We start from the raw sequence: 57,419 nt of genomic DNA on the forward strand, positions 1-57,419 counted from the left end.
CACCCGCACCGGGTGTCGTCCGACCAGAGGAGTCCGCCGAGTGATCGAGTTCCGTGCCCACGGCAAGCTGTTCGTCGCGGGCGAGTACGCCGTCGTCGAGCCGGGCCAGCCGTCCGTCATCATCGCCCTCGACCGCGCCATCACCGCGCGCGTGCGCGAGGGCCACGGCGCCGGCAGCGTGCACTCCGAGGAGTACGGACACCTCCCGCTCACCTGGACCCGCGCCGAGGACGGCATCGCGCTCGACACCGAGCACCACCCGTACGACTACGTGATGGCGACGATCGACCTCGTCGAGAAGCTCCGCGCCGAGCAGGGCATCGCACCGCGGTTCCACGACCTCCGCATCCACAGCCAGCTCGACGACGCGAGCGGCCGGAAGTTCGGGCTCGGGTCCTCCGCGGCGGTGACCGTCGCCACGGTGGGGGCCCTCGACCGCTTCTACGGACTCGGGCTCTCGCAGCGGAAGCGCTTCCAGGTCGCCCTGCTGGCCACGATCCGGGTGAACCCGCGCGCATCCGGCGGGGACCTCGCCGCGAGCACCTTCGGCGGCTGGCTCCGCTACAGCGCACCGGACCGCGAACGGCTCGCGGCGCAGCTCGACACCCGCACTGTGACCGAGATCCTCGGCGACGCGGACGCGTGGGAGGGCTTCGACGTCCAGCGGCTGCCCGCCCCCGAGAACCTCGAGCTGCTCGTCGGCTGGACCGGTTCGCCGGCCTCGACCACGAAGCTCGTCGGTGTCGTCCGTCGGCACCGCAACGGCGGCTACCAGGCGTTCCTCGACGAGAGTCGCACCTGCGTCGACGACCTCACCGTCGGTCTGCAGGCCGGCGACGCCGAGCGCACCCTCGGGGCACTCCGACGCGCCCGGGGGCTGCTCCAGCGCCTCGGCACGTCGGTCGGCTCGCAGATCGAGACCGAGCGACTCGCGACCCTGTGCGACGTCGTCGAAGCGGCGGGCGGGGCGGCCAAGCCGTCCGGTGCCGGCGGCGGCGACTGCGGCATCGCGCTCGTCCCGGCGGACACCGACCTCGCCGGCATCCACCGCGCCTGGGAGGCGCACGACATCAGACACCTCAGCGTCGCGGTGCAAGCGCCCGAAGGGAGCGTCGATGACTGACCTGCTGACCCCGATCCCCACGAAGTGGGTGGGGCCGATCCGCATCAGCGGCAACGCGGTGGAGGGCGAGCACGAGGTGCCGCTCGCCACGTACGAGTCGCCGCTCTGGCCGTCCGTCGGCCGCGGTGCCCGCATCTCGCGCATGGTCGAGGGCGGCATCGTCGCGACCGTCGTGGACGAGCGCATGACCCGTTCGGTCGTCGTCCGTGCCGACAGCGCGGCCGCGGCACACCTCGCGACCGGGCGCATCCTCGCCCGGCAGGACGAGCTCGAGCAGATCGTCGCCGGCCAGAGCCGCTTCGCGAAGCTCATCGAGGTGCACCCGGAGATCGTCGGGGACCTGCTGTTCCTGCGCTTCGCGTTCACCACCGGCGACGCCTCCGGGCACAACATGGTCACGCAGGCGGCGGACAAGCTCCTGCCGGCGATCCTCGCGTGGGAGCCGGGCCTGCGGTACGTCAGCGTCTCGGGCAACTTCTGCACCGACAAGAAGGCCACCGCGGTGAACGGCATCCGCGGACGCGGCCGGAACACCGTCGCCGAGATCGTCATCCCGGGCGAGGTCGTCGAGAAGCGGCTCCGGTCGAGCGCGGCACGCATCGCCGAGCTCAACGTCGCGAAGAACCTCGTCGGGTCGACCATCGCCGGGGCCATCCGCTCCGCGAACGCCCACTACGCGAACATGCTCCTCGGCTTCTACCTGGCCACCGGGCAGGACGCGGCGAACATCGTCGAGGGGTCCCAGGGCATCACGAGCGCCGAGGACCGCGACGGCGACCTGTACTTCGCCACCTCGCTCCCGCACCTCATCGTCGGCACGGTCGGCAACGGCAAGGGCGGGGACCTGCCCGTCGTCGAGGACGCCCTCGTGCGCCTCGGCTGCCGCGAGGACCGCGAGCCCGGTGCCAACGCACGCCGGCTCGCCGCCCTCTGCGCCGCGACCGTCCTGTGCGGGGAACTCTCCCTGCTCGCCGCGCAGACCAACCCGGGCGAGCTGATGGCCGCCCACGTCGCGATGGAACGTCGCGGCGCGAAGCCCGCCGGAGGTGCAGCGTGACCCGCATCGGCATCCACGACCTCGCCGTCGCGACCGGGCACCACGTGCTCGAGCTCGACGACCTCGCCGAGCGCCTCGGGGTGGACCCGGCGAAGTACCACGTCGGCATCGGACAGGACGCGTTCAGCGTGCCCGCTCCCGACGAGGACATCGTCACGATGGGCGCCGCCGCCGCGAAGGAGCTCATCGACCGCCACGGTGCCGACGGCATCCGCACGGTGCTCTTCGCCACCGAGTCCGGCGTGGACCAGTCGAAGGCCGCCGGGGTGTTCGTGCACGGCCTGCTCGGGCTACCGCAGAACGTCCGCGTCGTCGAGTTGAAGCAGGCCTGCTACGGCGGGACCGCTGCCGTCCAGCTCGCCCTCGGCATCGTCGCGCGGGCTCCGCGGGAGCGCGTGCTCGTCATCGCCGCCGACGTCGCGCGCTACGACGTCGACACCGCCGCCGAGCCGACGCAGGGTGCCGGCGCCGCCGCGATCCTGATCGCCGCCGACCCCGACCTCATCGAGGTCGAGCCGGCCGCGGGCGTCTTCACCGCCGACGTCGACGACTTCTGGCGGCCGAACGACCGCTCCACCGCACTCGTCGACGGCCGCCTGTCCGTGAGCGCCTACGTCGACGCGTTCGTCGGGGCGTGGGACGACCTCGCGGGGCAGGGCGGACCGGCGTACGAGGACATCGTGCGCTTCGTCCACCACCAGCCGTTCACGAAGATGGCGCTCAAGGCGCACCGGAAGCTCACGCAGCACGTCGGGGTGCCCTTCGACGAGTCCGAGCTCGCCCTCGGGTTCACGTACAACAAGCAGACCGGCAACACCTACACGGCGTCGCTCTGGATCGGGCTGGCCGCACTGCTCGACCTCGACGACGACCTCGCCGGGGAGCGCATCGGCCTGTTCAGCTACGGGTCCGGCAGCGTCGGGGAACTCATCACCGGCATCGTGCAGCCGGCGTACCGCGAGCACCGCCGTGTGGGTCGGGTCCGCGAGCTCCTCGCCGCCCGGGTGCCGCTCTCGGTCGACGCCTACCGCGAGCTGCACGCCGCGGGTGCCGCGACGAGCGAGGACGTCGAGCGTCCGCGGGTCACGGCTGCGCCGTACCGCTTCGCCGGGGTGCGCGGCGGCGCACGCCGCTACGAGGCGACGCGTCCCTGACGTGAGCGCGCGTCCCTGACGCGACCGACTGACGGACGGGAGGCGCGGTGCCGGCTGGCACCGCGCCTCCCGTCCGTCACGACTCACGCCGCTGCGGACAGGACCTCGCGTTCCAGACGCTGGTAGCTCGTCTCCATGCCGTCCGTCATGCCGGTCGCGAGGATCATGTCCCGCTGCTCCCGGTCGGGGTAGGTGATGCGGAGCGTCATGAGCGTGACGCCCTCGGCCTCGTCGAGCTGCAGGTCGTTGACGTTGGCCGGGAACGGCGCACCGGTCATCCGTTCGGTCGTGACCATGCGGCGTTCCGGCTCGATGACGAGGTTCTCGCCCTCGAACCCGAACGCCTCGCCCTCGGTGTCCCCGACGGGCGCCCAGGCCTGCCGGAACGAGCCGCCGACGACCAGGTCGTTCTCGCACACCGTCATCTCCCACCCGTCCGGGCCGAGCAGCCAGCGGCGCATCAGCTCCGGCTCCGTGTGCGCACGCCAGAGCAGGTGCCGCGGCGCCGCGAACGCGCGGGTGATGGCCACGTGGGTGTCGTCCACGATCTCGGTGACCGTGCCCCGGCCGAGGGCGTACTCGCGGAGGTCGGCCAGCACCGTGTCGAGCTGCCCGAACGCCTGCTCGTAGCCGTCGAGCATGCCCATCTCGAGCATGGCGTCGAGGTCGGCGGAGGACGCGAACGACGTCAGCACCGTCACCCGTGACCCGCTGTCGACGGTGTCGAACGACAGCACGGTCTCGCTCGCGGGCAGCGAGTCGTCGACCGTGCCCTCGGTGTCGGAGAACAGGTCGCGGAACGCGATCCGGCGGGGCTCGTCGACCTCGGACACCTGCCAGAGTGCGTGGAACCGTTCGTTCTCGGGCGAGGTCATCCGGTAGTGGGCGACGCCGCCGGGACGGAGGTCGAACGACGTGAACGTGGCGGGGAACCCGGGCGGACCCCAGAAGCGTTCGAGCTGCCGGGGATCCGCGAACGCTGCCCAGAGGCGTTCGACGGGGACGGGGAACTCGGCCACGAGGGTCATGGTGAGCTCCTCGGGGTCGGTGTGGACGGACGTGGTCGGCATCAGTGGCTCCCTTGCGTTCGGTCGTCGCCGCGCGGCGCGCGGTCTGCTCCCAGCAGTGCGTCGAGCCGGTCGATCCGGCCGCGCCAGAGGTCCGCGTAACCGTCGAGCAGCCCACGGACGCGATCGATCTGTCCCGGCTCGGCGCGCACGATGCGGGTGCGGCCCCGGGGTTCCTTGGTCACGAGTCCTGCTCCTTCGAGGACGGCGACGTGCTTCTGGACGGCGGCGAACGACATCGCGTAGGCGTCCGCGAGTGCGCTCACGGACGCCTCGCCGACCAGGGTGCGACGGACGATGTCGCGTCTGGTCGCATCGGCCAGGGCGTGGAAGACCCGGTCGACCTCGGCATCGCTCGGTTCGGTTCGTGCAACCATTTGGTTGTACGTTACGACGGTCCTGCCCGCCGCACAACCCCCGCGGTGTACAAGGACCCATGGGTCAGCTCATCTACGACGGAGAGCCGCTCGACCTCCGGATCGACGACCGAGCGCTCACACACCTGCAGATCGTCATCGTGAACATGCTCCGGCGGGAGCACCGGTTCGCGTTCTCGTGGAAGGACGACGCCGTCCACGGCAACGGGCGCAGCACCATCTGGATGCACCCGAACGTGAGCCTGCACTTCAAGTTCTCCGGCAGCCGGGTGCCCCGGATCAACCGCAGCTGGCTCGAGGACCTGTACGCCGCAGCCACCTCGGGCTCCGGTCTCGTGCTCACCCCGGAGCCGTCGGACACGAGCACGGCGGACGACTCGGCGTGGTCCCGCGCGGTGGTGCCCGGCGACGCGGACGACGACTCCGGCACCGACGACGCCGGGTAGCACACTGTCCGTGAACGGTCAACGGGTCGCGCACGTCCGTGCAGTCTGAGTACGGTGGGCGTACCGCGCGAGTGATCGACTCCGGCCCAGGGAGCCGGTGACGGTGGCTCCGCGGTCGGAGGGGGGAACCACGCGACGCGCGAGGAGTCCCGGATCAGGGGCCTCCCGGCCCACAGCGCCCCCTCGCCGTCGCCCCGGTCGTGGATTCGGGTTCCGCACCGGGGCGACGGGCGTGGCACCGGCCGCGCGCGCCGCTCAGTACACGTCGCGGACGTAGCGCTTGCCGCGCCGCATGTCGGCGAGGTACGCCTGCGCGTCGTCCTCGCCCTTGCCCCGCTGGCTCCCGATGACGGCCAGGAGCGCCTGCTCGACGTCCTTCGCCATCCGTGAGGCGTCACCGCACACGTACAATTGTCCGCCGTCCTCGAGCCACGAGTAGAGCTCCGGGGCGTGTTCGAGCATCCGGGTCTGCACGTAGACCTTCTCGGCCTGGTCGCGCGAGAACGCCAGGTCGAGGCGGTCCAGGACGCCCTGCTCCTGCAGCTCGGTGAGTTCGTCCTCGTAGACGAAGTCGGTGTCGCGGTGCTGGTCGCCGAAGAACAGCCAGTTCCGGCCCGTCGCCCCGGAGACCGCACGCTCGTGCAGGAACCCGCGGAACGGTGCGATGCCGGTCCCCGGGCCGACCATGATCATCGGCGCGGACGGGTCGGCTGGTACCCCGAACGACGCGTTCGGCTGCAGGTAGACGTCCACGGTGCCGTCGGGGGCGACCCGGTCGGCGAGGAACGTCGACGCGACGCCGGCGTACATGCGGTGCGGGTCCCCGTACCGGACGGACGCGATCGTCAGGTGGATGCGGTCCGGGTGCGCGAGCGGGCTCGACGAGATCGAGTACTGGCGCGCCTGCAGCGGCCGGAGGTTCGGCAGGAGTTCGTCGAGTCCGGGTGCCGCGGGTCCGGCGTCGCGGAGCAGGTCGAGCACGTCGCGGCCCCACAGCCAGCGGTCGAGCTCGTGCTTGTCACCGTGCGAGACGACGGCGGCGAGCTCCGACGACGGTGCGCGCTGGACGAGGTCCGCGATGAGGTCCTTCGAGGGCGTCCGGATCTCACGGTCGGTCCGCAGGACCTCGGTGACCGGGCGGCCGTCGAGCGTCTCGGAGCCGTTCGCGCCGACCTGCTCGAGCAGCTCGCCGACGAACACCTCGTCGTTGACCGGCACGACCGCGAGCGCGTCGCCCGCCGAGTACTCGATCCCGGAGTCGCCGAGGTCGAACTCGTAGTGCCGGATCTCCTTCGCGCTGCGCGGCGAGGAGAGCAGCCGGTTCTCGACCAGCGTCGACGGGTACGGGTTGCGCTTGTTCCACTGGGCGCCGGGCCTGGAGGCACGGCTCGCGCCCGCCCCGCCGGCCGCGGTCGTCGCACCGGCCGCCGCCACCGCCGTGGTCGCGCCGGGCTGCACGCCCGCCTCCGCCGCCAGACGGTCGAGCACCGCGGCCGTCCAGAGCGCGGCCGGGTCCTCGTAGTCCACGTCGCAGTCGACGCGGTCGTGGATGCGGGTGGCGCCGAGCTGCTCGAACCGGGTGTCGAGGAGCTTGCCGGCCTGGCAGAACTCGTCGTAGCTCGTGTCGCCGAGCCCGAGGACGGCGTACTGCAGTCCCTCGAGCCGCGGCACGGTGGTCGCCTGGATCGCGTCCCAGAACAGTCCGGCGTTGTCGGGCATCTCGCCCTCGCCGTACGTCGAGGTGACCACGAGCACGTGCGACATCCCGGCGAGCTGCTCCGGCGTGACGGCGTCGAGCGCGGTGGCACGACCGCCGAGCCCGCGGGCCTTCGCGCCGGAGACCAGCTCGTCGGCGAGGAACTCCGCGTTGCCGGTCTGCGTGCCGAACAGCACGTCGATCGTCGTCGTCGGGGCGCCGCCGGAGGCCCGCTTGCCCGCGGCGGCGATGCCGGCGATGAACCCGGCGAGCCAGGACTCCTGGGCCTGCGAGAACGGTGCGTCGACCGGGATCAGCGATCCGGTCGGGGGGAGCAGGCTCACGCGGACACCGCCTCGGTCGGCGCCTGCGGTGCACGGCGGGCGATGTCCTCGAGCGCCGCGTTCGCGAGCAGCTCGTCGAAGCGGGCCTCGCGGACGCGGCCGTCGTTCTTGGCGTTCTGGTGCATGATCCACCCGGTGGTGCCCGGCGCGTCCATGCTGCGGTTGTTCCGCTGCGTGAGCGCGCGCTTGTAGTCGTCGAGGCGCTTGATCGCGATGAGGGTGGCGAGCTCGTCGTCCGCGAAGCGGTCCAGCGTGCCGCGCAGGTACTTCACGACGCGCTGCTTCACGAAGAAGTCCTCGGTGAGGATGAGGTTCTTGACCGCCTCGGTCACCCGGGGGTCGTTCGGGCCGGCCGCGCCGGGGACCCGCTCGAGCGCGAGGTCCTGGGCGACGCCGAGCACGGTGTACGAGGACAGGAGCGAGAACATGTCGTCGCCCTGGTCGCCGAGCGACGGGGCACGGCCGCCGAGGACGGCGCGCTGGTCGCGGTAGTCGACCTTGAACGCGCGGAGCTTGTCCGTCGCGATCGAGGTCGCCAGCTCGTCGAGCAGTTCGTTCCGGCTCGCCGCGGCCAGGATCTCGCCGGCGTCCTGGGTGAGCAGGAGCGCCCGGGGCATGCCGACGAAGACGTGCCGGCGGGTGGTCTCCCACTCGGCGAGCAGACGCTCGGCCAGCGCCGAGCCCGTCGCCTCGAGGTGCCACTCGAGCAGCAGGCGCGCCGCTGCCTCGTGGAAGGCCCCGCGCTCGGTGTCGGTGACCGGGAACACGAGGAGCGAGTCGGTGCTCGCGCGCTCGGTGACCTCGCCGGAGGGGTCGTACTGGTACAGGAACCCGCCGGACATGCCGTTCCCGAGGCCCTTGCCGAAGGTGCCGAGGTTGAGCACGGCACCGCCCGTCATGTACTCGCAGCCGAAGTCCCCGACGCCCTCGACCACGGCGGTCGCGCCGGAGTTGCGCACGGCGAACCGGTCGCCGGCCTCGCCCTCGACGAAGGTGCGGCCACCGGTCGCCCCGAACAGTGCGAAGTTGCCGACGAGGACGTTGCCGCCCTGTCCGGCACTGCCGCCACCGGGGGCGCGGACGATGATCCGGCCACCGCTCTGGCTCTTGCCGACGCCGTCGTTCGCGGTGCCGGTGTGCTCCAGCACGATGCCGTCGTTGTTGAACACGCCGTACGACTGCCCGGCCGACCCGAGCGTGCGGATCGTGACCGCGCCGTCGACGAGTCGGCGGCGTCCGCGGTCGTCCGTGGTGATCGCCGGGTGCCCGGACAGGTCGGTGTCGCGCAGCTCGTGGTTGAGCAGGCGCTCCACGTCGATGCCGAGCTGGCCGCCGACGGACTTGTCGCTGTTGCCGAGCAGCACGCCGTGCACGAGCACGTGCGCCTGCTCGTGGTCGACGAGGGCCGTGCGGACCCGCTCGAGCAGCGCGTCGTCGGTGTGGAAGTCCTTCTCGAGGTACTCCGGGTCCTCGACGACCTTCTCGGGGACCTGCGCGAGGAGCGCCCGGACGTCGAGGCGCCCGACGCTCGCCGGGTGGTCGAGGAGCTGCAGCAGGTCGGTGCGACCGCGGGCCTCGCGCAGGGAGCGCAGGCCGAGGCGGGCGAGGATCTGCCGCACGTCGTGGGCGATGTTGAGCAGGTACTGCGCGAGCGCGCGGGGGTCGCCCTCGAACGCCTCGGCGTTCGTGGTGAGACCAGCCGGGCACTTCACGTTGCAGTTCTTCGCCATCACGCAGCCGAGCATCATGAGCGCGGTCGTGCCGAACTCGAAGCTGTCGCCGCCGAGCAGCGCGCTCGTGACCACGTCGGAACCGGTCTGGTGCGCGCCCGAGCAGCGGAGCGTGACCTTCTGGCGGAGGCCGTTCGCGACGAGCGCCTGGTGGACCTCGGCGACGCCGATCTCCGCCGAGCGGCCGGCGTACTTCAGGCTCGTGACGGCCGCGGCGCCCGTGCCACCGGTGTTGCCCGCGACGTTGATGACGTCCGCGCCGGCCTTGGCGACGCCGACCGCGATGGTGCCGATGCCCTCGGAGGACACGAGCTTCACGATCACCCGGACGCGGGCGGCCTTGCAGTCGTGGATGAGCTGCGCGAGGTCCTCGATCGAGTACGTGTCGTGGTGCGGCGGCGGCGAGATGAGCTCGACGCCGGGGGTGCCACCACGGGCCGCGGCGATGTCCACCGTGACCTTCGGCGCGGGCAGCTGGCCGCCCTCGCCCGGCTTCGCGCCCTGGCCGATCTTGATCTCGAGCTCCTCGAGCATCGGGTCGGCGAGGTAGCCCGCCCAGATGCCGAACCGCCCCGAGGCGAACTGCTTGATGCGCGAGCCGCGGATCGTGCCGTAGCGGGAGTGGTGCTCGCCGCCCTCACCGCTGTTCGACATGCCGCCGACCATGTTCGTGCCGTGCGCCACCGCCTCGTGCGCGGTCGCGACGAGCGCGCCGTGGCTCATCGCGCCGGACGCCAGGGTCCGGGTGATCTCGTGCGCCGGCTGGACCTCGTCGAGCGCGACGCTCGCCGGGGCGTGGTCGAGCAGTGCGAGCAGCTCGACGGCGGAGCCGGTGGCGCGGAGCGTCACCTGGGTGTCGTCGACGGAGTCGACGTCGACCTGGCCGGGGTGCAGCAGCGCGAGGCCGTCCGCGAGGGCCGCGTGGCGCAGTGCACCCGTGGTCCCCGTCGACGTGAGCTCGAGGCGGAAGCGAGCCGTGCCTCCAGGAAGGTCCCCGTCGTCGGCCGGACGCGAGCCGGAGAGCCCGCGCACCGTGACGCTCGCGTTGCCGGTGGTCGAGAAGCGGCCGAGCTCGCGGGCGAAGTCCTCTGCCGTGTCGATGCCGGTGACGTCCGCGGGCAGCGCGAGGACGTCGCGGAGGGCCGCGGGACGGCGCGAGCGCTCGTCGTGCGTCGTCTGCAGGAACGTGACGTAGCCCGGGGTGATCCGGTGCGCGTCGATCTCGGCGTCGCTGAGCCGGTCGTAGCCCGTGTTCCGGTAGGCGGTGTCGGTGATGCCGAACGCGTCGTCGAGCTGTCCGAGCGTGAGGAGCCGCAGCGCCTCGGAGTCGCCGGAGCGCTCGAAGGCCGGACGCTCCTCGGTCATGCCGCCGAAGCCGCGCACGCTCGCGACGCCGAACGAGTGCCCGGCGCCGTCCGAGCGCTCCTTGAAGAGGCCGAGCATGGGCACCTGGCCCTCGGACTCGACCGTGCGGGCGCGCTCGTGCCAGTCCGTCGCGGCCTGGGCGATGCGGGCGAACCCGACGCCGCCGACCGGGGCCTGCATGTGCGGGAAGACCCGGGCGAGCAGGTCGTCGCGGGTGTCGAGGTAGTTCGGCTCGAAGAACTCACCGCCGATGTAGCTCTCGGCCGTGCAGAGCCCGACGCGGCCCATCGTCTTCGCGAGGGCCTTCTCGGCCGCCTTCCGGAAGCGCTTGAGGGCGAGGTCGGTCGCGGTCAGTTCGCCGGCCGGGGCGGGCGCTGCGGGGTACTTCTCCTCCGCACGGAGACGTGCGGAGAGGCTGTACACCGCTGCGGCGCCGAAGCCGAGCGCCGTCGCCACGTGGTGTGACGATGGCAGCTGACCGGACTCGGCGACGACGGAGATCCGCAGGCGCAGGCCGGTCTCGATGAGCCGCTGGTTGACGGCGGCCACGGCGAGGATGACGGGGAGGGGCGCGTGCGTCGACGACACGTTGCGGTCGGTGAGCACGGCGATGCCGCCGGTGCGCTCGGCGAAGGCGGCGACGGCGTCGGCGAGGTGCTCGGTCGCGGTGCGGACCGCGTCGGCGTTCGCCTGCTCGTCGCCGAGCACCGGCACGTAGAGCATGTCGAAGCGCTCGAGCGGCACGATGTCCTGCTCGCGCAGGCGCACCATGTCGAGGTGCCCGAGGATCGGGGACTCCACGACGAGCTGCCGCGTCGCCGAACCCGTCCCGTCGGGCTTCGCGCCGAGGGCGACGCGCATCGACATGCCGTCGGCCTCGCGGATCGAGTCGAGCGGCGGGTTCGTCACCTGGGCGAAGCGCTGCGAGAAGTACTTCGCCATGCCGCCCTCGGTGTCGCTCAGGGCGTTGATGGCGTTGCCGTAGCCCATCGCCGAGATCCGCTCCGAGCCGTTCTGCAGCATCGGGTCGAGCATGAACCGGAAGCTCTCCTGGTTCAGCGAGTACGCCACGTAGCGGCCCGCGAGCGACAGGTCGCCCTCGTAGCCGAGCGTGGTCGTCGTGCGCTGGTACTCCGGCGCCGGGACGTCGTCCAGGTTGACGCGCGCGGCGTCGAGGAGCGTCCCGTACGGCTTGCGCGCAGCGAGCATCTCGAGCACCTCGCGCGTGCGCATGAGCGTGCCGGTGCGGTGGTCGACGACGAGCATGCCGCCCGCCTCGATCCGGCCACGGTGCACGACGTCCTCCGGCTCGAACTCGACCTGACCGGCCTCGGACGACACCATCAGGTACTCGGCGGTCTGCACCGAGCGCAGCGGGCGCAGGCCCAGTCGGTCGAGCCGGGCGCCGACCACGTCGCCGTCGCTGAAGATCACGGCGGCCGGGCCGTCGTTCTTCTCCTCGTAGAGCGAGAAGAACTCGAGCATGTCCCGCACCGCCGGGGTCAGGGTGCGGTCGTTCTCCCACGCCGGGGGCATGAGCGAGACCACGGCCTCGACGATCTCGAGGCCGTCGTCGAACACCCGGCTCTGCAGGGTCTGGTCGAGGCGGCTCGAGTCGGACTGGCCGGGCGGGCGGACGATGCTGCGGGTGCGTGCACGGGCGAGGGCCTCGTCGGACAGCCGGTTCTTCCGGTCGGTGTTCAGCTCGCCGTTGTGCGCCATCAGGCGGAACGGCTGCGCCATCGTCGGGTGCGGCTCGGTGTTCGTCGAGAACCGGGTGTGGAAGTAGAGCGTCCGGACCGAGTGACGCGGGTCACGCAGGTCGGTGAAGTACCCGATGACCTCGCCGGAGTTCAGCCGCCCCTTGAGGATCTGGGTCCGGGCGCTGAGCGACAGCGGGTACAGGGCGGCGTGCTCGGCGCGGTCGGCGGCGGCCTGACCGTACGACACCGCCTCGATCGCGAGGAGGGCGCGGTTGGCGGCGGCGTCGACCTCGGCGCGGGTCCAGGCCTCGGGGGCACGGAAGACCCACTGCACGATCGGCAGCTGGTACTGCTCGGCCTCGGGACGGGCGACGGAGTGGTCCACCGGGACGTCTCGGACGAGCAGGAGCTCGAAGCCCTGCTGCTCGATGGCGTCCGTGACGGTCTGCTGCGCACGGGCGCGCTCGGCGTCCGCAGCCGGGCCTGCGCCGCTCGGCACGAAGCAGTTCGCGACGCCGAAGTGGCCCGCGCGGAGCTCCTCGCCGGTGATCGCGCTGAAGAACTCCACCGACAGGTCGATGCTCACGCCCGCGCCGTCACCGACACCCTCGGCGGACTTGCCGCCGCGGTGGGGGATGGCGCACAGCGCTTCGTCGCCCTTGCGGATGACGTCGTGGCTCGGCGTCCCGTCGAGTCGGGTGATGAAACCGACGCCGCAGTCGCTCGATTCGCGGGCAGGGTCGTAGAGACCGAAGGAGGAGGGGTTCACGTGTGCAGGTCCAGTGGGGCGTTGCCGGCAGCGGACGGCCAGGCTGCATCAGTGGAGCGCTCGCCGCGGGCAGACCGATGGTGGCAGTCGGGCCCTGTGGGGTTGTGGTGCGGTGAGGCGATGCTACGGCGCGGTATACCGCCCGCGCAACACCGCGGGGCCGGGGTGCGCGGCGCGGGCGCGGCGGGGGTGTGCGGCGCGGGTGCGGCGCGGCGTGCGGCGCGGCGTGCGGCGCGGGTGCGGCCGGCGTGCGGCGCGGTTCGCTTCCGCACAACGAAAGTCACTCCGCGCCGCGGATCCCCGTGGCGCGGAGTGACTTCGGTTGTGCGAGCGCGCGGCCGCGGGGCGGCCGGGCCGCCGGCGTCAGGCGGCGTGGCGCTCGTCGACCGCGATCGGCTCGGTCGCCGCCGTGCTCGCGTCCGCCGCCGGGGTCGTGCCCGGGCGGATGAGCTCCGGACGACGCCGGGACCGGAACACCCACGCCTTGAACAGGACGAAGCGGACCAGCGTCGCCACGAGGTTCGCGGCCGTGAGCACCACGATCTCCGCACCGTGCGACGATCCCGGTGCCGCCGAGTGCAGGATCACCAGCGACCCGGACGTGATCGCCCACGCGATCCCGAACACCACCAGCCCCTGCACGTGGTGCCGCCCTGCGCCGGCACGACCCCGCACCCCGAACGTGAAGCGTCGGTTGAGCGCCGTGTTGCCGATCGCGGTGACCAGGAGCGCCAGGAAGTCCGCGGTCTGGGCACCGATCGCCGGGCGGAACAGGGCGTAGAGCACGGCGAACGCGATCGTCGACAGCACGCCGATCGCCCCGAAGCGCAGCACCTGCCCGACGATCCCGACGTGCGGCGGCGTGAACGGACGGCGGCCGATGGCGTCGTACACCGCGCCGATCGGCACCCGTCCGGTCGCGAGCCCGCGGGAGACCCGCCACATCCCCTTGAGGTCCTCGGTCGCGGTCGAGGCGATGTGCACCGACGAGTTCACGTCGTCCACCCAGTCGACCGGGACCTCGTGGATCCGCAGTCCGGCGTGCTCGGCCAGCACGAGCAGCTCGGTGTCGAAGAACCACGCGTCGTCCTCGCAGAGGGGCAGGACGTGTTCCGCGGCCTGCCGGGTGATCGCCTTGAAGCCGCACTGCGCGTCCGAGAAGGACACCCCCATCGTGGTGCGGAGCAGCAGGTTGTAGGAGCGGGAGATGAACTCGCGCTTCCCGCCGCGCACCACACGTGACGAACCTGCCAACCGGGTGCCGATCGCCACGTCCGAGTGCCCGGACAGCAGCGGGGCGACGAGGGGTTCGAGCGCGGCGAGGTCGGTGGAGAGGTCCTCGTCGACGTAGACCAGCACGGTGGCCGGCGACGCTGCCCAGACGGCCTTGAGCGCACGGCCCCGGCCCTTCTCCGGCAGGTGCACCGCGTGCACGTCCGGCAGCATCGCGGCGAGGTCGTCGGCGATGCGCGCGGTGTCGTCGGTCGAGGCGTTGTCCGCGATCGTGATGCGCCAGGTGTTCCGGAGCGACGTCCGGCAGAAGGTGTGCAAGCGGCGGACGTGGGCGGCGAGCGTGTCCTGCTCGTTGTAGCAGGGGACGACGATGTCGATGTCGAGGGTGTGGTTCGTCTCCGTCATACCGCACATGCTCGGGACCGGGCATACGGGGACCGCAGCAGCCTGCTGTGCCGCGTCTAAGAACGCGCGGGCGGCCACCGTGCGCAGTCCGACGACGACTGCGCACGGTGGACCACGAGCAGTCGTCGTCAGAGCGCGCACCCGTGGCCGGGCAGCACGGAGCGGACAGCGCGCACCCGTGGCCGTGCAGCACGGAGCGGACAGCGCGCAGCGGGTCAGCGCGCGAACAGCACCTGCACGACCGCGATGACCACGAGCACCGCGATGGGGACGCCCGCGATCCAGACCCCGGCGCGCACCTGCGTCCGCCGGATCGTGGCCGGCGCGTGCGACGTCCGGGCGAACTCGGTCGCCGCGACGAGCTCCGGGGCCGCGGCCGGCGGCGCGGGCTCGGGCTGGGGCCGGTCGTCCTCGAACGCGGGCACCTCGACCACGAGGTCGTCGGCGCGCGGCCGCTCCGGCAGTCGTGCGAAGTCGTTCGGCATGCGGGCCCCCGTCCGTTCCCGTCCAGTGTGCCACGGCACCGACGGCACCGACGGCTTCCGCGCCGGCCACGCGCCCACCGGCTGCCGAGCTGCCAGCCGCGCGCCCACCGGCAGCCGAGCTGCGGGTCAGCCCTGGACGGTGAGCGCTCCCGACTGCAGGACGACCCGGCCGTCCTTCGGCAGCCACACCTGGAGTCCGCCGACCTCGGCGACCGAGAACCGCGACCGCTCCGAGTCGAACAGCTGCGTCACGGCACCGGACGGCGGGAAGCGTCGGTCGTTCCCGACCACGATCGCGACGTACGGCCCCTGGTCGGCCCGGGTGGTGCCGCGCTCGGCGACGTACGGCACGAAGAGCCCCGGGGTCGCCGACACGAACAGGATCTTGCCGTCCGGCACGTGCTGTTCCTCGAGGTAGTCCCCGAGCAGCGCGATGCCCGTCGGGTGCTGGCGCGCGATGTCCTGGCTGAGCCGGACGGACGGCACGACGAGCGAGACGACCAGCACGAGCGACAGCGCCGTCGCGACCGGGACCGCCCGCCGCACCGGCACACGCGGCAGTCGCGCCAGCCCGATCGCGGCCAGGACGAGCAGGAACGGCATCCACGCCGAGTAGTACGTGGGCAGCGCGATCTTCGCGACGACCACGTAGAAGCCCACGAGCAGCGCCAGGGCGATGCCGACGTACGCGACGAGCCGGTCGGCCCGGATCGCCAGCGCCGCGACGACCCCGGCCGCGAGGACGACGAGCAGCAGCACCCCCGTGCCGGCCTCCATGAAGTGCAGGTTCGCCCACCACGGGGCGAACCGGTAGACGGTGCCGCCGATGGTGATCGGGTGCCCGGTGGTGTTCTGCCCCTCCTGGAACTCGATCATGTACCGGATCGCGGACCGGATCCCCATCGGCACGTACGACACGACGAACACCAGCCCGAACGCGGCCGCCCACGTCGCGCCGCCGACGAGCAGGCGACGCCATGCCCGGAACAGCACCGGCAGCAGCAGGAACACCGGCAGCAGCACCACGGTGGAGACCTTCGACGTCACCGACAGGGCCATCAGTGCACCGGACACGGGCGCGAGCCACCACCGGTCGCCGCGCATCCACACCCACGCCGTGGCCACGGCGAGCACCGCGAACGCGGTCATCACCGGGTCGAGCAGTGCCAGACGGTCGACGCGCGGACCGGCACCACCGCGCGGCGTCAGCCACCAGAGGGCAGCTGCGAGCAGGGCGCCCCAGTAGCCGATCTCGCGCCGCAGCCACCAGTACAGCGCGACGCCGACGCCGAAGGTCAGCAGGGCGACGAGCACGCGCGGACCGATCGGCCCCTGCCCGGCGACGAGCTGCGCGAGACCGAACAGGTACTTCGCGGTCGGGGGGTGCTCGCGGTTGAACGAGAAGTCGCCGTGCACGTACTGCCACCCGGCGCGGAGGTAGATGTCCTCGTCGCCGGTGATGTTGGGCCCGCCGATGTTCCAGAAGCACTGGTAGAGGGCCCAGAGCAGGACCACGGCCGCCACTCCTGCCCGGATGCGGAGGTCACCGGCGAGTGCGGACAGTCGTGAGGGCACCGTCCGAACCTAGTTGCTCGGCCGCTCCCGAGCGAACCAGCCCGGTCAGCCGGCGTCCGGTGTCCGACCCGGCAGATCGACCGTGAACGCCGTCCGTCCCGGCTCCGAGGCGACCCGGACGAGTCCGTCGTGCGCAGTCACGACGGCCCGGACGATCGCCAGCCCGAGGCCGCTCGTGCCGTGCTCGCGGGACCGTGACGCCTCGCCGCGGGTGAACCGGTCGAACAGCGTCGGGAGCACCTCGGCGGGGATGACCGGTCCGTCGTTCGCGACCACGAGACGCACGACGTCGCCGGTCCGCTGCAGGGAGACCACCACGGACGTGCCCTCCGGCGTGTGCGTCCGCGCGTTCGCCAGCAGGTTCGTCACGACCCGGCGCAGCTGCGCCGCGTCCCCGGACACCACGAGCGGGTGGTCGTCCAGCACCTGCAACGTCCACCGGTGCCCGGGTGCGGTCGCGCGCGCGTCCATCGTCGCCTCGACGACGATCGACGTCAGGTCGACCGGCTCGCGCGCCGGTGCCGGGCCGGACGCCAGGGCGACGGCGTCGAGCCGTGCGAGCAGGAGCAGCTCCTCCACGAGGTCGCCCATCCGCACCGCTTCGCGCCCGATCCGGTCGACGTTGCGGCGGACCGCGTCGGGGTCGTCCGACGACGCCGAGAGCTCGGCGTACGCCCGCACGGTCGCGATCGGGGTCCGCAGCTCGTGCGAGGCATCGGCGACGAACGTCCGCATGCCCGTCTCGGCCTCGCGTCGGACCGTGAGCGCCCGGGCGACGTGACCGAGGAGGCGGTTGAGCGCGGTGCCGACCTGCTCGACCTCGCGGTTCGCCGCGAGGTCCCCGGCCGAGACCCGCACCGGGATGTCCGTGTCGCCGCGCTCCAGGTCGAGCTCGGTGACGTCGGACGCCACGGCCGCGACCCGTTCGAGCGGGCGGAGCGATCGCCGGACGAGCAGGGTCAACGCCCAGGCCGCGACGAGCAGCCCGACGACCGTCACGACACCGATGACGAGCAGGAGGCGGGCGATGGCGGCGTCGAGGTCACCGAGCGGCAGCGCGGTCACGAAGACGTCGCCGTCGTCGCCGACGGCCTGCGCCCGGTAGGTGCCGAGCTTCCCCAGGTCGACCGTCACGGGGTCGCCGTCGCTGGCGATGCGCGACAGGGTCGCCTCCTGCGCCGACGACAGCCCGTGCTGCCGGCCGCTGCTGTCCGTGTACCCGCCGAGGACTGTCGCGCCGTCCCGCAGGATCGCGACGACGGTGCCGGCGGACTGTCCGGGAGCGCCGATGAACGCGTTGTCCGGGTCCGAGCCGGAGCCGGTACCGGTCGACGGGGGCGGTGGCCGTTCGCCGTCCGGTCCGCCGACGGTCCGCTCGGCCGCGGTCGCGAGTTCCGCGTCGAGCCGGTCGACCAGGTACCCGCGGAACGCGACGACCGTCACCGCTCCGACGACGACGTTGGTCGCGACGAGCAGGAGCGCCACGGCCGCCACGATCCGCCACCGCAGCGACGGCACGCGCCGCCGACGGTCGGTGCCGTTCCGGGCCCGGGAGGCGCGGCTCGCCGTCCGCGGTCGGCTCACGTCGTCGGCCGGAGCACGTACCCAGCTCCGCGGACGGTCTGCAGCATCGGCTCGCGTCCGGCGTCGAGCTTTTTCCGCAAGTACGACACGTACATGTCCACGAGGTTGGACGACGTGCCGAAGTCCATCCCCCAGACGTTCGCCAGGAGTTGCTCCCGGGAGAGCACGCGGTTGGCGTTCCGCACGAGGTGCCGCAGCAGCTCGTACTCGGTCGGGGTGAGGTCGATCGGTTCACCGGCGCGCGTGACCGTCCTGGCGTCCTCGTCGAGCCGGAGGTCGCCGACGCTCGTCGCGGCCGGACTCCCGACGGCCGTGACCCGGGGCGACGTCCGGGCCAGGATCCGCGCCCGGACGAGCAGCTCGTCGATGCCGAAGGGCTTCGTCAGGTAGTCGTCGCCGCCGCCCGTGAGTCCGGCGAGCCGGTCCTCGGGGGCGTCCCGCGCCGTGAGGAACAGCACCCGCACGTCGTCCCGGGCGTCTCGGAGGCGTTCGAGCACCTCGAACCCGTCGATGTCCGGGAGCATCACGTCGAGGACGACCACGTCGGGTCGGAAGTCCCGGGCGGCGAACAGCACGTCGCGCCCGCGGTGCACGGCCCGCACCTCCCAGCCGTCGCCCGCGAACGCGAGGGCGACGGCGTCCGCGAGGGCGTGCTCGTCGTCGACGACGAGGGCGCGGACGGGCGAGCCGTCGGTGCGCTGCAGCGGTTGCCCGGTCACGTCCGCGAGCCTATCCACCGCGCCCTCGTCGTCGATCACTTCGTGCTGCTCAGGTCGTAGACGGTCTGGCCGCCGACCGTCGTGGACTCGTAGTTCGCCGCGACCCACTCCTGGATGGCCGACGCCGTGGACGATCCGCCGCCCATGCCGCCGCCGCCCGAGCCGGAGGACACGTAGTACCCGATGTCCCCGTCGGCGACGTACGCCTGGAACTCGGCGAGCGTCGGCGCCGGGTCGCTCGACCAGCCGCCGATCGCCATCACGGCGGTGTCGGTGTCGAGTTCGAGCTGTGCTGCCGACTGCGAGCCGTTGACGGCCGCGGCCCACTTGGCGTCGGACGCCTCGAGCAGCTTCTGCAACGCCGACGAGGTCGTCGACCCGCCACCGCCCATGCCGCTCGGGACGCCGTCGGTCGATCCCTCGGCGGTGCCACCGGCGGAGTCGCCGGGCGCCTCGCCGGTCATGCCCTCCGGCGGGGTCCCGCCGGGACCCTGCTGGGAGCCGCCGTCGGTGCTGGAGCCGCCAGTCTCGGAGTCGGAGGTCGATCCGCCGGGTCCACCCGCGCCTCCTGGCATGCCACCCGTGCCACCGCCGCCCATCCCACCGGAGCTGCTGCCCGCCGGACCGACGCTCGGGATCGAACCGGAGTGCGCGACGGTCGTCGTGGCGAGGGCGTAGGCCGTGGTGCCGCTGAGCCCGAACAGGGTGCCGGCGAGGACGCCGATCGTGACGAGCCTGCGGAGCGACGGCACGCTGCCCATCACGACGAGCGCTGCCGACAGCAGGCCGCCGGCCAGCATCACCCAGCGGAGCCAGGGCAGCCACGTCGGGTTCTCGTTGAGCAGGCACCAGCCCCAGAAGGCCGTGACGCCGATCATGGCGGCGAGGCCGATGCGGCCGGTGAAGCGCTCCCGTGCGTGCCAGAGCAGCGCGCCGCCGGTGCCCACGAGCCCGGCGATCGCCGGGGCCAGCGCGACCGTGTAGTACGGGTGGATCGTGCCGGACATGTACGAGAAGACGAGTCCGGTGACGAGCAGCCAGCCACCCCAGAGCACGAGTCCGGCGCGGGCGGGGTCGGCCAGGTGACGGCGGCCGACGACGACCAGGCCGACGATCAGCGCGATGAGTGCGGCGGGCAGGAGCCACGAGATCTCCAGGCCCATCTCGGACGAGAACAGCCGGTTCAGACCCGTCGACCCGCCGAACGAACCGCCCGCGGTGCCGCCGGTCATGCCGCCGCCTCCGCCGCCGTTGCCCGAGCCGCCGAAGATCCGACCGAGGCCGTTGTAGCCGAACACGAGGTCGAGCACGGTGTTGTTCGTCGAGCCGCCGATGTAGGGGCGGGACTCGGCGGGCCACAGCCACACGGCGACCACCCACCAGCCGGCGGCGACGACGAGGGACCCGGCGGCGACGAGCAGGCCGACGACGCGCCTGCCCCAGGTGGTGCGAGCGGCGAACAGGTAGACGAGGCCGAACGCCGGCAGGACGAGCAGCCCCTGCAGCATCTTCGTCAGGAAGGCGAACCCGAGGGCGACCCCGGCGAGGGCGATCCACTTCCAGCTGCCCCTCGGGAGCGCCCGCACGGTGCAGTACGCGCCGGCGGTCATGAGGAGGACGAGCAGCGCGTCCGGGTTGTCGAACCGGAACATCAGCGCGGCGGCCGGGGTCGCCGCGACGACGAAGCCCGCGAGCAGCGCGCCGACGTTCGCCGTGGTGGCCCCGAGCCGGGCGAGCGTGCGGCGGACCGTGCCCCACACGAGCGCGACGGACCCGACGGCCATGAGGGCCTGGGGGAGCAGGAGGCTGAAGCTCGAGAAGCCGAACAGCCGGGCGGACAGCACCATCACCCACAGCGAGGCCGGGGGCTTGTCCACCGTGATGAAGTTCGACGAGTCGAGGGAGCCGAAGAAGAACGCCTCCCACGACTTCGTGCCGGCCTGCACGGCGGCGGCGTAGAAGCTGTTCGCGTACCCGGAGACGCTGAGGTCCCAGAGGTACACCACGGCGGTCACGGCGAGGAGCGCCCAGAACGCGGGCCGGAGCCAGCGGGCGTCCTCGCGCTCGCCGAGGAACAGGCGGGCGACGGGCTTGCGGCGCCGATCCCGCGCGTCGGTGCGCGCGGTCTCGCGTCGATCGGTCACGGGTATCGGGTACGTGGTCATGGCAGTGAGGATTCCGGGCGTTCCCCGACTGTCACCCTGCGTCGGCTATGCGCGCCCTAAGACGCGCGGCGCGCAGTTCACGCGTACCGCTGCGCCGCGCGCAGGGCCGCCCCCGTGTACGAGCCGCCGAACAGGAACACGTGCAGGAGCAGCGGCGCGAGCTGGTGCAGCTCGACCCGCTCCTGCCACCCGGCGGCGAGCGGGGACTCGGCGTCGTAGGCGGCGAGCACGGCCTCGAGCCGGGGGAGTCCGAAGAGCCCGAGGAGCGCCAGGTCCGTCTCGGCGTGCCCGCCGTGCGCGATGGGGTCGATGAGCACCGCTCCCGTGGGCGTCGTCCCGTCGACCGGCTCCGCCTCCGTCGGCCAGAGCACGTTGCCCGCCCAGAGGTCGCCGTGCAGCCTCGCCGGCCGGTCCCCGACGAGCTTCGGCTGCGGGGACCCGAGCGTCCCGTCCTGAACCCGGTCGGCGACCCGGTCGAACACCGCTGCCTGGGCGTGGTCGAACCCGCCGGCGTCGACGATGCGGCGGACGAAGTCGCGGATCCGGTACTCCGCGAAGAACTCGCCCCAGGTCGCCGGTGCGTCCGCCGCGGCGACGAACGGCGTGCGGGAGCGTCCCATCCGCAGGGGCGTGCCCGTCGGCCAGCCGGACGGCGGCGCGCCCCAGTGCTCAGCGCCCGCGGCGTGGGTGTGCGCCAGGGACCGGCCGAACCGCTCGGCCTGCCGTGTCGACGGCGAACCGTCCGGGATCAGCTCGAGGTCGATGACCGTCGGGCGGGGTCGACCGAGCACGCGGGCGATCCGGGTGCCGCCGTCGGGTTCGGCCTCGGCGAGCCAGTCCAGACCGGCTGCCTCGGCGGCGGCCTCGTCGGGGGAGGCGAAGGTCTTCACGTGCGTCTCGGCCATCGTCCCATCCTGCCGGTGTCGCCTCCGTACCGGGTCAGCGGATGCGCTCCGGTGCGGGCCGTTCCCCGCCGGCGAGGACCCGCAGGTGTGACTCGACCCGGGCGGCGAACGCGGGGCACCCCGCGTCGCGCAGCGCGTCGGCGAGCCCGCGACGCTTCTCGTCCGGACGTGATGCCCAGTAGCGCGTCTGCTGACGCACCACGTCACGCACCGCCGCCGGTGCCGAGTCGTCCACGAGCACGAAGAAGTCGTCCGAGCGGTACACCTCGTCGTTCGCGGCGTCGTCCGAGGCGAACCCCCGGTCGTCGGTGAGCAGGACGTGGGCGCGACATGCCTCGGCGGCTGCGTGCACGTGGCGGTCGTCCGGGTCCGGTCCGCCGTACGCCACCGTGGCGTCGAAGTCCTCGACGAGCTCGTCCACCGCGCCGAGGACCGCTGCGCGCAGTCGGGTCACCGCCCCGCCCGGGAGCGTGGGGTGCTTCCGGCGGAGGGTCCGGACGGTCTCGGCGAGCACGTCCTCCGTCGTGTGCAGCTGGAACATCCCGTCGGTGCGGAGCCGGAGGAGGCAGGTCCAGTCGCGCAGCGTCCTGCTGCAGAGCACGTTCGCGTCGACGAACACCCGCTGGAGCATCACATTTCACACCGTAGCGGTCCGCGCGGTGTCAGTCGAACGCCTCGCCTGCTTCGAGGAGCTCCTGTGCGGCGGCCTGACGCACGCGCCGTCGTACAGCGCGCGCCGCGAGGACGTCGTCGCGTCGGAGGCGCCGGTGCGTACCCACGCGGTGCGCCGCGATCTCGCCGCGATCGATCATCTTCACGAGGGTCGGCCGCGAGACCCCGATCACGTCGGCCGCGACGGTCGTGGTCATCTCGTCGGGGAGCACCCTCGTCGACACGGCTGCGCCGCCGGCCATGCTCTCGACGAGGTCGGCGAGGAAGGTGCCGAGTCTGCTGGGGAGAGCGATCGAGGAGCCGTCGTCGAGCGCCATCGTGACGGCGGTCACCCGTCGGTCGCCGGCTGCGGACACGACGTCCGCCGCCTCGTGCCGCGCGACCTCGTCGATCGGTACCGCTCGACCGGTGGTGGTCACGGCGTGCATGGCGGCCTCCGTTCGTCGGTACGGCTGCGGTGTGCAGTCCACTGCCACCGTACGGCGGTTGCACTTGCAAATGCAACCTGCGGGACCGGGTCAGACCGCGTGGACGAGCGCCCTCGCCAGCGGGTGCCACTCGCGGGACGTCGGCCCGCTCAGCACGAGCGTCCGTGAGAGTCGCCGGGCCATCGGCACCATGACGAGGTCCGGCGGCAGCATCACCCGCCCGAGCGTCGGCACGATGGACACGCCCTCGCCCCGCTCGATCATCCCGAACATGGTGCTCATCTCCCGCACCCGGTGGGCGTACCGGAACGGCTGCCCGTCGAGTTCGTGCAGCCGCTGGATCTGGTGCTCGCACCCGCCACCGCCCGCGACGAGGCCGTCCTCGTGCAGGTCGTCGAGCGTCAGCGCGGGGAGGTCGGCGAGCGGGTGGTCGCGGCGGACCACTGCGGCCATCTCGTCCTGCGCGACGACCACACCGCCCGGTGGCACCGGCGTCGGGTCGACGAGCACGGCGGCGTCGACCGTGCCGGCCTCGAGCCACTCGGGCATCTCGTCGTCGTCGCCCTCGTAGACCTGCACGTCGACGTCCGGCAGCGTCACCGCCCACAGCTCGCGGAGCCGCGGCAGCAGGCCCTGGCAGACGGTGGGGACGGCCGCGAGGCGCACGGTGCCGCGCGCCGTGGCGGGCCGGACCACTGCCTCCAGGGCCTCGACGGAGGCGAGCACGCTGCGGGCGTGGGCCAGCAGACGGTCGCCGAGGGGCGTCGTGACGGCGGCCGCCCCGCGCCGGACCACCGGACCGCCCACCTCGCGCTCGAGCCCCGCGAGGGCGTGCGACACGGCGGACTGCCCGACGCCGAGCGTGGACGCCGCGCCCGTGAAGGAGCCGGCGTCGACGGTGGCGACGAACGCGCGCAGCTGGGGCACCGAGACGGTCATGCGTCTTCCTCATCCGTTCATGAGCGACATGCGTTTGCCGCATGCGCCGAGGATGTCGACACTAGGCGACATGAACGCGGTCCTCTACCTCCTCGTGGCACTGACCTGGGGCTCGAGCTTCCTGTTCGCGAAGATCGGGCTCGACGGGCTCGCACCGCAGCAGGTCGCCACGGTGCGCACGGTCCTCGGCGCGCTCACGCTCGTCGCGGTCCTGCTCGCGACCCGCCGGCGCTGGCCGCGGGAGCCACGGGTCTGGGGACACCTGCTCGTGGTGTCGGTGTTCCTCAACGCGGTGCCGTCGTCGCTCATGGCGTGGGCGGAGCAGACCGTGCCGTCCGGTCTCGCGAGCATCTACAACGCGACGACGCCGATCATGACGTTGGCGGCCCTCGCGGTGCTCGTGCCGTCCGAGCGGCTCCGCGGACGGCAGGTCGCGGGCATCGTGCTCGGGATCGTCGGCGTCCTGGTACTGGTCGGTCCGTGGAACGTCATCGGGGACCCGGAGGTCCTGGCGAGCGTGCCGGGGCAGGTCGCGCTGCTCGGGATGACCGCGTGCTACGGCATCGGCCTCGCGTACCTGCGCCGGGTGGCGGTCGGCAGCGCGTACGACCCGGTCACGCTCGCGACGGTGCAGCTGACGCTGGCCTCCGGACTGCTCCTGCTGGTCGCGCCCGTCATCGCCACGGGTCCGGTACGGCTGGACTGGAGGATCGTGGGGGCGATGGTCGCGCTCGGGTGCGTGGGCACGGGGCTGGCCTACGCCTGGAACACGCGGCTGGTGCAGGCGTGGGGAGCGGGTCGCGCCTCGACGGTCACCTACCTGACGCCGGTGGTCGGGGTGGTGCTCGGCGTGCTGGTCCTCGGCGAGCACGTCCGGTGGAACGAGCCGGTCGGGGGACTCGTGGTGCTGCTCGGCATCGCGCTGGCGTCGGGCGTGGTGGGTCGGCGACGTCTGGGCGTGCGGGCTCCCGCCTGAACGGGGGCCGGATCCGGGAGCGACCGCGGCCGTAGGATCGGGCCGAGAAGTCGTCCACGGAGTCGTCGACGGAGACGGAGACCGGTCATGACCGCCACCCACCACACCAGCGCCACCGCCTCGGTCGCAGCGATCCTCGCCGAGTCCGCAGCGCGGTACCCGGACGACGTCGCCGTCATCGTCGGGGACCGGCACACCACCTACGCCGAGCTCTGGAGCCAGACGCTCGCGTACGCCGGTGCGCTGCGGGCCCGCGGCGTGGGACCGGGCGACCGTGTGGCGATGCTCGTCCCGAACGTCGAGGACTTCCCGCGGGTCTACTACGCGACCCTCGCGCTCGGCGCCGTGGCGGTCCCCGTGCACGCGCTTCTCAAGCGACGCGAGATCGAGTACGTCCTGCGCGACAGCGGCGCCGCGCTGCTCGTCTGCGCCGCACCGCTGCTCGGTGAGGGCGCGGCCGGTGCCGAGCTCGCCGAGGTCGAGGTGGTGACGGTGCTCGCCCCGGCCGACTCCCCGGACCGGCTCGAAGCGCTCGCGGAGCAGGCGGAGCCGCTCGACACCTACGTCCCCCGGCACCCGTTCGACACCGCGACGATCCTCTACACGAGCGGCACCACCGGCAAGCCCAAGGGTGCGGAAGGGTCGCACTTCTCGCTGCTCGAACAGGTCAACACGAACCTGATGACGACGTTCGACATGCACCGCGGGGACGTCCTGCTCGGGGCCCTGCCGCTGTTCCACACCTTCGGGCAGACCTGCACGATGAACACCGGCTTCCGGGTCGGCGCGACGATCGTCATGCTGCCGAAGTTCGACGGCGACACGGCGCTCGCCGCGATGGTCGAGCACGGGTGCGGCATCTTCATGGGCGTCCCGACGATGTACATGGCGCTGCTCGACGCGGCGACCCGTTCCGATGCCCGTCCGACGCTGCGGTACGCGATCTCCGGCGGCGCCTCGCTGCCCCTGGCGGTCCTCGAGCGGTTCCAGGACGTCTACGACGCGCCGATCCACGAGGGCTACGGCCTCACCGAGACCTCGCCGGTCGCGACCTTCAACCACGTCGGACGGCCGCCACGCCCCGGCACGATCGGCACCCCGGTGTGGGGCGTCGACGTCGAGATCGCCGACCCGGAGCAGCACGACGCGATCGTGATGCTGCCCCACGGCGAGATCGGCGAACTCGTCATCCGCGGGCACAACCTCATGAACGGGTACCTCGACCGTCCCGAGGACACCGCCGCCGCGATCGTCGACGGGTGGTTCCGGACGGGTGACCTCGGGACGAAGGACGACGACGGCTACCTGACGATCGTCGACCGGACGAAGGACATGATCATCCGCAACGGCTACAACGTGTACCCGCGGCAGGTGGAGGAGGTCCTCGCGACCCACCCCGACGTCACGATGGCCGCGGTGTTCGGCGTGCCGCACGAGCTGCACGGGCAGGAGATCGAGGCCGCCGTGGTGCTCCGTGCCGAGGCGACGGCGACGCCGCAGGAGCTGATCGACTTCGTCGCCGCCGAGATCGCCGCCTACAAGTACCCCCGGGCGGTGCACGTCCTCGACGCGCTGCCCCTCGGCCCGAGCGGCAAGGTGCTCAAGCGCGAGCTCGTCGACCGGTTCGGCGCGGAGGTCCCGGCACGCTCCTGAAGCCGGCCCTGCGTACGCTGACGACGTGAGCGACACCGGCAGGGCCTCGACCGCACGGTTGCTGTTCGCGTCGTCGCACCCGGGGCCCACCGTCACCGTGACCGTGCTCGCGACGGTCATCGCCGTGGCGGTCGGGCACGCGTGGTGGACGGTCGTCCTCGTCGCCCTGACCGTCGTCGCCGGGCAGCTCTCGATCGGGCTCGCGAACGACTGGATCGACGCCGATCGCGACCGGGCGGTCGGCAGGTCGGACAAGCCCGTGGCGCAGGGGTCGATCGCCGTCGGCACGGTCCGTCGCGCGGCCTTCGGTACCGCCGGGGCGTCCGTCGTCCTGTCGGTGTTGCTCGGGCCGGTCGCCGCCGTCACGCACCTCGTGCTCGTGGCCGCGGGGTGGGCCTACGACGCGGGGCTCAAGCGGTCGGTCTGGTCCGTCGTGCCGTTCGTGGTCGCGTTCGGGCTGCTCCCGGTCGTGGCGGTCTCGGCCGGGCCGGACGGCGACTGGCCGGCGTGGTGGGCGATCGCGACGGGGGCGGTGTTCGGCGTCGCGATCCACTGCACGAACGTGCTGCCGGACCTGGTCGACGACGCGGCCACCGGGGTCCGGGGGTTCCCGCACCGGCTCGGGCTCCGGGGCGCGGGCGTCACGGCGTTCGGGTCGCTCGTCGTGGCGGCGCTGCTCGTGCTCGGTGGTCAGGTGCTCGGGGACGATCCGGTCCGGGGCGCGGGGGTGGTGCTCGCGGTGCTCGGGACCGTCGTGGTCGTCGCGCTCGCCGGCCTCGGGGTGCGGCTCGTGCTGGCCGGGCGGGCATCGCGGGTGCTGTTCCGACTCGTCATCGCGTCGTCGCTCGTGCTCGTCGTCGAGCTCGGCCTCGCCGGCGCCCGCCTGGTCGCCTGACCGGCGCCCCCGCGCCCCGCCCGCGCGACCAGCCAGCGCGCACGCAGCAGTGCCCCCGCGCTCCCGCGACCCGTCACGCCCACCGCATCGCGTACACACCGGCCAGCGCATCCGCGGTCGGGAGGGACAGGACCGTCCGGAGCAGCGCCTCCCGTCCGGCCGCCCCCACCCTGCCGAGCGGACGGCCGAACGGACGCCCGAGCGCCATGTTCACCTCCGCCTGCCGCGCCGCCCGTCGCGCGACCGCCTGCCGCCGCCGCGCGTACTCCGGCCACGGGCCGGCGCTGCCCGATGCGACCGCCTCCACGAGGAGCGGCGCGAGTTCGGCCGCGTCGAGCCACCCGAGGTTCATGCCCTGCCCGCCGATCGGGCTGATCTCGTGCGCCGCGTCCCCGGCGAGGACGACACGGCCGACGCCGACCCGCTCGGCCTCCCGGCGTCGGACACCGAACCCGCTGCGCATGCTGCAGGACGTCGGGTCCGGCCGGACACCGGTGCGTGCCGCCACGATCGCCGCGAGGTCCGCCGCGCTCGGCGACGGATCGTCCGAGGACGCCAGGAGCACGACGTACCGACGACGGTCGCCGGGCAACGGGAAGGACTCGACCACGCCGGCCGGTCCGACGTCGACGAGCGCGTCCGTCCGGGCAGCGGGGTCCTCGACGTCGGCGAAGTCCCCCATCGCGTAGCGGTCCGGGTAGTCGCGACCGGTGGTGGCGATGCCGAGCAGGTCCCGCACGGTGCTCCGCGAGCCGTCCGCCCCGATGACGAACCGGGCCCGCACGGCCACCGCGCCGCCGGGGCCGGTCCCGACCGCGTCGACGTGGTCCGGGTGCCGCTCGAGCGCCGAGAGCACCGTGCCGGTCCGGAGCGCGTCCGGCGCTGCCGCGGCGAGACGCTCCCGCAGCAGGGCCTCGGTCCGGTGCTGGTCGAGCGTCGCGACGTACGGGTGCGTGGCCGACGCGTGGTCGAACGTCAGGGCGCCGAGCTCCCGGCCACGGCTGCGCGCGACCCCTCGGCGGACCCGGACGGCCTCCGCGAGGACCGGCCCGTCCAGCCCGATCGCCGCGAACGCGTCGAGGGACGGCGGGTGGATCCCGATCGCGCGAGAGCCCGTCGGCGCACCCTCGCGCCGTTCCCACACCACGACCTCGAGCCCGCGGGCCGCGAGGATCGCCGCGGCGAAGAGGCCGACGGGCCCACCGCCGACGACGAGGACGTCGACGCGCTCCGTGGTCACGGCCCGAGCCTACGGACGGTCGACGCAGCGCCCACCCAGCCGATCGGCACCCGGGGTCATCCGCTCGACCGAAGCGCTCCACCGGGGCCGTCCGCGATGCTGGGGTCGTGCCCTTCACCGTCAGCCACGCGGTCGTCGCCCTGGCCGCCCGCCGGACCCCGCTGCCCGTCGCGGCGGTCGCCGTCGGAGCCATGGCGCCGGACGCCGTCCTGTTCGCGCCGTTCCTGCCGCCCTACGTCGTGGCGCACTCGTGGGTGGGCGTCGTGACGATCGACCTGGTGGTCGCGCTGGTCGTCCTCGTGGCCTGGTGGTACCTGGTGCGGCCGGCGTGGGCGGAGGCGGTGCCCGGCGTCCGCGAGCGGCTGCCGGCGAGCTGGTCGGCCCCTCCGCGTGCCGGGGACCGGCCGGTCCGCCGGGCGGTCGCGGTCGTCGTCGCCTGTCTCGTCGGGAGCGTGACGCACGTCGTGTGGGACGCGTTCTCGCACCAGGCCGGGTGGGCGGTGCAGGCGATCCCGTTCCTCCGCGAGGGCCCGGCGGCCTACCCGGTCTGGGCCGGCGTGCAGGACGGTTCGAGCGTGCTCGGGTTGCTCGGGCTCGTCGTCGCGGCCGTGGTGTGGTGGCGACGGAGCACACCGCGTCGGATGCCACCGGTCGCTCGGTCGGAGGCCGCGGTCGTGGTGGCCTCGGGCGCGATCGTCGTCCTCGCCGTGCTCGGGATCGCCGGTCGGGTGCTCCTCGGCGGCGGTGGCGTCGCCGGGATCGTCACCGAGCTCGCCTTCCGGTTGCCGGTGGTCGTCGCGCTGGTGCTCGTGGTCGGCGCCGTCGGACTGCTGGTCGGACGCAGCCGTCGCACCCGCTGACGCGGACCCCGGAGGCGCGGTGCGGCCGCCGTCGGTCCTCGCGCGTCCGGCAGGCCGCGGGTCGGGAGGCGCGGTGCACGCACCGTCGGTCGTGTCGCGTCCGGCAGACCGTGGGTCGGGAGGCGCGGTACGGGGCCGACCCGCGCCTCCCGTCCGTCAGGCGGTCGCGTCCGCCGTCTCGCGCGCGGACCGGTCCGCGGCGACCAGTCGCCGGGCCTCACGGAACCGCTTCTGCAGTCGCTCGACCGGCACCTCGACCGCGTAGGCCGCCCCGACCGCGACCAGCAGCGCCGCCCCCACGAGCCACACCGAGCCCCACGCCCCGATAGCGAACGTGCCGAGCAGCGCGATGACCACGGGGTGCCACAGGTACGCCGAGTACGACACGCGACGACCGAACCACGACACGGGCGTCCACGCGAGCGCGGCCGACAGCGGGGACCGCACCGACACCAGCCCACCGATGAGCAGCGCCGAGATCAGCCCGGTCACCGGGAGCACGACGCCGAACGACCAGGCGTGCTGCGTCCAGTCGTCGTCGATCCAGAACTGCACCGCGGCGAGCAGGCCGATGCCGAGCCAGGTGCCGACGTGCCCGGCGATCCCGGAGGCCCACGTCCGGAAGCGCTCGTCGTCGAGGAGCAGTGCGAGCAGGCACCCGGTCGCCAGCGGCACGACGCCGAGCACGGGGGAGAAGTACACGTCCGGGGTCGCGCCGCTGTTCGGCGTCCGGTAGCTCAGCCACGACGCCGCTGCGGCACCGACGATCACGACGCCGAGCCCGGTCATCAGCCAGCGCCGACGCGACCGCAGTGCGAACAGGAGCACGAGGACGGGGGGCCAGACGAGGTAGAACTGCTCCTCCATCGACAGGCTCCACGTGTGCGCGAAGACGCCCTGCGTGGTGTCCCAGTACGAGCGGAAGAGGTTGCCGGTGTAGCTCAGTGCGATGAACGCCGCCTCGCCGGGGGAGAACGAGGCGCCCTTGTAGTCGCCGACCCAGTTCCACAGCGCGAGGCCGACGATGACGAGCGCGAGCAGTGCCGGGTAGAGGCGGAGGAGTCGCTTCGTCCAGAACGAGCCGAGCCGGATGCGCCCGGTGCGGCGGTGCTCGCCGAGGAGCAGCGTCGAGATGAGGAACCCGGAGAGCACGAAGAACACCGTCACGCCGATGAACCCGCCCTCGAACTGCGGCACGTGCAGGTGGTAGAGGATCACGATGAGGATCGCGACCGTCCGGAGCCCGTCGAGCGCCGGAGCACGGTTCGTGAGCGGCGGCGGGGGCGTCGGTCGTGCGTGCCTGCCGTCGGTGTCGGCCGGTGCGGATGTCGTGCGGGTCCGCTCCGGCGAGGTCGTGGTGATGGCCACGGACGCCTCCTGCGCGATGCTGTCGATGGGGTCACGGGCCGTCGGGCCGTGACCGGATCGTTACATGATGCTCGCGGAAGGTAAGAGCCGTCTCAACGACCGGGGTGCACCAGGGTCGTCAGGGCGTCGAGTCGTTCGTGGGCGATGGTGGCGAACGGGCGGTCCTCGTCGTCGGCGATCCACTGCGCGAACGACAGGTGGAACACGGTGACGGCGGTCTCGGCGGCGATGGTCGCGGCGGGCTCCGGGACGCCGCGGTCGCGCAGGACCTCACCCAGTCGGACCTTCAGGGTCGCGAGCTTGCCGAGCTCCCGTTCGCCGAGTGCGGGGTTGCCGTCGATGATGCCCTGGCGTGCGCGCGACCACGGGCGGCGCTCGTCGGGGAAGAACGCGCCGCTGGCGTCGAGCGCGAGCCGGACGAGGTCGAAGGGCGGGGTGCCGGCTGGTGCTGCCTCGATCGGGGTGGTGAACATGCCGAGGAAGTCGTCCTGCCCGGCGAACAGCACTTCGCGCTTGTCGGCGAAGTGTCGGAAGAAGGTGCGCTCGGTGACCTCGGCCGCGGCGGCGATCTCGGCGACCGTCGTCTCGTCGTACCCCTGCTCCGCGAAGAGCTGCAGGGCAGTGGCCTGCAGCCGCTCACGGGTCCCGGGTTGCCATCTCGCCATGTCCGCAGTCTACTGATGACAGCGACTGACATCGAATGCTACGGTGATGTCAGTTCATGACATCACCGCCGTGGACACCTGCGAAGGGAAAGCACATGCACGTGTTCGTCACCGGGGCCTCCGGATGGATCGGCTCCCACACCGTCGACGAGCTCCTCGCCGCCGGACACACCGTCACCGGCCTCGCCCGCTCCGACTCGTCGGCCGCCGCGCTCGAGGCGAAGGGCGTCGCCGTCGTCCGCGGTGACCTCGACGACCTCGACGCCATCCGCCGCGGGGCCGCCGCGTCCGAGGGGGTCCTGCACCTCGCGAACAAGCACGACTGGGCGAACCCGGCCGCCACGAACGCCAGCGAACGCGCCGCGGTCGAGACCATCGGCGAGGCGCTCGTCGGCACCGATCGGCCGTTCGTCGTCGCCTCGGGCGTCGCCGGACTCGCACAGGGGCGCCCCTCGACCGAGGCGGACCCCAACCCGTTCGTCGGCCCGGACAGCATGCGCGGCGGCAGCGAGAACCGCGGGTTCGACTTCGTCGACCAGGGCGTGCGGACCATCGCGGCCCGCTTCAGCCCGACCACGCACGGCACCGGCGACCACGGCTTCATCGCCGCGATCGTCGCCGCCGCCCAGGAGCGGGGTGAGTCCGGCTACATCGGCGACGGCACGAACAGCTGGGCCGCCGTGCACGTCACCGATGCCGCTCGGCTCGTCCGGCTCGGCCTCGAGCACGCACCCGCGGGCACGAAGCTGCACGCCGTCGCCGAGACCGCGATCCCGACCCGGGCGATCGCCGAGGCCATCGGCGACGCCCTCGGGCTGCCCGTGACCTCGATCGATCCGCAGGACGCGCTGTCGCACTTCGGGTTCATCGGGCAGTTCTTCGGCATGGAGATGTCGGCGACGTCCGAGGCCACGCGCGAGCTCCTCGGGTGGGAGCCCACCGGGCCGGGGCTGCTCGAGGACATCGCCGCCGGCGCCTACTCCGACGTGCGGGTGGCGTAGCGCGACCCACCGACGGCCTGGAGGCGCGTGGCGGCCCCGCCCCGCGCCTCCAGGCCGTCGCCGGTCCGGACCACCGCGCCCTTGGTGAGCAGAAATGGTCGGGTCCCGTCTCCGGACCCGACCGTTTCTGCTCACCAAGTGCGCGCGCGGGGCGCGGGGCGCCCGCGGCGCGCGCAGGGCGCGCGGCGCCCCCGCGCGCCTACTCCGCCTTCTGCATCTGCCAGGGCTCGGGCTCGCGGTCGCCGTTCGGCCGCACGGGCCGGACGTCGCCGACGATCGGGATCGCCCGCTTCCGCATGAACCAGAGGTACCGCACGAAGAAGTGCGACAGCGTCGACAGCCGGTTGCCGTTGCCGAGCAGCGACGCGATGTGCACGGCCACCCACGCCGCCCAGGCCACGGGCCCGACCATCGTGATGCCCCCACGGAGCTGGGCCACCGCGGCGTTCGTGCCGATCGTCGCCATCGTGCCCTTGTCGAAGTACTTGAAGTGCTCGGTCGGCTTGCCCGCCATGAGCCGCACGATCTGCCGCGCCGAGTGCCGTCCGCCCTGCAGCGCCGGCTGGGCGAGCTGCGCGAGGGCGTCGTCCTGCGCGGCGATGTCACCGGCGGAGAAGATCCGCTCGACGCCCTTCACGCTGAGGTCGTCGTTCACCTGGATGCGTCCGCCGTGGGTCTGCGGCATGCCCCAGCCGGAGACCTCCTTGTGGGCGGCCACACCGGTCGCCCAGATGACCTGCGACGCCGGGATGAACTCGCCCTCGGCCGTCATCACGCCGTCGGGCTTGACCTCGGAGACGCCGGTGTTGAGGCGCAGGACGACACCGCGCTTGCGGAGGACCTTGGCCGCGTACCGACGCAGCCGCGGGGCGAACGGCTTGAGGAGCTCGCCGCTGCGGTGCACGAGGGTGATCGAGATGTTGCCCCGCTCGATCTCCGGGTACGCGCCGACGAGGGCCTGGTCGCGGAGTTCGGCGAGCGCACCGGCCATCTCCACGCCGGTCGCGCCGCCGCCCACGATGACGATCTTGATCTCGTCGGGGCCCTGGTTGGCGGCGGCTTCCTCGAGGCGGGTGAACAGCTCGTCGCGAATGCGGAGCGCCTGCGAGCGGGAGTACATCGAGTAGGCGTACTCGTACGCGCCGGGCGTGCCGAAGTAGCTCGTGTTCACGCCGTTCGCGAGGATCAGCCAGTCGTAGTGCAGGTGCTCGCCGTCGGACATCTCGGCGACCCGCTCGACCGGGTCGATGCCGGTCAGCAGCCCGTGCCGGAACTCGGCGTTGCTCTGCTTCGCGCGGAGGCTCCGGAGGAAGTACGTCACGTCGCCGGCGTTCAGCCCACCGGTCGCCACCTGGTACATGAGCGGCTGGAACATGTTGTAGACGTGGCGGTCGACCAGGGTGACCCGCACCGGTGCGTCGGCGAGCTCGCGCATGGCCGCGACACCGGCGAATCCACCGCCGACGATGACGACGTGCGGGCGGGTGTCCTGGGGCATGCTGACTCCGGCTTCCTCGGATGGTGAGATGGTCACCACCGAGGGTACGCGCGGTTCGGACAGTCGTTCGACGGCGTGGAGGCGCGGTGCGCCTCCGTCAGGCGTCGAGCCGTGCGTAGGTGCTCACGACGTTGCCCTTGCTCGTCACGGTGCTGTCGACCAAGCGCAGGCGCGTGGGCGGGTCGGTCGGCTCGAAGAGCCTGCGGCCCGAGCCGGCGATCGCCGGGTGCACCATCAGCTGCAGTTCGTCGAGGACCCCCGCGAACAGCAGGCTGCGGACGAGGGTGACGCTGCCGCACACCGCGATGTCGGCGCCGTCCCGCTGCTGCAGCCCTCGGACGAACTCCGGGACGTCGCCCGTGATCCGGGTGCTGTTCTCCCACGCCAGGTCGTCGCCGAGCGTGGTGGACGCCACGTGCTTCTCGATCGGGTTGATCCACTGGCCGAAGGGATCGTCGGGGTGGGCGGGCCACCACTCGGACCACTCCAGGTAGCTGTTCCTGCCGAGGAGGACGGTGTCTGTGCGGGCCATGAACGCGCCCATGCCCGCACCGAGCTCGTCGTCGAAGGAGTCGTACTGGAAGGTGTACGGGTCCTGCACGACGCCGTCGACCGACGTGAAGAGTCCAGCGGTGACCTTGCGCATGGTCGGAGCGTAGCCCTCAGCCGTTCGCGGAGGAACCGCTCGTGTCCGATCCGGTGCCGGTGCCGGTGCCGGTGCCGGTGCCGGTGCCGGTCCCGGTCCCGGTCCCGCCCTGCGTGCCGTTGCCCGGGAACTGTCCGGTGCCGCCGCCGGGGAACTGGTTCGTGCCGCCGTTCGTGCCCGGCACCTGCGTCGTGGACTGGCTCGTGCCGCCGCCGATCGCGTGTCCGATGGCGAAGCCGATGCCGCCACCGACCAGCAGTGCCGCGAGGCCGACCCCGACGGCCAGCACCTGCCAGAACCACGGCGGTCGCGGGCCGCGCCCGCGCCGGGGCGTCGCCGCGGATCCGTACCAGGGCGTCGCGCCGTTCGGGGCGCCCGGGTTCCACGAGCCCGCGGGAGGGGCCGGTGTCGCGTACGGGTGCTCGGGCGCCGGCGCCGGGGCGTCGAGCGTCGCGGTCGATGTGGGCGTCGGTGCGGCGCCCCAGCCGGCTGGGCTGGCGGGGTACGGCGTGGTGGGCTGGTGGGCTGCGGGGTCCACGTCGTCGTGGGACTCGCGGGACTCGGGGTTCACGGGGGTGCGCTCGGTCATGAGGACGAGTACAGACCGGTCGCCTATGCGTGGGCGATGACGACGCTGGTGCGTCACTGTGCACAGCGCCGTCCGCGTAGCCTCGCATCGTGCGCGCGAGAGTCGAGACCGTCCGGATCGACGGGCTCCCCGTGCGCCTGCACACCCTCGCGCCGGCCGGCAGGGTGCACGACGCCCTCGCCCCGACGGTCGTGCTCGTGCACGGCATCGGGATGTCGCACCGGTCGTTCGCACGGTCGCAGCGGGCGCTCGCCGCGACGCACCGGACCGTGAGCGTCGACCTGCCGGGCTTCGGCGGGCTCGCGGCGGCCGGTCGGAGCCTCACCATGACGGAACTCGGGGACCTCGTCGTCCGCGCCGTGCGGTCCCGCGGGGCCGGGGACCTCGTGCTCGTCGGGCAGTCGATGGGGACGCAGGTCGTCGCCGAGGCGGCCCGTCGGCACCCGGACGTCGTCGCCTCGGTCGTGCTCGTCGGCCCGGTCATCGCCGCCGGTCGTCGTCGGCTGCTCACGCAGGCGCTCGACCTCGGGCGGGACGGCTTCGTCGAGGGCGCCCGGATGAACGCCGCCCTCGTGACCGACTACCTACGGAGCGTGCGGCAGTACGTGCCCGAACTCCGACCGATGCTCCGCTACCGGCTCGAGGACACCGTCGCCGAGCTCGCGCAGCCGGTGCTCGTCGTCCGTGGCACCGAGGACCCGATCGCACGCCACGACTGGTCCGCCCGGGTCGCCGCCACCGCCCCGCGCGGTGCGTTCGTCGAGCTGCCGGGGCCGCACCACGTGCAGGAGCGCCAGCCGGTGGCGTTCGCGCGGCTCGTGGGGGAGTTCCGCCGCGCGCAGACCCTCGAGGGGTTGCGGTGACCGAGGCGACCACGTCGGGGACGGACGGGACGCACACGAACCGCACCGCGCCTCCCGTCCGCGTCTCCCTGCTCCGCCGCACCCGGTGGGCCGTCCTCGACTGGTGGTACGCGATCCGCTGGCAGGTGCGGAGCCTCGGACCGACGACCGCTGACGACTACCGGAGCGGCGACGGCCAGCCCGTCGTCGTCGTGCCCGGTGTCTACGAGACCTGGCACTTCATGCGTCCGCTCATGGACGCCCTGCACGACCGCGGACACCCCGTGCACGTGCTGCCGGTGCTGCGGCACAACCTGCGACCGGTGCCGGAGTCCGCGGCGGAGGTCCTCGCGTACCTCGACGAGCACGACCTCCGCGACGTCCTGCTCGTCGCGCACAGCAAGGGCGGGCTGATCGGGAAGTACGCGATGACGCGCCTCGACGACCACGGGCGGATCGACCGCATGGTGGCGGTGTCGACGCCGTTCGCGGGCTCCGGGTACGCGCGGCTCGCACCCGTCCGGCACCTGCGGGCATTCCGGTCGAGCGACCCGGTGCTCGCCGGCCTCGCACGGGAGCTCGACGCGAACGCCCGGATCACCAGCGTGTACGGCGTCTTCGACACGCTCATCCCCGAGGGCAGTGCGCTCGCCGGAGCGACGAACGTGCGGGTCCCGGTCGGCGGGCACTTCCGCATCCTCGGCGACCCGCGGACGCGTGCGGCGGTGCTGGCCGCGGCGGATCCGGACCACCCGGGCACGGCCCAGCCCCGGCCTCGCCCGACCCCGGCCGAGCCCCGGCCTGGCCCGACCCCGGCCTGAGTCCTAGGCGCCCGGCAGGAACAGGCAGAACGGGTGTCCGTCGGGGTCGAGCAGCACGCGGACGTCCTCCTGCGGCTGGAACGCCGCCTGCCGAGCGCCGAGCCCCTCCGCCCTGGTCACCGCCGCCGGCAGGTCCTCCACCTGGAAGTCGAGGTGCAGCTGCATGCCGGGGGCGTCCTCGGTGCCGGGCCACGTGGGCGCCACGTAGGCGGGTTCGTACTGCACGGAGAGGCCCGGGCCGTCCTCGGGGCGGATGCGCGCCCAGGTCGGGTCGTCCTCGTGGACGGTCCAGCCGGTCAGCGCGCCGTAGAACCGGGCGAGCGCGAGGGGGTCCGGCGACTGCAGCACGGTGGCGGCGAGCGTCGGCATCGACGGGTCAGCAGCGGTCATGCGGCGGAGCGTACGCCGGACCCGCCCGCCCCGGTCAGCGCGTGGCGACGCTCGCGCGCTCGACGATCCGGTGCGGCACCACGACGGTCTCGGGCGGAGCCTCGCGGTCCTCGATCCGCCGGGTGAGCAGGTCGAGCGCCGCCGTCGCGAACGCCCGTCGGTCGAACGACACCGTGCTCAGCGCGGGGATCGCGTACGCGGCCCCGTCGACGTCGTCGAACCCGATCACGCTCACCTGCTCGGGGACCCGCACACCACGCGCGGCGAGGACATGCAGCACCCCGAACGCGATCGAGTCGGTGAACGCGAACACCGCGTCGGGCAGCGGGTGCTCGTCGAGCCACGCCGCGAACGCCGACGCCGCCGCGCTGGTCGACCACGCCGGCAGCGGGACCCGCAGCTCCGGGTCCGCACCGATGCCCGCCGCCGCGAGGCCCGCGAGGTACCCGCGCTCCCGCAACTCGCTCGTCGCGGTGGCCTCGACGTCACGGGCGGCACCGACGATCGCGATCCGACGGTGGCCCCGTTCGACGAGGTACGACGTCACCTGCTCGGCCGCGGCACGGCTGTCGACGTGCACCTGGTCGACGTGCTCGGGCTCCACCTCGCCGATGACGACGGTCGGGGGCAGCCCCTCGGTCGAGGCGAGGACGCTCGCGCTGAGCGACACCGGGTTGAGGATCAGCCCGTCGACGAGGTGCGCCCGGGCACGCGAGACGAGGTCGCGCTCGCGGGCGGGGTCGTTCGCGGTCTGGTCGAGCTGCACGGTCCAGCCGCGCTCCCGCGAGAGCTCGACGAACCACTGCGCGAGTTCGGCCGAGTAGGCGCTGGCCATCTCGGGGAGCGTCAGGGCGATCGCGCCCGAGCGTCCGTTGCGCAGACCCCGGGCGGACAGGTTCGGCACGTAGTCGAGCTCGGCGAGTGCCTGTTCGACCCGTGCGCGGGTCTCCGGGCGCACCACGACACCGCCGTTGATGACGTTGGAGACGGTCTTCGGCGACACCCCGGCGAGGGCAGCCACGTCCCGCACGGTCGCGCGCATCGCCACGAGCGTAGCGCGGCTGCGGCTCAGGGACGCACGTACCGGTGCACGTACGTGGTGTAGCCGACGGGGACGGTCGCGCTCCCGGCGGTCTCCGGATCGTCGTCGAGCACGCGCCGGACCCGGTCGAGGAGGGCGGTGCGCTCGTCCGGCGGCAGCACGATGACGTAGCTGCGCGAGGCGACCATGTCGAGGAACGCCGACCGGTCCTGCTCGTGCACCCACGGGAATCGCTCGTGCTCGACGGCGCCGTCGTCGAACGGTGCTCCGACGACCGGCGCGCTCTGGACGCTCACCCGCGACTCGGGCTGGGACAGGATCGCACTGATCCGGGCGGACCAGGGCCGGGTCTCGTCGCGGACGTTCCACACCAGACCGAACACGCCGCCGGGGCGGAGGACCCGGGCCACCTCCTGCGACCCCCGCACCGGGTCGACCCAGTGCCACGCCTGCGCGAAGGTCACGGCGTCGGCGCTCCCGTCGGCGAGGGGGATCGACTCGCCGGTCCCCGCGAGCGCCCGCACGTCGGGCAGCACCGCGGTGAGCCGTTCGCGCATCGCCGGGTCCGGTTCGACGGCGACGACCTCCGTGGCACGTCCGACGAGGCTCCGCGTGAACTTGCCGGTCCCCGCGCCGACGTCGGCGACGAGTCGGGCGTCCGCCGGCAGGAGCCAGTCGACCGCCGCGTCCGGGTACCCCGGCCGTCCGCGCTCGTACGCATCGGCAGCGGCTCCGAACGAGTTGGCGTACTCCTCGAGGGTCATGCGTCCAGCATGCCCCGCCCGGCCGGGTGGCGGACCGGAGGCGCGGGTCGGGCCGGTCGCGTGCCTCCCGGCCGGCCATGTGACGGACTGGAGGCGCGGGTCGGGGCCGCCACGCGCCTCCCGTCCGCAGTGGGGTCGCCGGGCGACGCGTCGCTCACGCCGTCGGGACGGGCACCGTCCTGCCGGTCCGCACCGACTCCTGTGCCGCGAGGACGATCGACAGCGTCCGCAACCCGACCCGCACGTCGGGCTGGGGCTGCACGCCGTCCCGCACCGCGTCGAGGAACGTCCGCAGCATCGGCACGTCGTGGTCCGCCCCGTACCGCAGTTCGATCGGCCGGCCGCCGACCGCGTCGAGCCCCCTGGCCGCCGCGCCGAAGAAATCGACCGACACCGTGCCGCCCGTCCCCGCGACGTCGAGCGTCAGGCCGCCCCACGCCGGCGCCGTGTCCGGGCGGCTCCACGAGCAGTCGATCGCGACGACCATCCCGGTGTCGTAGGTCACCGTCACGAGCCCGGCCGTCTCGGCCCGTGCGCGCTCGGCGTGCAGCACGCGGTTCGCGACGGCGGTGACGGACACCGGTCGCGCGCCGGTCAGCCCGTCGACGAGGTCGGCGACGTGCACGACGTGGTCGACGATCGCGCCGCCGCCGCTCAGCGCCGGGTCCGTGAACCAGTCGCGCGTGAGCGGCAGCATGCCGTTGTTCGCGCCGCGGACCGAGAACACCGTGCCGAGTGCGCCCGAGGCGTGCGTGGCCCGCAACCGGTCGAACGCCGACGCGAACCGCACCGGGTAGGCCATCATCAGCGTGACCCCGGCGCGCTGCACGGCGTCGCGGATCGCCAGGCCGTCCTCCCACGAAGTGGCGAGCGGCTTCTCGCAGAGCACGTGTGCGCCGGCGGCGGCTGCCCGTTCGACGAACTCGCGGTGCCGCGCGTTCTCGCTCGTGACCACGACGGCGTCCGGTCCCCAGGCGAGGAGGTCGTCGACCGTGTCGGCGTGGTCGACGCCGAGCGCTCCGGTGAGGTCGGCGCCGCGGAGTTCGCCGAGGGTCGTGCCGGTCGAGACGCCGCCGGGGTCCGTCCCGCGCACCTCGACGTCGGGCATCGCGGCGAGCGCCGAGAGGTACCCGATCGCGTGCGTGTGGGCGAAGGACAGGACGCCGACGCGGAGGGTCACAGCGTCACCTCCACGGGTTGCCCGGACTCGATCGACGCCAGGGCGGCGTTGGCGAGGCGCACCGCGACGGCACCGTCCGCCGCACTGACGCGGGGGAGCGGCCCGCCGTCGAACGCGGCGACGAAGTCCGCGAGCTCGAGGGCGTACGGGTCCTCGGCGGGGTCGACGGCCGGCAGGAACCCGTCGACGGCGGTCGGGGTCGCGAGGTCGGCGCGGGTGTCCTCCTCGGCGAGGGACGAGTGCGACAGGCTGCCGAGCGTCCCGGTCACCGAGTACTCCGTGCTGAAGGCCAGGTGCGGTGGTCCCCAGAGTCCGGCGACGTGGCTGATCGCGCCGGATGCGTGCGTGAGGAGGACGTGCGCGGCCTCGACCGGGTGCTCGTCGTCGCCCGTGCGGACGGTGACGGCGGACACCCTGGTGATCGGGCCGGCGACCCAGCGGGCGATGTCGAGGTCGTGGATCATCTGGTCCATCACGATGCCGCCGGACTGTGCCCGGTCGCCGAACCACGCGACTCTGGTCGGGAACGCCCCGGAGCGGGAGAAGCGCAGGACGGCGAGGTCGCCCAGGAGGCCCGTGGTGACGGCCTCGTGCAGGCGCCGGTACGCGGGGAACCAGCGGACGACGTGCGCCGGGTAGAGCTGTAGGCCCGCGTCCGCCGCCCGGGCGACGAGGTCGTCGGCGTCGGCGTCGGTGCGGGCGAGGGGCTTCTCGGAGACGACGTGCCTGCCCGCCGCGAGTGCCGCGCGGACGACGGTGGCGTGGGCCGGTGTCGGGACGACCACGTCGACGACGTCGACCGCGGCGAGCAGCTCGTCGAGCGAGTCGGCGACGGTGATCGTGCTGCCGACCCGTGCGGCCTCGTCCGCGAAGGCGGCGGCGAGCGCGGGCGCACCGTCCTGCGAGTGCACGACGAGGTCGCCCAGGCGGAGGAGCCCGGGGACGTGCGCGACCGCGATGCCGCCGGCGCCCACGAGTCCGATCCGCCGGCGTGGTCGGGGTGCTGACTGCAGCGTCATGGAGCCAGCGTAGAGGTCCGCCGGACGCGGTGCGGCGATGCGACCCGGCTTCGTCCCGATGGACCGTTACAACGATGGAAACGTTTGGCAACGGGTTGCCGCACGGTTGCCGTCACCGCCAGGGTCGCTCCAGGAATCCAACGGAGGGGGCCACCGAGTGACGAAGCTCGACGACCGTGCGACGAACCGCACGAGGACCGCTGCACAGCGCGACCCGGGAGCGGCACCACCACCCGACCCCGGGCTCCGGCGGCGCAGCACGTGGCAGCGGATCCGCCGTGACCGCGTCCTCCTGCTCATGGGCCTGCCCGGCGTCGCGCTCCTGCTCGGGTTCCACTACCTGCCGCTGCTCGGGAACCTCATCGCGTTCCAGGAGTACCTGCCCTTCGTGCCGCTCGGCCGCAGCCCCTGGGTCGGCGTCGAGAACTTCTCCGTCATCTTCGACGGCGACCCCGAGTTCCTCCGCGCCCTCGGCAACACGCTGCTCATCACGCTCGTGCAGGTCGTGTTCGTGTTCCCGGCGCCGATCATCCTCGCGCTCATGCTCAACTCGCTGCTCTCCGAGCGGATCAAGCAGGTCGTGCAGTCGGTGCTGTACCTTCCGCACTTCCTGTCGTGGGTGATCGTGGTCGCGGTGTTCCAGCAGATCCTCGGCGGCTCCGGACTCGTGAACAACGCCATCCGCGCGGCCGGCGGTGACGCGATCGACTTCCTCGGCAACCCGAACGGGTTCATCGCCCTGCTGACCAGCCAGGTGATCTGGAAGGACACCGGGTGGGCGACGATCCTGTTCCTCGCGGTCCTCAGCCAGATCGACGCGAGCCTGTACGAGGCCGCGAAGATGGACGGCGCGAGTCGCTGGCGGCAGCTCTGGCACGTCACGCTGCCCGGCATGCGCGGCATCATCATCCTGCTGCTCATCCTCCGGCTCGGCGACTCCCTGACCGTCGGGTTCGAGCAGATCCTCCTGCAGCAGCAGGCCGTCGGCCGCGCCGCGAGCGAGGTCCTCGACACCTACGTCTACAACAACGGCGTGCTCGGCGGGCAGTGGGGCGTCGCCGCAGCGGTCGGGCTCGTGAAGGGCGTCGTCGGCGTCCTGCTCGTCCTCGGCGCCAACAAGCTCGCGCACGTCTTCGGCGAAGCGGGCGTCTACCAGAAGGAGGCGAAGTGACCGCCACGCACACCGTGACCGTCCCCCGGACGAAGAAGCGCCGCCGCGGTGGCCCGGACGCACCCCCGCTGCCCGGACGGCTGCTCACCGGGTTCGTCCTGCTCGTGATCTGCCTCGTCGTCATCCTGCCGTTCGTCGGCATCGTGTCGACCAGCCTCGCGCCCGTCGCCCAGGTGAACGACGCCGGCGGGTTCGTGATGTGGCCGCAGGGACTCGACCTCGGCGCGTACCAGAGCATCTTCGCCGGCGGCGTCGTCACCCGCGCGATGCTCGTCAGCATCGGGATCACCGTCGTCGGGACGCTCATCAGCCTGTTCGTCAGCGCGATGCTCGCCTACGCCCTGAGCCGTCCGGGGTCGTACGGCTCCGGATTCGTCCTGAGCCTCGTGCTGGTCAGCCTGCTGTTCGCGCCCGGGCTCATCCCGAACTACCTCGTCGTGAAGGAGTTCGGGCTGCTCGACTCGTACTGGGCCCTGATCCTCCCGACGGCCCTCAGCGCGTTCAACGTCATCGTGATGCGGTCGTTCTTCATGGCGATCCCGAAGGAGCTCATCGAGTCCGCCCGCATCGACGGCGCCGGCGACTTCCAGGTCTTCTGGCGGATCGTGCTCCCACTGTCCAAGGCCGTCCTCGCCGTGATCGGCCTGTTCTACGCGGTCGGCTACTGGAACGCCTTCTTCAACGCGCTGCTCTACATCAACGACACCGCGAAGTGGCCGCTCCAGCTCGTGCTGCGCACCTACGTCATCAACAACGCGCAGCTCGGCGGCGCCGATCTCGGCACGTCCTCCGACGCGCTGCCCCCGCAGGCCTCGATCCAGATGGCGATCCTCGTCGTCTCGATCGTGCCGATCCTGATCGTCTACCCGTTCCTGCAGCGGCACTTCGCCAAGGGTGTCCTGACCGGCGCGGTGAAGGGCTGACCATGACCACCTCCATCAGCCGCCGTGCGCTCGTCGCGGGCGGACTCGGGATCGCCGCCACGACCCTCCTGGCCAGCTGCTCGACCGTGACCCGGTCCACCGACGTCCGGGCCATCAACAAGGCCGTCCAGCTGCCGGACTACGTCCCGTGGACCGGCGGCCCCGAGCCCGTCCTGCCGAAGACGAGCCCGCTCATGCCGAGCGCCTTCCGGAAGATCCCGGCGACCCTCGTGCCGACCAGGGGCAAGCCCGGCGACGGTTCGACCGTGCACGGCAGCGTGCCCACCAACTCGCCCGTCCCGCCGTCGAAGGGGAGCAACCCGTACTGGCAGGGCCTCGACGAGCGGATGGGGATCGACCTCGACCTGACGATCACCCCGAACGCGGACTTCGGCAACAAGTTCGCCACCCAGGTCGCGGGTGACACCCTCGGTGACGTCTTCACGATCAACCAGGCGTTCTCGTACCTGCCGCAGTTCCTCGAGGCGAAGGCCGCCGACCTCAGCCCGTACCTCTCCGGCAGCGGCGTCCGCGACTACCCGTACCTGGCGAACCTGCCGGCGGCGTCGTGGCGCGGGACGGTGTTCTCGGGCGGCATCTACGGCGTCCCCGTGCCCCGCGGGCCGCTGACCTCGCAGGCGCTGCACCGCCGCCAGGACCGCTTCGAGCGGCTCGGCGTCGACCCGTCGTTCTCGAGCGTCGACGAGTTCGTGCAGCTCTGCCGGCAGGTCTCCGACCCGCACGCGAACCGGTGGGCCCTGGCCTCGGTGCCGACGAGCATCCTCGCGCCGATGCTCGGCCTGCCGAACCAGTGGCAGGAGCAGGGCGGGCGTCTCACCCACATGTACGAGCTCGAGGAGTACGTGGAGCTCCTCGACGTGTCGCGCCGGCTCATCGCCGAGGACCTCGTCCACCCCGACAGCGTCACGGCCTACAACGGCAAGGTCTGGTTCGTGCAGGGCTCCGCGCTGATGCTGTCCGACACGTACAGCGCGATCCCGGGACTCCTGCAGCAGGCCACGCCCGGCTCCGGGTTCGAGCTGACGATCGCCCCGTTCGTCGGACCGTCGGGAGGCGCTGCGAAGCCCTGGTTGGGCGATCCGAACAACACGATCACGTCCGTGGCCGCGGGCTCCGAGTCCCGGGTGCGGATGCTCCTCGAGGTCCTGAACTGGTGCGCGTCGCCGTTCGGCACCGAGGCCTGGACCTACCGCAAGTTCGGCATCGAGGGGCGCGACTTCGAGTACCGCGACGGCGCCCCGGTCCTGACGAAGACCGGCAACAGCGAGACCGCGCTCGGCGAGTTCCCGCTGCAGTACTTCACCGAGTGCCCGCTGCCGCTCTACTACGCGGGCAACCCGACGATGACCGACACCGTGTACGAGTCGCTGGCGTCCTGGCTCGACCGCGGACTGCCGAACCCCGTCTACGGCCTGTACTCGCCGACGAACTCGACGAAGGGACCGGCGGTCGGCACGTTCGCGACGAACGCGATCAACGACGTGCTGCTCGGGCGGGCGACGGTATCGTCGTGGCGGGCGACCGTGCGCGACTGGCGCCGCCGGGGCGGCGACGCGATCCGCCGCGAGTACGAGCAGGCGCTGGAGGCGCGCGCCGCCTGACGCGGCTGCTGACGGACGGGAGGCGCGGGTCGGCCCCGCCCCGCGCCTCCCGTCCCGCAGCCGGCGCGTCCACCCCCCCCACCGGACCCCGCTGGCTCGCGGACGTTCGCATCCGCCTCCGGTCGTGACCGTTCCGGTTCGCGGAACCCGGGGATCGCGAACCGGAACGGTCACGGGTCGTGCGGATTGCCCGAACCCGGCGCGCTCCGTGCCCTACGCTCAGCCCTGTGGGGAAGCGCGGCATCTACGTCGAGACGGTCATCGACGCCGACGTCGACCGGGTGTGGGCGGCGACGCAGGACCCCGAGCAGCACGTCCGGTGGGACGTCCGCTTCTCCGAGATCGTCCCCGAGCCGGCGGACCCCGACGGTGCCGCCCGCTTCACGTACGTCCGGCGCTCCCCGGTGCACGACGTGCACGGCACCGGCGTGAGCATCGGCGAGCGACGTCGGGCGGACGGCACCCGCACGTCGGCGCTCCGGTTCGCGACCGACGACCGGCTGTCGCCGATCCGGGCCGGCCGCGGCTACTGGCGGTACGTCCCGACCGACGACGGGCGCACCCGGTTCGTCACCGGCTACGACTACGACTCCGGCTGGGGCGCGCTCGACCTGGTGGTCCGGCCGCTCCTCGGCTGGGCGACCGCGTGGAGCTTCGACCGGCTCCGGATCTGGCTGGAAGGCGGGGCCGAGCCGGAGGCCTGGCCGCTCACCTCGGTGCTGCAGCCGTGGCGGCGGGACCGGCCCCGCGCCTCCAGGACCCGCCGCGCGCCCGTCGGTGGCACCCGGCGAGGCGACCAGCTGCACGACGCGCCCGCCACCCTGGCAGCGCTGCCCGACCCGGGAGGCGACCGATGAGCTCGGTGTTCGAGGAGGCGCTCGGCGCCGACTTCCAGCGGCTGCACCCGCAGATGCGCCGCAGGTTCGGCGTCGGTCTCGACGCCGCCGAGGCGTGCACCGGCCGCGGCGTCATGACGTCGATCCGCCGGGGACCGTGGTGGACCGTGCCGTTCCTGCAGATCGGGCGACTGCGGAACATCCTCGTCCCGGACGTCGGGACGGACGTGCCGTTCACGATCGAGAACTACCCCTACCGCGACCGGTACGGCCGCGAGACGGTGACGTTCGTCCGGACCTACACGACCAAGCCCGGGCGGACCGCTCGGTTCGACGCCACGATGGTGCTCGTCGACGGCCGGGTGCTCGACTACCTCGGTTCCCACCAGCACCTCGCGGTGGACCTCGACCTGACCGTCGACGACCGGGGTGGCCTCGTCCTGACCTCGGACGCGCAGCGGTTCTACGAGGGGCCGATCGCGTTCCGTTTCCCGATGCTGTTCAGCGGTCGCGCGACCCTCCACGAGTGGTGGTCGGACGACGACCAGGCGTTCCACGTCGACCTCGAGGTGCACAACCGCGTCTTCGGGTTCCTGTTCGGCTACCGCGGGACGTTCACCTGCGAGTGGACGACGGCGACCGACGCCCCCGAGCGGTTGAAGCCGCGGCGGACCGAACTCCGGACCTGACCGCGGCGGCGGGCACCAGGGGCGTTCAGCGGCGGAGCCACCCCGCTTCGGCGAGCACCGTCTGGAGCTCGTCGACGAACCGGGACCCGTGGAAGCCGTCCGTGACCGCGTGGTTCACCTGGAGGGCGAGCGGCATCAGGGTGCGTCCCTCGACGAACCGGTACCGGCCGATGGTGAAGATCGGCAGCAGGTGGTCCCAGCCGTCCCGCACGTGCAGCGCGAACCCGGTGAAGGACGCCCCCGGCAGGGTCGAGATGTCGAACACGTTCCGCGGGCGGTCCTCCTGCGGGAACATCCGGTGGTCGTCCCGGTAGCGCTCCATCGTGGCGACCGCGGCCTCGTGGAAGCGCGCCGGATCGTCGTCGTACGGCACGGTCAGCACCGAGAACGTCTCGGTGTCGGGGTGGAACACGGTGAACATCGGGTGCACCACGTCCCAGACGGCGGGCGAGCCGTCGTCGAGCAGCTGCATCCGGAACTCGGCGTGCCGGTTCACCACCGAGGCGATCGCCCAGATCTGCGACGCGTACGTGCGGCGGTCCGTGGCGCGCACGGTCTCGGCGAAGTCCGTCACGTCGAGCTCGACGGTCATCTCCCACGTGCAGGGCACCCGGTCGCGGTAGTGCTCGAAGTGTTCGCGTCGGGGCCAGCGGTCGAGGTCGACGGGGCGGAGCTCGGTCATGGGACCAGCTTCGTCGCGAGCGCCTGGTCAAGTGCCGAACGGTCCCCGTCGATCGTCACGGCGACCGCGTCGAGTGGACGCCGGCCCCAGAGGACGAGCAGCAGGTCCTCCGCCCGCCCCGTCACCCGGACTGCCGGTCCGGCATCTGCCGTCCCGACGAGCTCCGCCTCGCCGTCGGCATCCGGGAACCGGAACACGACGGTCTCCGACAACGGGTCGACGCGGCCGAGGCGCACCTGGCGCGGGTACAGGTCGCCGACCACCTCGCGCACGCCGTCGGCCGCGGTGTCGGCCTGGAGGCGCGGCTCGCCCCCGACCGCCTGCTGTGCGTCCCACAGGTGGATCGTCGTCTCGTGCAGCTGCCGTCGTGCCCACGTGCCGGCCGTGTCGGGTGGGTAGATCGCGCTGCACGCGGCGTCCGCGGGGCGCGCGCGGAGCGCGGCCACGAGGCGGTCCGCGCCGGCGCGGAACCGGTCGGCGAGGTCGGCGGGCTCCGGGTCGTCCGGCTCGGTTCCGGTGACCTGACCGAAGGCCCAGCGGTGGACGTCCGTCAGGTGCCCGGCGAGGTCCGCCAGCGTCCACCCCGGGCAGGACGGCACCACGGCGCTGTGGTCGCCCGACCGGAGCACCGCCTCGAACCCGTCGACCGCCTCCGCGAGCAGGTCGATGTGGGCCCGGTAGGTGGATCCACCGGGCCCGTCGGTGACGTCGATGCCGCTCGAGCGCAGGGCAGCACGGAGTCCGTCGACCCCGGTGAAGTGGTGGACCCGCATGCCGAGCTCGACGGCCCCGGCGAGCTTCGACTCCGAGTCATCCGTGAAGAACACCTCGGGTCCGTCGAGGTCGAGCGCGTCGAGCACGTGCCGGAAGGCCCGGACGTCGGGCTTCGCGAACCCGATCTCGTGCGAGCTGTACACGGCGTCGACCCGGTCGTGCAGGCCGAACGAGGTCACCTCGGCCGGGATGCCGTCCGTGCCGTTCGTGAGCACCGCCGTCGTGTACCCGGCGGCACGGAGCTCGTCCGCGAGGGCCAGCACCTCGGCGTCCGGGGTGAACGGCTGTCGGCCCCAGGCCTCGGCGGCGTCATGGTCGCCGATGCGCTCGCCGACGGCCCGGACCCACTCGGCCCGGGTGATCCGGCCGGTCGTCACCTCGTCGATCAGGGGTGCGGCGAACGCCACCGCCTCGATCGTTCCCGGGGACAGGTCGTGCGCGCGCTCGATGGCCGCGACGTGTTCCGGGTGGAAGTGCCGGATGACGCCGTCCAGGTCGAACAGGACCGCGCGGATGCCCGTCACGAGCCGTCAGTCGTTCGGACGGATGAGGCAGAACGGGTGCCCGGCCGGGTCGAGGTACACGCGGAACGTGTCCGTCCCCGAGCCCGTCGCCGTCGCCCCGATGGCCAGGACCGCGGTCTCGCCGGCGTCCAGGTCGTCGACCTTCACGTCGAGGTGGCTCTGCTGCGGGACGTCCTGGCCGGGCCACTCGGGGGCGCGGTACTCCGCCACCTGCTGGAAGGCCAGAATCGGCCGGTGGTCCGTGAAGGGCAGGGCCACCTCGGCCCATTCCTCGTCGAAGCCGACGATCTCGCCGCCGAGCAGTTCGGCGTAGAAGCGGGCGAGCGCGCGAGGGTCCGCGCAGTCGAGGACGATGACGTCGAGTGTGCCGATCACAGGAGTGCTCCCGCCGTGACGATGGCGAAGGTGAAGAGGACCCAGTCGTTGATGATGTGCGCGCCGGTGCTGACGGCGATGTTCTTCGTGCGGATGTACGCCAGCGTCAGGACGAGCCGTGCGACACCGATGACGAGGAACGCCTGGACGGGGTTCCAGCCGTAGGTGGGCAGGTGCGCGGCGCCGAACCAGACCGCCGTCACGAGCCACGCCACGAGGATCGCGCCCTTCCGCGACATCCCGCCGCGCGCGCAGAACGACAGCACGGCGAGGAACGGCAGGATCGAGAAGAGCTCCTCGCCGAACAGCTGGATCGCCGTGCCGACGTAGAAGGCCGTCACCTCGCCCGCGCCGTGGATGCCGTCCGTCGCACCGTTCGAGTTCGCGCCGAACACGTACTTGACGACGATGCCCACCGCGAAGGTCACGATGAGGTTCGCCGCCGCGAACCCCACCATCGTGAGGACGTCCCGCCCCGTGGTCCGCTGGAAGATCCGCGACCAGTGCCGCCGGGTGAAGGCGATGAACACCGCGAGGGGGATCGCGGCGAAGAGGAACCGGGGGACCAGCGACTGGACGTTGTCCGTCGCGGGGGTGAAGCTCAGGACGAGGAACCCGACGGCACACGCGGCGATCACCGCCACCCACTGCAGGATCGACAACGGCAGCGGATCACCGTCGTAGTACGGGAAGTCCCGCCCGTCCCCGCGCTCGATCGCCCTGCCGTACCGCGCCTGCACCCGTTCCGGCCCCGCCGTCGTCCCCACCATGCCCCGAGGCTAGCGGGATCAGCGGGCGGCGGCCAGGGCCTTCGTGATGCGCTGCAGCGAGACCGTCTCGGCGGTGCCGAGCTCCTGCGCGAACAGACTGAGCCGGAACTCCTCGAGCATCCAGCGGGCGTGCACGAGTTCGGGGTGCGCTCCGACGGCCAGCGGGAAGGTGCCGCCCGCGTCGACGTACCGGTCGGTCGCGACGGTGACCTCGCGCATCCACGTGGCGTCTCGGCCGGGGTTCTGCAGGAGCTTCTGCACGCGTGCGTCGACGCCCTGCAGGTACACCCGGATGCGCCGGAGACGATCGAGTCCGGCGACCGAGACGAACCCCGGGAAGACGAGCCGCTCCATCTGCTGCCGCATGTCCGTGAGCGCCGGCAGGAGCGACATCGAGTTCGCCTGCTTGAGCGACCGTTCCGCGGCCCGGTGCGCGGCGAGGACCGCGGCGACCTCGGACACGGCGGTGAACATCGTGTCGACGACGGTCGCGGACACGGTGTCGCGCACGGACTCGAAGTCGGTCTTCGTGAACACCAGCCCGTCGGGGTGCGCCCGGCGGATCCCGGCGTCCACGACCGCCGCGAGGACGTCGTCGAAGAGCGCCGCGGTGGAGGGGTACGGGCTGGCGGCGAGCGCGAGCTTCTCCTGCGCGGTCAGGTGGGACTGGATGTACGAGACCGGCGAGGGCACCGCGTGCATGACCAGCCGCCGGACACCGGCGGGCATCCGCACGGCCCGGTCGGACGGCGTCGCGAGCAGCTGGACGCCGACCGTCGCCTTCGGGCCGTCGCCCTCCTCCACGAGGGACGGGTACGCGCGGATCACGCCACCCGCCTGCTTCGTGTCGAGCACCTGCGGCAGGTCGTCGGACGGCCAGGCGGTGAGCCCTGACCGCTCCACGGCACCACCGGAGGCGGCGGACGCGACGCGAGCCGCGCCTCCTGGACGCCCTGCGGCGCGCGTCGTCGCCGAGGCGACGCTCTGCCGCGTCCGGTCCTTGAGCTTCGTCTGCAGGGCCGAAAGGTCCTTGCCGGCCTCGACCCGACGGCCGCGTTCGTCGACCACCGCCCACGTCGGCAGGAGGTGGGCCGGTACCCGCGAGAGGTCGAAGTCCGACTCCGACACCGGCACGTACGTCATGCGCTGGATCGCCTTGGCGAGGGTGGCGCGGAACGACTCGGTCGGCTCGGTCGGGGCGTCGTCGGGGAGCTCGGCGACGATCTTCTCGGCCCAGTCGGCAGCGGGGACGACGTTCTTCCGGATCTGCTTCGGCAGGGACTTGATGAGCGCCGTGACGAGCTCCTTGCGGAGGCCGCGCACCTGCCAGTCGAAGCCCTCTTCGCGCATGCGGGGGAGCAGCGCGAGCGGCACCTGCACGCTCACGCCGTCGTCCTGCGCGCCGGGTTCGAACCGGTACTTGATCGCGAGGCGCTGGTCGCCGCTCCGCCACTGGGTCGGGTACTCCTGCTGGTCCTGTGCGGCCTCGGCCGCGTCTTCGTCCAGCAGGTCCGACCGGCGCATCGTGAGCAGGTCCGGCTGCTCGCGCCTCGTCTGGCGCCACCAGCCCTCGAAGTCGCGCGTGGTCGCGATGTCGGCCGGGATGCGGGTGTCGTAGAACTCGAAGACCCGCTCGTCGTCGAAGAGGATGTCGCGGCGACGCGTGCGCTCCTCGAGCTGTTCGAGTTCGCGCCGCAGCCTGCGGTTGTCGCGGTCGAACGCCTGCTGCGCGTCCCACTCGCCCTCGACGAGCGCGTGCCGGATGAAGAGCTCACGCGAGTGCTCCGGGTCGACGCGCTTGTACTGCACGCGGCGGCGCTGGACGATCGGGACGCCGAACAGGGTGACCCGTTCGTAGGCGACCGCCGCCCCCTGCTTCTTCTCCCAGTGGGGTTCGCCGTAGGTGCGCTTCAGGAGGTCCCCGGCGAGCGGCTCGACCCACGCCGGGTCGATCCGACCGACCGTCCGGGCGAAGAGCCGACTCGTCTCGACGAGTTCGGCGGCCATCACCGCGTCCGGCTGCTTCTTGGCGAGGACACTGCCGGGGAACACCACGAACCGGGTGTTCCGCGAGCCGAGGTAGTCGCGCTTCTCACGGTCGCGCAGACCGATCTGGCTGAGGAGTCCGGCCAGCAGGGAACGGTGCACCGCGTCGCCGTCGTCGGAGCGCGCCTGCCCGATGCGGACGTCGACCTGCTTCGCCGCGCGGGAGAGCTGCCGGTACAGGTCCTGCCACTCGCGGATGCGGAGGTAGTTCAGGAACTCGGCCTTGCACAGGCGGCGGAACGCACTGGACGAGAGCTCGTCCTGCTTGTCCTCGATGTGGTTCCAGAGGTTGAGCAGGGTGAGGAAGTCGCTCGTCGGATCGGCGAACCGGGCGTGCAACTGGTCGGCGTGGGCGCGCTTCTCGAGGGGGCGCTCGCGCGGGTCCTGGATGCTCAGGGCGCTGACGACGGCGATGACCTCGCGCCCGACGCCCTGCCGACCGGCCTCGAGCACCATGCGTCCGAGCCGGGGATCGATGGGCAACCGGGTGAGCTGCTTGCCGGTCTTCGTGATCGTGCCCGCGGCGTCGACGGCTCGGAGCTCGCGGAGCAGGTCGAGGCCGTCCTTCACACCCCGGGAGTCCGGCGGCTGCAGGAACGGGAACGCCTCGATGTCACCGAACCCCAGCGAGATCATCTGCAGGATCACCGCCGCGAGGTTCGTCCGCAGGATCTCGGGGTCGGTGAACTCCGGACGGCGTTCGAAGTCGTCCTCGGAGTAGAGCCGGATCGCGATGCCGGCGCTCGTGCGGCCCGCGCGACCGGAGCGCTGGTTCGCGCTCGCCTGCGAGATCGCTTCGATCGGCAGCCGCTGCACCTTGGCCCGCGGCGAGTAGCGCGAGATGCGGGCGGTACCGACGTCGATCACGTACTTGATGCCGGGGACCGTCAGACTCGTCTCCGCCACGTTGGTCGCGAGGACCACTCGGCGTCGGATGCCCGGTGTGGTGCGCCGCTCGAAGACCCGGTGCTGGTCGGCGGCGGACAGGCGACCGTAGAGCGGGAGGACCTCGGTGCCGGGGTAGCGCTTGCCCTCGATGGCGTCCTGCGCGTCGCGGATCTCGTTCTCGCCGGAGAGGAACACGAGGACGTCGCCCGGGTCCTCCTGCGCGAGTTCGTCGAGCGCGTCGGTGATGCCCTGCATCGTGTCGCGGTCGTCGGCCGTGCGGCCGCCGTGGTCGTCCGTCCGCGGATCGTCCTCGTCGCCTTCGTCGTCACGGTCGGCGTCGTCGGCGTCCTCCGCGACGAGCGGGCGGTACCGGATCTCGACCGGGTAGGTGCGGCCGGACACCTCGATGATCGGTGCCCCGCCGAAGTGCTGCGAGAACGACTCGGGGTCGATCGTCGCACTCGTGATGATGAGCTTGAGGTCCGGCCGGCGGGGGAGCAGCCGCTTGAGGTAGCCGAGCAGGAAGTCGATGGTGAGGGACCGCTCGTGCGCCTCGTCGATGATGATCGTGTCGTACCGCTTGAGGTCGCGGTCGAAGTGGATCTCGTTCAGCAGGATGCCGTCGGTCATCAGCTTGACCCGGGTGTCGGAGGACACCTTGTCGGTGAAGCGGACCTGGTACCCGACGAGGCCGCCGAGCTCGCCCCCGAGCTCTTCGGAGACGCGCTCGGCGATGGTCCGGGCCGCGATCCGTCGGGGCTGGGTGTGCCCGATGTGCTCACGTCCGAGCTCGAGGCAGATCTTCGGCAGCTGGGTGGTCTTGCCCGACCCCGTGGCACCGGCGACGATCACGACCTGGTTGTCGCGGATGGCGGCAGCGATGTCGTCCCGCCGCTGCGACACCGGCAGTTCGGGCGGGTACGTGATGACGGGGGTGGCAGACATGAGCCCTCCAGGATACCGCGCCGGGGGTCGGTGGGTCGCTAGCCTGTCGTGCGGACTCGATCGCCGAGGAGAGGAACCGGCCGGTGCACGTGTGGATCCGCCCGAGCGCGCGTGGTGCGGTGCGAGGAGCGGCAACCGCTCGGGAGCGGCCCTGGGATGCACTGGCCGCGGTCCGGACGCTCGACGCGGAACTGAGCACCGGCCGACGGTTCTGGGGTGGGACGGTCTCGGTCGCACTCGCGGTGCTCGGAGGCGCGGTGCTGTCCGGGGTCGGCGGCGCTCGGAGCGGTCCGGATGTCGTCGCAGTGGCGATCACTGCCTCGCTGCTACTGGGAGCGGCGCTCTGGGTGGGGATCGGAGTCCTCCGTGCACGGCACGCCATCGTCGAGGCGTTCGTCACGTGGTCGTCGATGTCGGCGCCGCTCGGCCCTTCGTCGGTCTTCACCGGGCAGCTCAGCGGGAAGAGCATCGCTCGTACGGCGCTCGCCGCCGTGCTCTTCATCGCCGCTGCGTTCAGCTGGTCGTCGGTCGCGGCCGGCCCGTGGGCGTCCGATGACTGGTCGTTCCGCCTGTCCGCCGTTGTGTGGGGTGTCGCCAGCACGGTCGCGATGCTCGCTGTCGTCGCGACCGAGGTCCGTGGGAACCTCGCTCGGACCGGGCGCATCGCCCGTGGCCGGCTCTGAGCGCCCCTGACTCCGCCGCTTCCGGGTGTCGCCGCCGGTCGGGCCGCGAGCTGGTCACGCGCTGAGCTGTGCCGTCAGCTCGTCGACCGACCGCGCGGGCAGGGCGCACACGCGGTCGTGGCAGACGTACCCGGCGGGGTCGAGTCCGTCGCGGGACTCGAAGAGCGTGAAGCCCGCGGCCGACCAGTCGGCCGCCTGCGCCGGGGTCACCGTGGCGACGACGGTCCCCGGACGCCGAGCGCCGCGGGCCGCCGCACGGATCGGGTCGTCCGGGTCCGACGCGACCACGACGACCTCGCGCGAGGGACGCTGCAGCGCGAGCGCGACCCCGAGGGCATCGGCGTGCCCGAGCGGCCGCTCCGTCCCGGTGACGGCCCGGTCGGCCACGAGCGACACCGCCGCCGCCCGGTACGACTCGTCGCCGGTCAGCGCGGCGAGCGTCGCGGCGGCCGCGGCGAGTGCGACCGTGCCGGAGCGCATGGCGGTCTGCGGCTGCTCGCCCGTGGCGGTGCCGGCTGCCGCGAGCACCGGATCGGCGTCGAACCGACCGGCCAGGCCGTCGTCGACCAGCGTGCGCGCGACGTCGGCGTAGGGGAGCTCCCCGGTGACGAGGGCGAGTTCGAGGAGTCCTTCGGCGAGGAGTCCCACGTCCTCGATGGTGGGCGCCGCCGTCGACGCGCCGCGCGGAGTGCTCGACCGCACCGACACGTGTCCGTCCGTGAGGTGTCCGGCGACGATCGCGTCGGTCGCACCCCGTGCGAGCGCGATCATCTCGGCGTCCCCGTGGCGGGCCCCGGCGATGGCGAGCCCCCGGATCGCCAGGCCGTTCCACCCGGTGAGCACCTGGTCGTCGAGCGGCGGGGGATCGAGCCGCCCACGCTCGTCGAGCGGGAGTCGGTACCACTCGCCCTCGACCCGCCGGCCGTCGATGGTGGACTCGCTGTCCTGCGCCGCGACGAACGCGCCGTCCGCACGCCGCAGCGTGTCCCGCAGGAAGTCGGCGATCCCCCGGGCCTGCTCCGCCCCGGCCACCGCGAGCACTCCCGCGTTGTCGTAGAGCATCCGCTCGTAGTGCGGCACCGACCAGTCGCGCTTGGTCGCGTACCGGAAGACCCCGCCGTCGGCGTCGGTCAGCTCGCTCGCGCGGATCGCGTGCAGGGAACGTTCGAGCAGTGCGGACGCCCGAGCGTCGCCGTCGGCGGCGACGTCCGACAGGAACTCGAGCAGCGGCGCGCTCGGGAACTTGGGGGCACCGCCGAAACCGCCGTAGGTGGTGTCCTCGGCCTGTGCCAGTTGGTCGACGACGGCTCGGACGTCGTCGACGCTCGGGAGGCGCGGCTCGTCCCCGCCACCGCCCGCGCCAGCGCGGGCGGTCCGGTCCGTCTCGGCCCCCTGCCGGATCGCCGCCGCGATCGCACTCGCGTTCGCGTCCACCTCGTGCCGGCGCTCGGTCCACGCGTCGAGCACCGCCGCCAGGATCTGCCGGAACGCCGGCACCTGCCCGACGGGCGACGGCGGGAAGTAGGTCCCCGCGAAGAACACGTGCCCGTCCGGTGTGAGGAACGTCGTCAGGGGCCAGCCGAGCTGCTGCGTGAAGGCACTCGCCGAGGCCATCAGGCTGGCGTCCACGTCCGGCCGTTCTTCGCGGTCGACCTTCACCGCGACGAAGTCCTGGCGGAGCAGCTCGCCGATGCCCGGGTCGGAGAAGCTCTCGCGCGCCATGACGTGGCACCAGTGGCACGTGGCGTAGCCGACCGACACGAGCACGGGGACGTCGCGCTCGCGGGCCTCGGCGAAGGCTTCCGGACCCCATTCACGCCAGTCCACCGGGTTGTCGGCGTGCTGGCGGAGGTACGGACTGACGGCGGAGCCGAGGCGGTTGTCGGTCATGCGTCCAGCCTGCCTCGACCGTCCTGGGTGCGCTGCCCTCAGTCGCGATCTGTGGACGGATCCGCGGTGTCCACAGGCAGCCGCAGACCGATCCAGCCCACGAGCGACGCGAGCTGCGCGGCCACGTCGGCCGGCGACCGGGAGTCGGTGTCCACCCGGGTGACGTCGCCTCGGACAGCCGAGTCGAGCCTCCTGGCCGTCCGTGTGCTGTGCGCCAGCTGCGCCTCGGGGAGGTGCCCGCCGGATCGACGGCGCAGCCGGTCGGCGGTCGTCGTGTCGCCGGCGCGGAGCAGCACGGCGGTCACGACGGGATCGTCGCCCATCGCCTCGGCCAACACGTCCCGCTCCAGCACCGACACGGTGTTCGTGTACACGAGCCGGTGGTGACCGAGTTCGCGGTACCGGGCCCACATCGCGGCGAGGTTCCGTTCGGCGAGGCGGGCCTCCGGGTGCTCGACGTGCGGCGCGGGGTGGGCGAGGTCGAGGAAGTCGCCCTCGATGACGGCGTGCCGGACGTCGGCGGCGACGAGCAGGTCGTGCAGTGCCTCCGCCGCGGTGGACTTGCCCACGCCGGACCTGCCCCCGATGAAGAGGACCTCGGAGCGGGGCACGGCGTCAGTCCCCGCTGAGCGACAGGAGGGCGAGGGCGGCGTCCTCGGGGCCGTAGTCGAACAGCCGGTCCCAGAACGGGTCGTCGGCCCACGGCACGTCGCTGCCGGCCGGGACCGCGTGCGCCGTCTCGACGAGCCAGTCGAGCTCCGGCCGGACCGCCGTCGCGAACACGGGCGGCTCCCACCCGAGGGAGCGTGCGGCGGTGGTGTCGAGGACGAACGGCGTCGGCGTGGTCCACGGGGTGGTGCCCACGAACGCGGGGGCGTCGGCGTCGAGCAGGACCTCGTCGAACGGGTGGTCGAGGTGGCCCGCGATGGTCCGGACGATCTCGAGCACGCTCGGCGCGGTGTCGTCGGCGACGTTGAGGATGCGGCGGTCCGGTGCGTCGGCGACGAGGCGGACGAGGGAACCGATGCCGCTGGCCGCCGTGGTGTGGTCGACGCTGCGGCCGTGATCGGCGAGGAGGATGCGCTCCCGACCGTCCAGCGCCCGCCGGACGACGAACCACTCGCGAGGCCGACCGATGCCGACGCCGTACACCTTCGAGGGCCGGACCACGGTGACCGGGGCGCCGTGGTCGAGCAGCACCTGTTCGGCGG

Annotated in this window: 51 protein-coding genes (2 of these 51 only partly in view); 18 read left to right on the top strand and 33 right to left on the bottom strand. The window is 72.7% G+C overall.

Translation table 11 applies throughout. The features are described from left to right. The 4 genes in view from mvaD to ACIPEP_RS02475 are tightly spaced (each overlapping or abutting the next) and all read left to right on the top strand, a layout consistent with a single transcriptional unit that may run on beyond the window. Positions 1-44: the final stretch of a diphosphomevalonate decarboxylase gene (mvaD, locus tag ACIPEP_RS02460; RefSeq protein ID WP_254789485.1), read on the top strand. The gene continues 976 nt to the left of window position 1, outside the view; 44 of the gene's 1,020 nt are visible here — the last part of the coding sequence; its start codon lies beyond the left edge, outside the window; it ends in the stop codon at positions 42-44. Next, the gene (locus ACIPEP_RS02465) at positions 41-1,123 is read left to right on the top strand and encodes a phosphomevalonate kinase (RefSeq protein WP_402716389.1); all 1,083 of its coding nucleotides are present in this window, start codon (positions 41-43) and stop codon (positions 1,121-1,123) included. The genes mvaD and ACIPEP_RS02465 overlap by 4 nt, the downstream gene beginning before the upstream one ends. Continuing rightward, positions 1,116-2,180, top strand: coding sequence for a hydroxymethylglutaryl-CoA reductase (locus ACIPEP_RS02470; protein ID WP_070418055.1), 1,065 nt, complete (start codon positions 1,116-1,118; stop codon positions 2,178-2,180). Before ACIPEP_RS02465 ends, ACIPEP_RS02470 begins: the two co-directional genes overlap by 8 nt. Further along, complete coding sequence (locus ACIPEP_RS02475; protein WP_402716390.1) at positions 2,177-3,334, top strand: hydroxymethylglutaryl-CoA synthase; 1,158 nt, start codon at positions 2,177-2,179, stop codon at positions 3,332-3,334. Before ACIPEP_RS02470 ends, ACIPEP_RS02475 begins: the two co-directional genes overlap by 4 nt. Positions 3,335-3,417: 83 nt before the next feature. Here ACIPEP_RS02475 and ACIPEP_RS02480 read toward each other — a convergent pair whose 3' ends face one another. Together ACIPEP_RS02480 and ACIPEP_RS02485 are read right to left on the bottom strand one after the other, a co-directional pair. Continuing rightward, positions 3,418-4,404, bottom strand: a complete 987-nt coding sequence (locus ACIPEP_RS02480) for an SRPBCC domain-containing protein (protein WP_402716391.1) — start codon at positions 4,402-4,404, stop codon at positions 3,418-3,420. Further along, complete coding sequence (locus ACIPEP_RS02485) at positions 4,404-4,778, bottom strand: ArsR/SmtB family transcription factor (protein WP_402716392.1); 375 nt, start codon at positions 4,776-4,778, stop codon at positions 4,404-4,406. Before ACIPEP_RS02485 ends, ACIPEP_RS02480 begins: the two co-directional genes overlap by 1 nt. A gap of 59 nt (positions 4,779-4,837) precedes the next feature. On the opposite strand from ACIPEP_RS02485, the gene ACIPEP_RS02490 reads away from it, so the two are divergent. Further along, positions 4,838-5,224, top strand: a complete 387-nt coding sequence (locus ACIPEP_RS02490; protein WP_070418059.1) for an ATP-dependent DNA ligase — start codon at positions 4,838-4,840, stop codon at positions 5,222-5,224. Between the two features lie 255 nt (positions 5,225-5,479). Here ACIPEP_RS02490 and ACIPEP_RS02495 read toward each other — a convergent pair whose 3' ends face one another. From ACIPEP_RS02495 to ACIPEP_RS02550, 12 genes are all read right to left on the bottom strand, one after another. Beyond that, complete coding sequence (locus tag ACIPEP_RS02495; protein WP_402716393.1) at positions 5,480-7,264, bottom strand: sulfite reductase subunit alpha; 1,785 nt, start codon at positions 7,262-7,264, stop codon at positions 5,480-5,482. Then, positions 7,261-12,831, bottom strand: a complete 5,571-nt coding sequence (locus tag ACIPEP_RS02500; protein ID WP_402716394.1) for a glutamate synthase-related protein — start codon at positions 12,829-12,831, stop codon at positions 7,261-7,263. The genes ACIPEP_RS02495 and ACIPEP_RS02500 overlap by 4 nt, the downstream gene beginning before the upstream one ends. Positions 12,832-13,194: 363 nt before the next feature. After that, positions 13,195-14,478: a bifunctional glycosyltransferase family 2/GtrA family protein gene (locus ACIPEP_RS02505; protein ID WP_071296098.1), complete on the bottom strand. Its 1,284-nt coding sequence runs from the start codon at positions 14,476-14,478 to the stop codon at positions 13,195-13,197. 206 nt (positions 14,479-14,684) lie between these two features. Next, complete coding sequence (locus ACIPEP_RS02510) at positions 14,685-14,954, bottom strand: hypothetical protein (RefSeq protein ID WP_071302863.1); 270 nt, start codon at positions 14,952-14,954, stop codon at positions 14,685-14,687. Between the two features lie 126 nt (positions 14,955-15,080). Next, on the bottom strand, positions 15,081-16,529 hold the full coding sequence (locus ACIPEP_RS02515) for an ArnT family glycosyltransferase (protein WP_402716395.1): 1,449 nt from the start codon (positions 16,527-16,529) through the stop codon (positions 15,081-15,083). A 45-nt stretch (positions 16,530-16,574) separates the two neighbouring features. Then, on the bottom strand, positions 16,575-18,113 hold the full coding sequence (locus ACIPEP_RS02520; protein ID WP_402716396.1) for a sensor histidine kinase: 1,539 nt from the start codon (positions 18,111-18,113) through the stop codon (positions 16,575-16,577). Next, complete coding sequence (locus tag ACIPEP_RS02525) at positions 18,110-18,832, bottom strand: response regulator transcription factor (protein WP_402716397.1); 723 nt, start codon at positions 18,830-18,832, stop codon at positions 18,110-18,112. The genes ACIPEP_RS02520 and ACIPEP_RS02525 overlap by 4 nt, the downstream gene beginning before the upstream one ends. A 35-nt stretch (positions 18,833-18,867) precedes the next feature. Continuing rightward, positions 18,868-20,997, bottom strand: a complete 2,130-nt coding sequence (locus tag ACIPEP_RS02530; RefSeq protein ID WP_402716398.1) for an ArnT family glycosyltransferase — start codon at positions 20,995-20,997, stop codon at positions 18,868-18,870. A gap of 77 nt (positions 20,998-21,074) precedes the next feature. After that, the gene (locus ACIPEP_RS02535; RefSeq protein ID WP_402716399.1) at positions 21,075-21,902 is read right to left on the bottom strand and encodes a fructosamine kinase family protein; all 828 of its coding nucleotides are present in this window, start codon (positions 21,900-21,902) and stop codon (positions 21,075-21,077) included. Between the two features lie 34 nt (positions 21,903-21,936). Beyond that, complete coding sequence (locus ACIPEP_RS02540; RefSeq protein WP_402716688.1) at positions 21,937-22,533, bottom strand: putative toxin-antitoxin system toxin component, PIN family; 597 nt, start codon at positions 22,531-22,533, stop codon at positions 21,937-21,939. A 31-nt stretch (positions 22,534-22,564) separates the two neighbouring features. Next, positions 22,565-23,002 (bottom strand): helix-turn-helix domain-containing protein, encoded by a 438-nt coding sequence (locus ACIPEP_RS02545; protein WP_402716400.1) that lies wholly within the window; start codon positions 23,000-23,002, stop codon positions 22,565-22,567. A 90-nt stretch (positions 23,003-23,092) separates the two neighbouring features. Then, positions 23,093-23,941, bottom strand: a complete 849-nt coding sequence (locus tag ACIPEP_RS02550; protein ID WP_402716401.1) for a LysR family transcriptional regulator — start codon at positions 23,939-23,941, stop codon at positions 23,093-23,095. 70 nt (positions 23,942-24,011) lie between these two features. On the opposite strand from ACIPEP_RS02550, the gene ACIPEP_RS02555 reads away from it, so the two are divergent. The 3 genes from ACIPEP_RS02555 (at position 24,012) to ACIPEP_RS02565 (ending at position 27,465) form a co-directional block, all read left to right on the top strand. Then, the gene (locus tag ACIPEP_RS02555; RefSeq protein ID WP_092385905.1) at positions 24,012-24,917 is read left to right on the top strand and encodes a DMT family transporter; all 906 of its coding nucleotides are present in this window, start codon (positions 24,012-24,014) and stop codon (positions 24,915-24,917) included. 87 nt (positions 24,918-25,004) lie between these two features. Next, positions 25,005-26,570, top strand: a complete 1,566-nt coding sequence (locus ACIPEP_RS02560) for a long-chain fatty acid--CoA ligase (protein WP_402716402.1) — start codon at positions 25,005-25,007, stop codon at positions 26,568-26,570. Positions 26,571-26,595: 25 nt separating this feature from the next. Continuing rightward, positions 26,596-27,465: a UbiA family prenyltransferase gene (locus ACIPEP_RS02565; protein ID WP_402716403.1), complete on the top strand. Its 870-nt coding sequence runs from the start codon at positions 26,596-26,598 to the stop codon at positions 27,463-27,465. 73 nt (positions 27,466-27,538) lie between these two features. Here ACIPEP_RS02565 and ACIPEP_RS02570 read toward each other — a convergent pair whose 3' ends face one another. Continuing rightward, positions 27,539-28,705, bottom strand: coding sequence for an FAD-dependent oxidoreductase (locus ACIPEP_RS02570; protein WP_402716404.1), 1,167 nt, complete (start codon positions 28,703-28,705; stop codon positions 27,539-27,541). A gap of 107 nt (positions 28,706-28,812) precedes the next feature. On the opposite strand from ACIPEP_RS02570, the gene ACIPEP_RS02575 reads away from it, so the two are divergent. Beyond that, positions 28,813-29,565: a DUF4184 family protein gene (locus ACIPEP_RS02575; protein ID WP_402716405.1), complete on the top strand. Its 753-nt coding sequence runs from the start codon at positions 28,813-28,815 to the stop codon at positions 29,563-29,565. A gap of 156 nt (positions 29,566-29,721) precedes the next feature. Here ACIPEP_RS02575 and ACIPEP_RS02580 read toward each other — a convergent pair whose 3' ends face one another. Both ACIPEP_RS02580 and ACIPEP_RS02585 read right to left on the bottom strand, forming a co-directional pair. Beyond that, positions 29,722-30,933 carry an acyltransferase family protein gene (locus ACIPEP_RS02580; protein ID WP_402716406.1) on the bottom strand — a complete coding sequence of 404 codons (1,212 nt, stop codon included), beginning with the start codon at positions 30,931-30,933 and terminating at the stop codon, positions 29,722-29,724. Positions 30,934-31,025: 92 nt separating this feature from the next. Further along, complete coding sequence (locus ACIPEP_RS02585; protein WP_070418073.1) at positions 31,026-31,598, bottom strand: TetR/AcrR family transcriptional regulator; 573 nt, start codon at positions 31,596-31,598, stop codon at positions 31,026-31,028. 95 nt (positions 31,599-31,693) lie between these two features. On the opposite strand from ACIPEP_RS02585, the gene ACIPEP_RS02590 reads away from it, so the two are divergent. Further along, on the top strand, positions 31,694-32,599 hold the full coding sequence (locus ACIPEP_RS02590; RefSeq protein ID WP_402716407.1) for an SDR family oxidoreductase: 906 nt from the start codon (positions 31,694-31,696) through the stop codon (positions 32,597-32,599). 199 nt (positions 32,600-32,798) lie between these two features. Here the strand turns inward: ACIPEP_RS02590 and ACIPEP_RS02595 are convergent, their stop codons facing one another. The 3 genes from ACIPEP_RS02595 to ACIPEP_RS02605 all read right to left on the bottom strand — a co-directional run bounded on the left by ACIPEP_RS02595 (position 32,799) and on the right by ACIPEP_RS02605 (position 35,332). Beyond that, a complete protein-coding gene (locus tag ACIPEP_RS02595; RefSeq protein ID WP_229086779.1) occupies positions 32,799-34,133 on the bottom strand; it encodes an NAD(P)/FAD-dependent oxidoreductase in 1,335 nt (444 codons plus the stop codon). 61 nt (positions 34,134-34,194) lie between these two features. After that, positions 34,195-34,743 (bottom strand): dihydrofolate reductase family protein, encoded by a 549-nt coding sequence (locus ACIPEP_RS02600; RefSeq protein ID WP_070418076.1) that lies wholly within the window; start codon positions 34,741-34,743, stop codon positions 34,195-34,197. Positions 34,744-34,759: 16 nt separating this feature from the next. After that, positions 34,760-35,332 carry a hypothetical protein gene (locus ACIPEP_RS02605; protein ID WP_402716408.1) on the bottom strand — a complete coding sequence of 191 codons (573 nt, stop codon included), beginning with the start codon at positions 35,330-35,332 and terminating at the stop codon, positions 34,760-34,762. Positions 35,333-35,421: 89 nt separating this feature from the next. Here ACIPEP_RS02605 and ACIPEP_RS02610 point away from each other — a divergent pair, with 89 nt between their 5' ends. Both ACIPEP_RS02610 and ACIPEP_RS02615 read left to right on the top strand, forming a co-directional pair. After that, positions 35,422-36,195 (top strand): alpha/beta fold hydrolase, encoded by a 774-nt coding sequence (locus tag ACIPEP_RS02610; protein ID WP_402716409.1) that lies wholly within the window; start codon positions 35,422-35,424, stop codon positions 36,193-36,195. Continuing rightward, positions 36,192-36,995, top strand: a complete 804-nt coding sequence (locus ACIPEP_RS02615) for an esterase/lipase family protein (protein WP_402716410.1) — start codon at positions 36,192-36,194, stop codon at positions 36,993-36,995. Before ACIPEP_RS02610 ends, ACIPEP_RS02615 begins: the two co-directional genes overlap by 4 nt. Before the next feature lie 3 nt (positions 36,996-36,998). Here the strand turns inward: ACIPEP_RS02615 and ACIPEP_RS02620 are convergent, their stop codons facing one another. The 5 genes from ACIPEP_RS02620 to ACIPEP_RS02640 form a co-directional block, all read right to left on the bottom strand. Next, a complete protein-coding gene (locus tag ACIPEP_RS02620) occupies positions 36,999-37,385 on the bottom strand; it encodes a VOC family protein (RefSeq protein ID WP_071302846.1) in 387 nt (128 codons plus the stop codon). Between the two features lie 34 nt (positions 37,386-37,419). Next, a complete protein-coding gene (locus tag ACIPEP_RS02625) occupies positions 37,420-38,427 on the bottom strand; it encodes a LacI family DNA-binding transcriptional regulator (RefSeq protein ID WP_402716411.1) in 1,008 nt (335 codons plus the stop codon). A gap of 26 nt (positions 38,428-38,453) precedes the next feature. Continuing rightward, complete coding sequence (locus ACIPEP_RS02630) at positions 38,454-39,191, bottom strand: class I SAM-dependent methyltransferase (RefSeq protein WP_402716412.1); 738 nt, start codon at positions 39,189-39,191, stop codon at positions 38,454-38,456. A 154-nt stretch (positions 39,192-39,345) separates the two neighbouring features. Beyond that, positions 39,346-40,371, bottom strand: coding sequence for a Gfo/Idh/MocA family protein (locus tag ACIPEP_RS02635; protein ID WP_071302844.1), 1,026 nt, complete (start codon positions 40,369-40,371; stop codon positions 39,346-39,348). Next, on the bottom strand, positions 40,368-41,390 hold the full coding sequence (locus tag ACIPEP_RS02640; protein WP_402716413.1) for a Gfo/Idh/MocA family protein: 1,023 nt from the start codon (positions 41,388-41,390) through the stop codon (positions 40,368-40,370). The genes ACIPEP_RS02635 and ACIPEP_RS02640 overlap by 4 nt, the downstream gene beginning before the upstream one ends. Positions 41,391-41,547: 157 nt before the next feature. Between ACIPEP_RS02640 and ACIPEP_RS02645 the strand changes: the two genes are divergently transcribed. From ACIPEP_RS02645 to ACIPEP_RS02665, 5 genes are all read left to right on the top strand, one after another. Then, positions 41,548-42,561, top strand: a complete 1,014-nt coding sequence (locus ACIPEP_RS02645) for a sugar ABC transporter permease (RefSeq protein ID WP_254790898.1) — start codon at positions 41,548-41,550, stop codon at positions 42,559-42,561. After that, on the top strand, positions 42,558-43,484 hold the full coding sequence (locus ACIPEP_RS02650; protein WP_175496031.1) for a carbohydrate ABC transporter permease: 927 nt from the start codon (positions 42,558-42,560) through the stop codon (positions 43,482-43,484). The genes ACIPEP_RS02645 and ACIPEP_RS02650 overlap by 4 nt, the downstream gene beginning before the upstream one ends. 2 nt (positions 43,485-43,486) lie before the next feature. Beyond that, entirely contained in the window at positions 43,487-45,106 is a 1,620-nt protein-coding gene (locus ACIPEP_RS02655) for a hypothetical protein (RefSeq protein WP_402716414.1), read from the top strand. Positions 45,107-45,333: 227 nt separating this feature from the next. Continuing rightward, entirely contained in the window at positions 45,334-45,963 is a 630-nt protein-coding gene (locus tag ACIPEP_RS02660; protein WP_402716415.1) for an SRPBCC family protein, read from the top strand. Continuing rightward, complete coding sequence (locus ACIPEP_RS02665; RefSeq protein ID WP_402716416.1) at positions 45,960-46,631, top strand: DUF4166 domain-containing protein; 672 nt, start codon at positions 45,960-45,962, stop codon at positions 46,629-46,631. The genes ACIPEP_RS02660 and ACIPEP_RS02665 overlap by 4 nt, the downstream gene beginning before the upstream one ends. A gap of 25 nt (positions 46,632-46,656) precedes the next feature. Here the strand turns inward: ACIPEP_RS02665 and ACIPEP_RS02670 are convergent, their stop codons facing one another. Genes ACIPEP_RS02670 through hrpA form a run of 5 tightly spaced genes read right to left on the bottom strand, consistent with a single transcriptional unit; the run spans position 46,657 to position 53,635 of the window. Then, positions 46,657-47,313, bottom strand: a complete 657-nt coding sequence (locus tag ACIPEP_RS02670; RefSeq protein ID WP_071296078.1) for a CatA-like O-acetyltransferase — start codon at positions 47,311-47,313, stop codon at positions 46,657-46,659. Continuing rightward, positions 47,310-48,611, bottom strand: a complete 1,302-nt coding sequence (locus ACIPEP_RS02675; protein ID WP_402716417.1) for an HAD-IA family hydrolase — start codon at positions 48,609-48,611, stop codon at positions 47,310-47,312. The genes ACIPEP_RS02670 and ACIPEP_RS02675 overlap by 4 nt, the downstream gene beginning before the upstream one ends. Positions 48,612-48,617: 6 nt before the next feature. Then, positions 48,618-48,986 (bottom strand): VOC family protein, encoded by a 369-nt coding sequence (locus ACIPEP_RS02680; protein WP_261646222.1) that lies wholly within the window; start codon positions 48,984-48,986, stop codon positions 48,618-48,620. Then, on the bottom strand, positions 48,983-49,756 hold the full coding sequence (locus ACIPEP_RS02685; protein WP_402716418.1) for a CPBP family intramembrane glutamic endopeptidase: 774 nt from the start codon (positions 49,754-49,756) through the stop codon (positions 48,983-48,985). The genes ACIPEP_RS02680 and ACIPEP_RS02685 overlap by 4 nt, the downstream gene beginning before the upstream one ends. 18 nt (positions 49,757-49,774) lie before the next feature. Further along, positions 49,775-53,635 carry an ATP-dependent RNA helicase HrpA gene (gene hrpA, locus ACIPEP_RS02690; RefSeq protein WP_402716419.1) on the bottom strand — a complete coding sequence of 1,287 codons (3,861 nt, stop codon included), beginning with the start codon at positions 53,633-53,635 and terminating at the stop codon, positions 49,775-49,777. A gap of 83 nt (positions 53,636-53,718) precedes the next feature. Here hrpA and ACIPEP_RS02695 point away from each other — a divergent pair, with 83 nt between their 5' ends. Next, a complete protein-coding gene (locus ACIPEP_RS02695; protein ID WP_402716420.1) occupies positions 53,719-54,318 on the top strand; it encodes a hypothetical protein in 600 nt (199 codons plus the stop codon). 54 nt (positions 54,319-54,372) lie between these two features. Here the strand turns inward: ACIPEP_RS02695 and ACIPEP_RS02700 are convergent, their stop codons facing one another. The 3 genes in view from ACIPEP_RS02700 to ACIPEP_RS02710 are tightly spaced (at most 38 nt apart) and all read right to left on the bottom strand, a layout consistent with a single transcriptional unit that may run on beyond the window. Next, entirely contained in the window at positions 54,373-56,208 is a 1,836-nt protein-coding gene (locus tag ACIPEP_RS02700; protein WP_402716421.1) for a thioredoxin domain-containing protein, read from the bottom strand. Between the two features lie 38 nt (positions 56,209-56,246). Then, the gene (locus ACIPEP_RS02705; RefSeq protein ID WP_402716422.1) at positions 56,247-56,819 is read right to left on the bottom strand and encodes an ATPase; all 573 of its coding nucleotides are present in this window, start codon (positions 56,817-56,819) and stop codon (positions 56,247-56,249) included. Positions 56,820-56,823: 4 nt separating this feature from the next. Next, on the bottom strand, positions 56,824-57,419 hold the 3' portion of the coding sequence (locus ACIPEP_RS02710; RefSeq protein WP_402716423.1) for an NAD-dependent epimerase/dehydratase family protein. 472 nt of this gene lie beyond the right edge of the window; only the last 596 of its 1,068 coding nucleotides appear in the window; its start codon lies off the right edge, out of view; the stop codon is at positions 56,824-56,826.

It is taken from the genome of Curtobacterium sp. NPDC087082 (assembly GCF_044745045.1).
In the GTDB taxonomy this organism is placed as follows: domain Bacteria; phylum Actinomycetota; class Actinomycetes; order Actinomycetales; family Microbacteriaceae; genus Curtobacterium.

Excerpts from the sequence above, each read along its gene's own strand:
- ACIPEP_RS02560 (WP_402716402.1), top strand. The coding sequence starts at position 25,005 with ATGACCGCCACCCACCACACCAGCGCCACCGCCTCGGTCGCAGCGATC.
- ACIPEP_RS02505 (WP_071296098.1), bottom strand. The coding sequence starts at position 14,478 with ATGTGCGGTATGACGGAGACGAACCACACCCTCGACATCGACATCGTC.
- ACIPEP_RS02490 (WP_070418059.1), top strand. The coding sequence starts at position 4,838 with ATGGGTCAGCTCATCTACGACGGAGAGCCGCTCGACCTCCGGATCGAC.
- ACIPEP_RS02670 (WP_071296078.1), bottom strand. The coding sequence starts at position 47,313 with ATGACCGAGCTCCGCCCCGTCGACCTCGACCGCTGGCCCCGACGCGAA.
- ACIPEP_RS02550 (WP_402716401.1), bottom strand. The coding sequence starts at position 23,941 with ATGACCGTCTCGGTGCCCCAGCTGCGCGCGTTCGTCGCCACCGTCGAC.
- ACIPEP_RS02470 (WP_070418055.1), top strand. The coding sequence starts at position 1,116 with ATGACTGACCTGCTGACCCCGATCCCCACGAAGTGGGTGGGGCCGATC.
- ACIPEP_RS02640 (WP_402716413.1), bottom strand. The coding sequence starts at position 41,390 with ATGACGCTGCAGTCAGCACCCCGACCACGCCGGCGGATCGGACTCGTG.
- ACIPEP_RS02620 (WP_071302846.1), bottom strand. The coding sequence starts at position 37,385 with ATGACCGCTGCTGACCCGTCGATGCCGACGCTCGCCGCCACCGTGCTG.
- hrpA (WP_402716419.1), bottom strand. The coding sequence starts at position 53,635 with ATGTCTGCCACCCCCGTCATCACGTACCCGCCCGAACTGCCGGTGTCG.
- ACIPEP_RS02600 (WP_070418076.1), bottom strand. The coding sequence starts at position 34,743 with ATGCGCAAGGTCACCGCTGGACTCTTCACGTCGGTCGACGGCGTCGTG.
- ACIPEP_RS02535 (WP_402716399.1), bottom strand. The coding sequence starts at position 21,902 with ATGGCCGAGACGCACGTGAAGACCTTCGCCTCCCCCGACGAGGCCGCC.
- ACIPEP_RS02540 (WP_402716688.1), bottom strand. The coding sequence starts at position 22,533 with ATGCTCCAGCGGGTGTTCGTCGACGCGAACGTGCTCTGCAGCAGGACG.
- ACIPEP_RS02480 (WP_402716391.1), bottom strand. The coding sequence starts at position 4,404 with ATGCCGACCACGTCCGTCCACACCGACCCCGAGGAGCTCACCATGACC.
- ACIPEP_RS02590 (WP_402716407.1), top strand. The coding sequence starts at position 31,694 with ATGCACGTGTTCGTCACCGGGGCCTCCGGATGGATCGGCTCCCACACC.
- ACIPEP_RS02545 (WP_402716400.1), bottom strand. The coding sequence starts at position 23,002 with ATGCACGCCGTGACCACCACCGGTCGAGCGGTACCGATCGACGAGGTC.
- ACIPEP_RS02700 (WP_402716421.1), bottom strand. The coding sequence starts at position 56,208 with ATGACCGACAACCGCCTCGGCTCCGCCGTCAGTCCGTACCTCCGCCAG.
- ACIPEP_RS02585 (WP_070418073.1), bottom strand. The coding sequence starts at position 31,598 with ATGGCGAGATGGCAACCCGGGACCCGTGAGCGGCTGCAGGCCACTGCC.
- ACIPEP_RS02655 (WP_402716414.1), top strand. The coding sequence starts at position 43,487 with ATGACCACCTCCATCAGCCGCCGTGCGCTCGTCGCGGGCGGACTCGGG.
- ACIPEP_RS02625 (WP_402716411.1), bottom strand. The coding sequence starts at position 38,427 with ATGCGCGCGACCGTGCGGGACGTGGCTGCCCTCGCCGGGGTGTCGCCG.
- ACIPEP_RS02555 (WP_092385905.1), top strand. The coding sequence starts at position 24,012 with ATGAACGCGGTCCTCTACCTCCTCGTGGCACTGACCTGGGGCTCGAGC.
- ACIPEP_RS02510 (WP_071302863.1), bottom strand. The coding sequence starts at position 14,954 with ATGCCGAACGACTTCGCACGACTGCCGGAGCGGCCGCGCGCCGACGAC.
- ACIPEP_RS02605 (WP_402716408.1), bottom strand. The coding sequence starts at position 35,332 with ATGACCGAGCGCACCCCCGTGAACCCCGAGTCCCGCGAGTCCCACGAC.
- ACIPEP_RS02485 (WP_402716392.1), bottom strand. The coding sequence starts at position 4,778 with ATGGTTGCACGAACCGAACCGAGCGATGCCGAGGTCGACCGGGTCTTC.
- ACIPEP_RS02630 (WP_402716412.1), bottom strand. The coding sequence starts at position 39,191 with ATGACCCTCGAGGAGTACGCCAACTCGTTCGGAGCCGCTGCCGATGCG.
- ACIPEP_RS02685 (WP_402716418.1), bottom strand. The coding sequence starts at position 49,756 with ATGGTGGGGACGACGGCGGGGCCGGAACGGGTGCAGGCGCGGTACGGC.
- ACIPEP_RS02530 (WP_402716398.1), bottom strand. The coding sequence starts at position 20,997 with ATGACCACGTACCCGATACCCGTGACCGATCGACGCGAGACCGCGCGC.
- ACIPEP_RS02665 (WP_402716416.1), top strand. The coding sequence starts at position 45,960 with ATGAGCTCGGTGTTCGAGGAGGCGCTCGGCGCCGACTTCCAGCGGCTG.